This window comes from Streptomyces sp. CB00455 (assembly GCF_001905445.1).
In the GTDB taxonomy this organism is placed as follows: Bacteria; Actinomycetota; Actinomycetes; order Streptomycetales; family Streptomycetaceae; genus Streptomyces.
The window spans coordinates 1-57,671 of sequence record NZ_LIVQ01000006.1 but is presented as its reverse complement, the minus strand read 5'-3'; the positions used below and the strand labels follow the sequence as shown (position 1 = coordinate 57,671).

Sequence of the window (57,671 nt, the reverse complement as noted above, 5' to 3'; positions counted from 1 at the left end):
AGCGGCCCGCAGCTGTTGACTGGATCTATTCAGGGCGCCAGGATGTGAATGGATTAATCAACATCGGAGGAGGCACCGCCATGTCAGGACCCCGCCCCGTACGGGCCGCGCGAGGCACCGAGCTCAGCACCCTGGGATGGCAGCAGGAGGCCGCGCTGCGGATGCTCCAGAACAACCTCGACCCCGAGGTCGCCGAGCACCCCGACAAGCTGGTCGTCTACGGCGGCACCGGCAAGGCCGCCCGCGACTGGCGCTCCTACGACGCGATGGTCCGCACCCTGCAGACCCTCAAGCAGGACGAGACGATGCTCGTCCAGTCCGGCCGCCCGGTCGGCGTGATGCAGACCCACGAGTGGGCCCCGCGCGTCCTGCTCGCCAACTCCAACCTCGTCGGCGACTGGGCCAACTGGGAGGAGTTCCGCCGCCTGGAGCAGCTGGGCCTGACCATGTACGGCCAGATGACGGCCGGTTCGTGGATCTACATCGGCACCCAGGGCATCCTCCAGGGCACCTACGAGACCTTCGCGGCCGTCGCGACGAAGAAGTTCGGCGGAACCCTCGCGGGCACCATCACCCTCACCGCCGGCCTCGGCGGCATGGGCGGCGCCCAGCCGCTCGCCGTGACGATGAACGACGGCGTCGCGATCTGCATCGACGTCGACCCGCGCGCGATCGAGCGCCGCATCGAGCACCGCTACCTGGACGTGAAGGCCGACAGCCTCCGGCACGCCCTCCAGCTCGCCGTCGAGGCGCGCGACGCCCGCAGGCCGCTGTCCATCGGTCTGCTCGGCAACGCCGCGGACCTGCTCCCGCAGATGCTGGCCGAGGGCGCGCCCATCGACATCGTGACGGACCAGACCTCCGCGCACGACCCGCTGGCCTACCTGCCGACCGGCGTCGACTTCGACGACATGGCCTCCTACGCGGCCAAGGACCCGGCCGGCTTCACCACCCGTGCCCGCGAGTCCATGGCCCGGCACGTCGAGGCCATGGTCGGCTTCATGGACGCCGGCGCCGAGGTCTTCGACTACGGCAACTCCATCCGCGGCGAGGCCCAGCTGGCCGGCTACGACCGCGCCTTCGCCTTCCCCGGCTTCGTCCCCGCCTACATCCGACCCCTGTTCTGCGAGGGCAAGGGCCCCTTCCGCTGGGCCGCCCTGTCCGGCGAGGCCGCCGACATCCACAAGACCGACAAGGCGATGCTGGAGCTCTTCCCGCAGAACGAGTCCCTGCACCGCTGGATCAAGATGGCGGGCGAGCGCGTCCACTTCCAGGGCCTGCCCGCGCGCATCTGCTGGCTCGGCTACGGCGAGCGCGACAAGGCCGGCGAGCGGTTCAACGACATGGTGGCGAGCGGAGAACTGGCCGCCCCGCTGGTCATCGGCCGCGACCACCTCGACTGCGGTTCGGTGGCCTCCCCGTACCGCGAGACCGAGGCCATGCTCGACGGCTCCGACGCCATCGCCGACTGGCCGCTGCTCAACGCCATGGTCAACGTCGCCTCCGGCGCCTCCTGGGTCTCGCTGCACCACGGCGGCGGCGTCGGCATGGGCCGCTCCATCCACGCCGGGCAGGTCACCGTCGCCGACGGCACCCCGCTCGCCGGCGAGAAGATCCGCCGCGTCCTGACCAACGACCCGGGCATGGGCGTCATCCGCCACGTCGACGCCGGATACGACATCGCCGAGTCGGTGGCGGACGAGCGCGGTGTCCGCGTCCCGATGCGCGAGGGTGATCCCGCGTGAGCGAGGCCTCTCCCTCCCGCGGCGCGGCGCCCAAAGCCGAGACCGTTCCCTCCCAGGGCGCGGCGTCCTCCTTCCACGGCATGTGGGAGCAGCTCGCGCCCATCGGGCGGGACGCCGGATCCGGCGGTTACCGCCGCTACGCCTGGACCGGGGCCGACGCCGACTGCCGGACCTGGTTCCAGGAGCAGGCCGAGGCCCGCGGGCTGACGTACGAGACCGACCGCAACGGCAACCAGTGGGCCTGGCACGGCGACCCCCTCGCGGGCGACGCCGTGGTCACCGGCTCGCACCTGGACTCCGTCCCCGACGGCGGGGCCTTCGACGGCCCCCTCGGGGTGGTGTCCTCCTTCGCGGCCCTGGACGAACTCCGCAGGAGGGGCGCGGAGTTCGCCAGGCCACTTGCCATCACCAACTTCGGAGACGAGGAGGGGGCCCGCTTCGGCCTCGCCTGCGTCGGCTCCCGGCTCGCCGCGGGACAGCTGACCAAGGAGAAGGCGTACGAACTGCGCGACGCCGAGGGCATCACCCTGCCCCGGGCCATGGAGGCCGCCGGGTACGACCCCGAGACCATCGGAGCGGACCCCGAACGCCTGGGCCGCATCGGCGCCTTCGTCGAGCTGCACGTGGAGCAGGGCCGCGCGCTGGACCTGTCCGGGGACCGCGTCGGCGTCGCCTCCGCGATCTGGCCGCACGGCCGCTGGCGGTTCGACTTCCGCGGCGAGGCCAACCACGCCGGCACCACCCGCCTCGTGGACCGGCGCGACCCGATGCTGACGTACGCGGCGACCGTGCTGGCCGCCCGCACCGAAGCGGCCCTCGCCGGAGCCGTCGCGACCTTCGGGAAGATCTCGGTCGAGCCCAACGGGGTCAACGCGATCCCGTCCCTGGTGCGCGGCTGGCTCGACTCGCGCGCCGCCGACCAGGCAACCCTCGACACGGTCGTCACCGCCGTGGAGAAGGCCGCGCGCGAACGCGCCGACCAGGACGGCGTCGACCTCGCGGTCGTCCGCGAGTCCTTCACCCCGGTCGTCGAGTTCGAGCACGCCCTGCGCGACGAGATCGACCGCATCCTCGGCGGCAGTGTCCCCGTCCTCGGTACCGGAGCGGGACACGACGCCGGAATCCTCTCCGCGGCCGTCCCGACCGCGATGCTGTTCGTACGGAACCCCACCGGCGTCTCCCACTCCCCGCGGGAGTTCGCCGCCGAGGACGACTGCGTGGCCGGCGTGCTCGCCCTCGCCGACGTACTGGAAGGACTCGCGTGCAGGTGACCGCGGACAAGACGTACTGGCTGGAGCACGCCTGGCTCGGCACCCATGTCGAGCCGGGCGTCGCTCTGGAGGTCCTGCCCGGGGGCCGGATCGGCGCCCTGCGCACCGGCGCGGCCACCCCGCCCCCCGGAGCGGAGGTCCTGCGCGGGCTCACCCTCCCGGGCCTGGCCAACGCGCACAGCCACGCCTTCCACCGGGCCCTGCGCGGGACCGTGCAGGTCGGCTCGGGGACCTTTTGGACCTGGCGCGACTTCATGTACAAGACCGCCCAGAACCTCACCCCCGACACCTACTTCGCGCTCGCCCGCGCCGTCTATGCGGAGATGGCGCTGGCCGGCATCACGAACGTCGGCGAGTTCCACTACGTCCACCACGCCCCGGGCGGCGCCCCGTACGCCGACCCGAACGCCATGGGCGAGGCACTGATCGAAGCCGCCGCCGCGGCGGGCATCCGGATCACCCTCCTGGACACCGCCTACCTCTCGGCGGGCTTCGGGGAACCGCCGAACCGGCACCAGCTGCGCTTCTGCGACGGCTCCGCCGACGCCTGGGCGCAGCGGGTGAGCGCCCTCACACCGCGCGGGGACGCCCTCATCGGGGCCGCGATCCACTCGGTGCGCGCCGTGCCCGCCGACCAGCTGGCCACCGTCGCCCGCTGGGCCGAGGAGCGCGGGGCGCCCCTGCACGTCCACCTCTCCGAGCAGACCGCCGAGAACGACGCCTGCCTGGCGGCCCACGGTCGGACCCCGGCCCAGCTCCTCGCCGACCACGGGGTGCTCGGCCCGCGCACCACCGGCGTCCACAACACGCACCTCACCGACGCCGACATCGCGCTCCTGGGCGCCACCGCCACCGGCACCTGCATGTGCCCCACCACCGAGCGCGACCTCGCCGACGGCATCGGTCCGGCGACCCGGCTCCAGCAGGCCGGCAGTCCGCTCTCCCTCGGCAGCGACAGCCACGCCGTCGTCGACCTGCTCGAAGAGGCACGTGCGATGGAGCTCGACGAGCGCCTGCGCAGCCGCACCCGGGGCCACTGGACGGCGAACGCGCTGCTGACCGCGGCCACCGCCGACGGTCATGCGGCCCTGGGCCGGCCCGAGGCGGGCCGGCTGGAGGAGGGCGCGCTCGCGGACTTCACCACGATCGCGCTGGACTCCGTGCGGACGGCGGGCGCCCTGCCCCGGCTCGGGGCCGAGACGGCCGTGTTCGCCGCGTCGGCCGCGGACGTGCGGCACACGGTCGTCGCGGGCCGCCACATCGTCCGCGACGGCGCCCACACCCTGGTCGGGGACGTCCCCTCGGCCCTGACCGAAGCCATCGGGGCGCTGCGGGCCTGACCGCGGCGCCCGAGGCGGGCCATGTCCCCACCCCGCCCCTTCCCGAAACCGGGCTCTGCCCGGACCCGGTCCTCACACACCGGGCGGGCTGACACACAGCCCGCCCGGGGGTCCCCCTCGGACGGAGTCCGGGGGAGCTCGAGGCGCGGGGTCCGGGGCGGAGCGCCAGGAAACGGTGAAGGCGGGGTGGGGGAACGAACCCTCTGAGAGGAACCCCATGACCACCACTGCCATCACCAACATCGGCAGCCTCGTCACCAACGACCCCGCCCTCGGCGACGGCTCCCCCCTCGGCCTCATCGAGAACGCGGCGCTCGTCATCGACGGCGACCGCATCGCCTGGGCCGGCCCCGCCGGAGAGGTCCCCGCCGCGGACACCGCGTACGACGCCGCCGGCCGCGCCGTCATCCCGGGCTTCGTCGACTCCCACTCCCACCTCGTCTTCGCCGGCGACCGCACCGCCGAGTTCAACGCCCGGATGTCCGGCCGCGCCTACTCCGCCGGCGGCATCCGCACCACCGTCGCCGCCACCCGCGCCGCCGGCGACGCCGAGCTCGAAGCCAACCTGGTGCGCCACCTCGACGAGGCCCGCCGCCAGGGCACCACGACCTTCGAGACCAAGTCCGGCTACGGTCTGACCACCGCCGACGAGGCCCGCGCCCTGCGCATCGCCGCCGCGCACACCGAGGAGGTCACCTACCTCGGCGCGCACATCGTCTCCCCCGACTACGCCGAGGACCCGGCCGGCTACGTCGACCTCGTCACCGGCGAGATGCTGGCCGCCTGCGCCCCGTACGCCCGCTGGGTGGACGTCTTCTGCGAGAAGGGCGCCTTCGACGGCGACCAGGCCCGGGCGATCCTCACCGCGGGCGCCGCCGCGGGCCTGATCCCGCGGATCCACGCCAACCAGCTCTCCCACGGCCCCGGCGTGCAGCTCGCCGTCGAGCTCGAAGCGGCCTCCGCCGACCACTGCACCCACCTGACCGACGCCGATGTCGACGCCCTCGCCCAGGGCTCGGCCACCACGGTCGCCACCCTGCTCCCCGGCGCCGAGTTCTCCACCCGTGCCCGGTGGCCCGATGCCCGGCGGCTGATCGACGCCGGCGCCACCGTCGCCCTGTCCACCGACTGCAACCCCGGCTCCTCCTACACCAGTTCCATGCCGTTCTGCATCGCGCTCGCCGTCCGGGACATGCGCATGACGCCCGACGAGGCCCTCTGGTCGGCCACCGCCGGCGGCGCCCGCGCCCTGCGGCGCACCGACATCGGCACTCTCACCCCCGGCGCGCGCGCCGACCTGGTCCTCCTGGACGCCCCGAGCCACGTCCACCTCGCCTACCGGCCGGGCGTGCCGCTCGTTTCCGGGGTGTGGCAGCGGGGTGTCCGCGTGCACTGACGAACGGTCGATCCGGGCGGTCCCCTTGTCTTCCCTCCGCAAGGACCCGGGCGTACCTTGAGCCACCGATCTGATGTGCCGTCAGTAACTTGTGGCCCGAGGGGAAGACGAAGGTGTCCGACCGGAAACGCTCCACCGCGCTCGCGCTGGCCTCCGCGCTGGCCGGATCGGCGGTCCTGCTGGCCGCCCCAGCGGCCCGCGCCGCCGTCGTCGACGTGTCCTACGACTGCAAGACCCCGATCGGGGACAAGTCGGCGGTCTCGCCCATCGACATCAAGGCCGTCAAGGACGGCGCTGCCTACAAGCTGACCATGTCCTTCCAGAAGGGCGTCTCGTCCAGCCCCATCGAACTCGGCAAGGGGGCGATGAGCCCCAGCGCCGTCATCCTCGTCGGCGGCGCCGAGAAGGTCTCCGTACCGGTCTCGGGCCCGCCCAACTCCGAGGCCGTGCCCGCCAACACCCCCATCAGGATCACCGATCTCTCGGGCACCTACACGCCCGGGAAGAGCGGCAAGGTCACCTTCACCGCCGGGGTGCTCACCATCAAGGCCATGGGCACCACGACCACCTGCACCCCCGGCAACAGCCCGGGCCCCTCCCTGGAACTGGACGTCACCGCCCCCGGCGGCGGCGCCCCGCCGGGGGGCTCGGGGGGCTCGGGCGGCTCCGGTGGTTCCGGTGACTCCGGTGGGGACGCCAGCCTCCCGCAGACCGGTCCCATGGACTCCGCCCTCGCCCTCGGCACCCTCGGCGGCACCGTCCTGCTGTCCGGCGCCGCCGGCGTGCTCTGGCTGACCCGGCGCGGGCAGCGGGCCCGGTCCTGAACGGAGCACCCCCGCCATGCCCGTGCTCCGACCTCCCCGGTGCTCCCGCAGGCCCGCGGCGCTCCTCGTGGCCGGCGCACTGTCGGCGGCCACCGCCCTGTCCGCGGCCACGGCGCACCCCGCTGCCGCCGACGGGCCCGGCTGGAGCGCCGAGCCCGCCCCCGGGACGGCCGCCGTCCGGCCCGGCGGCGCCCGCCCGTACTTCTTCCTGGCCGGCGCGCCCGGCACCGTCATGGAGGACAGCTTCGCCCTGACCAACACCGGTGACCGGGAACGCACGGTCACCCTGCGCGGGGCCGACGCCCACGACGCCGCCGACGGCTCCCTCGCCGTGCGCCCGCCCGGGGAATCCGCCGGCCCCGGGGTCTGGATCGGCTTCGGCGCCGCGGACACGGTGCGCATCCCGCCCCGCACCCGCGCGGTCGTCCCCTTCACGGTCACCGTGCCGCCCGACGCCCTGCCCGGCGACCACCCGGCCGCCGTGCTCGCCACCGAGGGCGGCCGCGAGGTGGGCGTACGGGTCCACCTGCGGGTCAGCGGCCCCACCCTGGCCGCGCTCACCGTCGAGGACGTCGCCGTCCGGGGACGCGGCCCGGCAGCCGTCCTCGCCTACACCCTCGTCAACCGGGGCAACGTCCGCCTCGCGCCCGCACTGCGGCTGCGCGCCGAGGGCCTCTTCGGCGAGCTGCCCGGCCGCGGCGCCCGCGCCCTGCCCGTGGAGCTGCTCCCCGGACAGCGGGTGGCGCTGACCGAGCCCTGGCCCGGCGCCCCGGTCCTCGGCAGGGCGCGCTTCACCCTCACGGTCACGGCCCCCGGCGGCGCCCGGGCGGTCGCCTCCGGGTCGGCCTGGTTCGTGCCGCGGGAGACCGTCGCCCGCGCCGGCCTCGGCCTGCTCGGCCTCGCCGCGGCCACCGCCGCCGCGCTGTTCCTCGTACGCGGCCGGCGCGCCCGCCGGGAGCCGTCGCAGGACGGGCCGCCGACGGCCGGGCCGGCCCCGGCCCCGGACCCGGACCCGGACCCGGACCACGAACTGACGGGAGCCTCCAGGTGAGAAGAGTCGGAGCCCTGCTCGCCGCGGGGCTGGCGGCGTGCGCGCTGGCACTGTTCCCGGCGCTGCCGGCCGCCGCACAGCAGGGGCCGGCCGTGGCGCTCTCGCTCCAGGAGGCGGCCAAGGGCACCGAGATCACCGTCACCGGCACCGGCTGGCGGGCCGGGACACTGGTGATGCTGCTGGTCTGCGGACAGAACATGATCGGCGGCACCAACAGCTGCGCCAATGCCGACGGCGCGGCGGTCTCGGTCGCCGGCGACGGGCACTTCGCCGCGCAGCTGCCCGTGGTGGCGCCGCCCAAGCCGTGCCCCTGCGTCGTCAACGTCAGCTCCGTCAACGGCGACCAGTCCACCGTCGCCACCCCCCTGAAGATCACCGACCACCCGGTGGCCGAACTGCCCGCCGCATCCGGCACGGCCCGGCTCGCGGTGCTCAGCGGAGTCCGGCTGGAAGGCGACGACGGGGTGCTGACCTGGTTCGGGGCCCCGCCCACCCGCACCCTGGAGGTCACCGTCGGCAATCTCGGCTCGGCCCCGGTCAAGGACCCCGTCTTCCAGCTCGGCACCGCCCACGGCGTCTTCGCGCCGCTGTGGGAGGAGGTCCGGTGGAAGGGGACCATCCCGCCGGGCGGCAAAGCGGACGTGTCGCTCGACGTCGCCCTCACCGCGGGCGCCCACGGCGACTACACGATCTCGCTCAAGTACGGCGAGACGGTCCTGGCCGCCCAACCCTGGGGCGTGGACCGCCCGTACGGGGTCCTGCTCTTTCGGGGACTGCTCCTGCTGGTGGTCCCGGCCGCCGTCTTCCGCCTCGGCATGGCGGTCGTCGACCGGGTCCGGCCCCGCACCGCACCCGTCGGCGGCCGCCACCGGGGTGCCCGGCTCCCCGAGGAGGTGGCGGCCGTGACCGCCCGGCTGCCGCGCTTACGGCCGGGGGCCCCCGCCGCAGGAGGGCCCGCGCCGGTCCGCTCCGGGCAGGGCCCGCAGCCCCCGCAGACCACCACGGCGGCCCTGCCGTGGTTCACCCCGGACAGCGCGCCGGAGTCAGCACCACAGACGTCCGCACCGTCTGAGAACCGTCCGACGACGAAGGGACATTCGTGAAGACCCAACGGAGGGTGTGCGCGGCCGCGGTCGCGCTGCTCCTCGGCGGCGCGGGTATCGCCCTAACGGCTTCTCCCGCCCAGGCCGCCGAGGCCACGTACAAGGTCAAGTGCGTCCCGCCGGCCGGCGGAGGCGACCCGGTGGAGGGCGAGACCACCGCCAGGATCACGGCCCCCGCCACGGCCAAGGTCGGTGACGAGGTCGAGGTGGTGTGGGAGACCGTCAAGCCCGCTTCGAACAACACGGACCTGATGGACATCCCGAAGGACGCGGTGCAGCCCACCGGCTGGATCGCGGTGGGCGGCGGGGCGGGGGAGCTCAAGGTCGTCGGGGAGAAGAAGAACCCGCCGATCCCCAAGAAGGCGCCCATGGTGATGTCGCCGATGAAGGGCAAGCTCAAGCTGACCAAGGCGGGCAAGGTCACCCTGACACCCGGCAAGTACGACGTCGCCGTCAGCTTCCCCTTCGGCACCTTCGTCACCAAGTGCGCCCCCCAGGGGGAGGTGACCGGCGGCGCGACCATCGACGTGACGGCCGGCTCCACCGGAGGGACCACCACCGGCGGCACGACCACCGGAGGGACCACCACCGGCGGCACGACCACCGGAGGGACCACCACCGGAGGGACGACGAGCGGCGGCAACACGACTGGTGCCACGACCGGAGGCACCACCGGCGCCACGACCGGGGGCGGCGGCCAGACCGACTTCCCCGGCAAGCCCGTGGACGTCAAGTTCGACTGCGGCGAGACGGTCCCCGGCGGCATCACCACCCCCGTCACCGTCAACGCGAAGAGGAACGGGGGCAGCTATGACCTCACGGTCAAGACCGCCAAGGACGCCATGAAGGCCCCGCTGCCCCTGCCCAAGGGCGCACTCGCCCCGTCGATGCAGATCAAGCTCGCAGGGGCCGACAGCGGCACGGTGAAGGTCACCGGCCCCGCCAACGCCGAGGCGATCCCGCAGGGCGGCGCAGTGAGCCTGAGCGACATGACGGGCACCTACAAGCCCGGCAGGACGGGCAAGGTCACGCTCAGCCCGTCCGACATGTCGATCGACGTCACCATGGTCGCGGGCGGCCAGCCGCTCACCGTGCCCTGCAAGGCGGCCACCAGCGCCGTCTCCCTGGAACTGGACACCACCGCCCAGCCGGGCGGCTCCGGCTCGCCCTCCACCACGGGCGCCGCGTCCTCCGGCGCCACCACCACCTCGGGCAACCTCGCCGAGACCGGCGCGCGGGACGAGGGCGGCATCAAGGCCCTCGCCCTGGTCGCCGGCACGGTGGTCCTGCTCGGTTTCGCGGTCTTCACCTTCACCCCGTGGCGCCGCTTGCGAGGCACGCGGTAGGCACCCCGTACGACGGAACGGCCCGGCACACCGTGAGGTGCGCCGGGCCGTTCGCCGCGTACGGGAGAGGGGTGCGTCAGTGCACCGTGCCCATGAGCGACTGGACCTTCTTGCGGTACGAGTAGATCGCGATGCCGGCCACGACCGCGGCCGCCGCCTCGAAGAAGATCACCCATGCGCCGTTGAGGTCGACACCGCCGATGGAGAGCAGGCTGGTGGTGCAGTCCCCCGCCGTGACGGCGAGGAACCAGACACCCATCATCTGGGAGGCGTACTTCTGCGGGGCCATCTTCGTGGTCACCGACAGACCCACGGGGGAGAGGCAGAGCTCACCGATGGTCTGGATCATGTAGATCGAGACCAGCCACATCGGGGAGACCTTGGTGCCGTCGCCGGCCATGTTCATCGGGACGATGAAGACGAAGAAGGACGCGCCGACCAGGACCAGGCCCATCGCGAACTTCACGATCGTGTTCGGCTCCTGGTTCTTGCGGGCCAGCCAGACCCACAGCCAGGCGAAGACCGGCGCCAGCGCCATGACGAACAGCGGGTTCAGCGACTGGTACCAGGTGGCCGGGAAGCCGAGACCGAAGACCGTGTCGGCCGTCTTGCCGTCGGCGAAGAGCGACAGCGTCGAACCACCCTGGTCGTAGATCATCCAGAAGACGGCGGCGGCGACGAAGAACCAGATGTACGCGCTCATCTTCGACTGCTCGGTGCCCGACAGCTCCTTGTCGCGCTTGATGCGGACCAGGACGGCGACCGGGATGACCAGGCCGGCCAGGGTGATCGGGACCAGCGCCCAGTTCAGGGTGTACAGACCCAGGGCGGCGACGGCGCCGTAGAAGACGGCGGCGGCGACCAGGACGCCGACGACCTTGACGACGATGTTCTTGCGCTCGGCCGGCGACAGCGGGTTCGGGACCAGGCTGCTGCGCGCATCCAGGTGCTTGGTGCCCAGCAGGAACTGGATCAGACCCAGGCCCATGCCGACCGCGGCGAGCAGGAAGCCGAAGTGCCAGTTGACCTTCTCGCCGACGGTGCCGACGACGAAGGGGGCGACGAAGGCACCGAGGTTGATGCCGATGTAGAAGATCGTGAAGCCGCCGTCGCGACGGGGGTCGTCCGGGCCGTCGTAGAGGTGGCCGACCATCGTGGAGATGTTGGCCTTCAGCAGGCCGGAGCCCGCCGCGACCAGGATCAGGCCCAGGAAGAACATCGCCTGGCCGGGAACGGCCAGCGACACGTGGCCGGCCATGATCACGCCACCCGCGATGGCGACCGTCTTGCGGGCGCCCCAGACGCGGTCGCCGAACCAGCCGCCCGGCATGGCCATCAGGTAGACCATCGCCACGTAGACGGAGTAGATCGCCGTGGCCGTGGCCATCGTGAAGGCGAGGCCGCCTCCCTGGCTGCCGGTCGCGGCCTCTGTCCCGCCGGAAACCAGGTACAGGACGAGGAGGGCGCGCATGCCGTAGTAGGAGAAACGCTCCCACATCTCGGTCATGAACAGCGTGGCCAGGCCACGGGGGTGGCCGAAGAAGGTCTTCTCGGTGGAGGGGTCCACCGAGTCCTTCGTCAGGCTGGAAGCCATGGTCGATCCTTGCTTGCTCGGGACGCTCGGCTTCGTGAGCCGGATGGCGCCCGGTGAGGGGTGGCCGGCACCGGCGGCGGACAATCCACCCCACGCCCGGGGTGCCGGTTCCGACGCATCGGAACCGGAGGGGTTGTCGTCACCGGGATCCACGCCCCGTCGCGCACCATCACGCGCGGGGCCCGGCCCACAGGTCATTCACTGTCATCCGCGCCGGAGGAACCGGCCAGAGCAGAATCAGAGACCCTTGGCTCGCTTTTCGGCACAAAGGTCCCCTGGGTAGTGCATCAGGCGTCTCGCCACCATACGACACGACACTGCGGCATATGGAAGGACTTGAGATATGGATCACAGGTTTCCAGGGAACCGTTCGGCCATATTCGAAGGCGCTTAGTAGTTCATAAGCCCAGATAGGCAGGGGTCTCCCGGCAGGCCCCTCCAGGGAGCCGCCGCGGACTACCATCACCCACATGACGCGTGTACTGCTCGCCGAGGACGACGCATCCATCTCGGAGCCCCTGGCCCGCGCCCTGCGCCGGGAGGGGTACGAGGTCGAGGTCCGGGAGGACGGCCCCACGGCCCTGGACGCCGGACTGCAGGGCGGCGTCGATTTGGTCGTCCTCGACCTGGGCCTGCCGGGCATGGACGGCCTGGAGGTCGCCCGGCGCCTGCGAGCCGAGGGCCACGGCTTCCCCATCCTGGTCCTCACCGCCCGCGCGGACGAGGTCGACACGGTCGTCGGCCTGGACGCCGGCGCCGACGACTACGTGACCAAGCCCTTCCGCCTCGCCGAGCTGCTCGCCCGGGTCCGGGCCCTGCTGCGGCGCGGCGCCAACGAGGCATCCCAGAGCCCGGCCACCCACGGCGTGCGCATCGACGTCGAGTCGCACCGCGCCTGGATGGGGGAGGAGGAGCTCCAGCTCACGGCAAAGGAGTTCGACCTCCTGCGGGTCCTGGTCCGCGACGCCGGCCGGGTCGTCACGCGCGACCAGCTCATGCGCGAGGTCTGGGACACCACCTGGTGGTCCTCCACCAAGACCCTCGACATGCACATCTCCTGGCTGCGCAAGAAGCTGGGCGACGACGCCGCCAACCCCCGCTACATCGCCACCGTCCGCGGCGTCGGCTTCCGCTTCGAGAAGAGCTGACGGCCCGCCCTGTAGGGCATGCTCTGACCCATGCGCCGCCGCCTGATCAACTCCACGCTCGCCGTGGTGCTCGTCGTGATCGCCGTCTTCGGGGTCTCCCTCGTCATCGTGGAGACCCGGACGATCACCAGCAGCGCCCAGGACCGCATCGAGTCCGAGGCGCTGCGCCTGGTGGGCATCGTCGAGGCCAACGTCCTGGAGCACAAGCCGGTCGACCCCAAGGCGCTCGCCGACCAGCTGGACCTCGGCCACCACGCCACGATCAGCGTTCCCGGGCAACCGGCCGTCGAGGTCGGCGACCGGATCCCCGAGGACGTCATCCGCGGCGCCGCCCGCGGCGAGCAGGGCGAACTGGTGGTCGTCGAGGAGTCCCGCTCGACGGTGACCAAGGAGGTCGGGCGGACCCTGGCCGTGGTCGGCGCCGTCGCGCTGCTGGCCGTCGTGGCAGCCGTACTGCTCGCCGTACGCCAGGCGAACCGGCTGGCCTCCCCGCTCACCGACCTCGCCGAGACCGCCGAGCGGCTCGGATCGGGCGATCCGCGTCCCCGGCACAAGCGGTACGGGGTCCCCGAGCTGGACCGGGTCGCCGACGTCCTGGACTCCAGCGCCGAGCGGATCGGGCGGATGCTGACCGCCGAGCGGCGTCTGGCCGCCGACGCCTCCCACCAGCTGCGCACCCCCCTCACGGCGCTGTCGATGCGGCTGGAGGAGATCACCGTCACCGACGACCTGGAGACGGTGCGCGAGGAGGCGACCATCGCCCTGACCCAGGTGGAACGGCTCACGGACGTGGTGGAGCGGCTGCTGACGAACTCGCGGGACCCGCGCACCGGCTCCGCCGTCCCCTTCGACCTGGACGAGGTCGTCAAACAGCAGGTAGAGGAGTGGCGGCCCGCCTACCGCAGCGCCGGCCGGGCCATCGTGCGCTCCGGCAAGCAGGGCATGCGGGCCGTCGGCACGCCGGGCGCGGTCTCGCAGGTGCTGGCGACGCTGGTGGAGAACGCGCTGATGCACGGCGGCGGAACCGTGGCGCTGCGCACGCGCGTCATCGGGAACCAGGCGGTGCTGGAGGTCACGGACGAGGGACCGGGCGTCCCGCCGGACCTTGGGAACCGGATCTTCGAGCGGGCCATCAGCGGCCGCAACTCCACCGGGATCGGCCTGGCCGTCGCCCGGGACCTCGCGGAGGCGGACGGCGGCCGCCTGGAGCTGCTCCAGGCGCAGCCGCCGGTCTTCGCGCTGTTCCTGAGCCGGACCGAGCCGGCCCGGCCCGCACCCGAGACCACCGTCCGCTAGGAGCGCGCGGCCACGGCGGCAGGGCCGGCCTCCGGTGGGGGACGGGTCCTAGTTGCTCGCAGGAGCGGGCTCGGGCAGCGGTTCGGGCCTGCGCTCAGGCCTGGGCAGCGGCGCGGGCTCGGGCATCGGCTCGGCCGGCGCGGCGGCGGGCAGCGCCTTGAACACCCAGGTCCGGTAGGACCAGAAGCGGAACACGGTGGCGGTGCCGATGCCGAAGAACTTGAAGACGTTGGTGGCGACCGGCCCGTCCCAGCCGAAGCCGTAGGTGGCCGTGTACAGCACGCCGTTCTCGATGACCAGGCCGATCGCGCTGAAAGCGGCGAAGAGGACCAGCTCGCGGGTGCGGCCGCTCTGGGCGCGGTCCCGGTAGGCGAAGTAGCGGAAGCCGAGGTAGTTCGTGGCGATGGCCACGACGGTGGCTATCACGCTCGCGCGCACCACCTGGAGGTCGGTCGTGTGCCGGATCAGGTTGAAGACACCCAGGTTGACCAGCACGCCCAGACCGCCGACCGCCCCGAACTTGGCGACCTCCCGAACGAGACCGCGTAGGCGTCCGAGAACAGATCCGTACCGAGGCCTGCTCATCTGATGGTTCAGTCCCTGTCGGTCACCGCCCCGCGCCGGGGCGTCCGGTGTTCTGCGTCAACCCTGCCATGGTAAGTCCCGCCCCTGTGGTCCGTCTGTGCGTTCGGGCCCCGTGCGACGCACGGCACACGGGCCCGAACGCACCGGCGCCGCGCCGCAGCGCCAGGGCTGTGCCCAGGCGGGTCCCGATGGCCGAATACCGCCGGATACCCTGGAGGAGTGACGTTCCCGGTAGTCGGCATGGTCGGCGGCGGACAGCTCGCCCGCATGACCCACGAGGCGGGCATCCCCCTCGGCATCAAATTCAAGATCCTCAGTGACACCCCACAGGACTCGGCGGCCCAGGTCGTGAGCGACGTCGTCATCGGCGACTACCGCGACCTGGACACGCTGCGCGCCTTCGCGCGCGGCTGCGACGTGATCACCTTCGATCACGAGCACGTGCCCACCGAGCACCTCAGGGCCCTGGAGGCGGACGGCATCCCCGTCCGGCCGGGGCCCGACGCGCTGGTGCACGCCCAGGACAAGGGGGTGATGCGCGCCAAGCTCGACGAGATCGGCGCGCCCAGCCCCCGCCACCGGATCGTGCGCGATCCGGCGGACGCGGCGGCCTTCGCGCACGAGGTGGGCGGCTTCCCGGTCATCCTGAAGACGGTGCGCGGCGGGTACGACGGCAAGGGCGTGTGGTTCGTCCGCGGCCCCCAGGACGCGGAGGCCCCGTTCAAGGCGGGCGTCCCGGTCCTGGCGGAGGAGAAGGTCGACTTCGTCCGCGAGCTCGCGGCGAACATCGTCCGCTCCCCGCACGGCCAGGCCGTCGCCTACCCCGTCGTGGAATCCGTCCAGGTGGACGGGGTCTGCGACACGGTGATCGCGCCCGCCCCGAACCTCTCCGACGAGCTCGGGGGCGAGGCCCAGGCCCTGGCCCTGCGCATCGCCAAGGAGCTCGGCGTGACCGGACACCTGGCCGTGGAGCTGTTCGAGACCGCCGACGGGCGGATCCTCGTCAACGAACTGGCGATGCGCCCCCACAACAGCGGGCACTGGACCCAGGACGGGGCCATCACCTCCCAGTTCGCCAACCACGTGCGGGCGGTCCTGGACCTCCCCCTGGGCGACCCGCGCCCCCGCGTCCGCTGGACGGTCATGGCGAACGTGCTGGGCGGGGACTACCCCGACATGTACGCGGCGTACCTGCACTGCATGGCCCACGACCCCCAGCTGAAGATCCACATGTACGGCAAGGACGTGAAGCCCGGCCGCAAGGTCGGTCACGTGAACACCTACGGCGACGACCTGGACGACGTGCTGGAGCGCGCCCGCCACGCCGCCGACTACCTCAGAGGAACGGTCACCGAATGAGCACTACCTCTGCCGCGGGCTCCGCGGGCCCCCTCGTCGGCATCGTCATGGGCTCGGACTCGGACTGGCCGGTCATGGAGGCCGCCGCCAAGGCCCTCGACGAGTTCGAGATCCCCTATGAGGTCGACGTCGTCTCCGCGCACCGGATGCCGCGCGAGATGATCGCGTACGGGGAGCAGGCCGCCGGCCGCGGCCTGAAGGCGGTCATCGCGGGCGCGGGCGGGGCCGCCCACCTGCCGGGCATGCTCGCCTCGGTCACCCCCCTGCCGGTGATCGGCGTACCGGTCCCGCTGAAGTACCTCGACGGCATGGACTCGCTGCTGTCGATCGTCCAGATGCCCGCGGGCGTTCCCGTGGCCACCGTCTCGGTCGCCGGGGCGCGCAACGCCGGGCTGCTGGCCGTACGGATGCTGGCGGCGCACGACGCCGAGCTGCTCGGCCGGATGCGGGACTTCCAGCAGGAGCTGAACGACCAGGCCACCGAGAAGGGCAAGCGGCTGCGCACCAAGGTCGCGGGCGCGGCTTCCTTCGGATTCGGCAAGTGAGCGCCGCGCAGCGCCTGGAGGAGGCGCGAGAGCTGCTGGCCGAGCACCCCGTCGTGGACGGCCACAACGACCTTCCCTGGGCGCTGCGCGAGCAGGTCCGCTACGACCTCGACCAGCGGGACATCGCCGGCGACCAGTCGGCGTACCTGCACACCGACATCCCGCGGCTGCGGGCCGGCGGGGTCGGCGCCCAGTTCTGGTCGGTGTACGTGAGCACCGAGCTGACCGGGGACGAAGCGGTCAGCGCCACCCTGGAGCAGGTCGACGCGGTCGACCAGCTCATCGGCCGCTATCCGGCCGACCTGGTGCGGGCGCTGACGGCGGACGACATGGAGGCGGCCCGCGCCGACGGCCGGATCGCCTCGCTGATGGGCGCCGAGGGCGGCCACTCCATCAACAACTCGCTCGCCACCCTGCGCGCCCTGCACCAGCTGGGCGTGCGGTACATGACGCTCACGCACAACGACACCATCGACTGGGCGGACTCGGCGACCGACGAGCCCCGGCACGGCGGGCTGACGGACTTCGGCCGCGAGGTCGTCCGCGAGATGAACCGCATCGGCATGCTGGTCGACCTCTCCCACGTGGCCGCCACCACGATGCGCGACGCCCTCGCCGTCACGGCCGCCCCGGTGGTCTTCTCGCACTCCTCGGCGCGCGCGGTGTGCGACCACCCGCGCAACGTCCCCGACGACGTGCTGGCCATGCTGCCGGCCAACGGCGGGGTCGCGATGGCCACCTTCGTCCCGAAGTTCGTCCTCCCCGCGGCGGTCGAGTGGACGCTGGCCGCCGACGAGAACCTGCGGGCGCACGGCTTGCACCACCTGGACACCTCGCCCGAGGCGATGGCCCTGCACCGCGCCTTCGAGGCGAAGCGCCCGCGCCCGGTGGCCACGGCCGCCACGGTGGCCGACCACCTCGACCACATGCGCGAGGTCGCCGGCATCGACCACATCGGCATCGGCGGGGACTACGACGGCACCGCCTTCACCCCGTCCGGCCTGGACGACGTGGCGGGCTACCCGAACCTCATCGCGGAACTGCTGGCACGCGGCTGGTCCCGGGCCGACCTGGCGAAGCTGACCTGGTCCAACGCGGTGCGCGCACTGCGCGACGCGGAAGCCGTGGCGCGCGAGCTCTCCGGCTCCCGGGGCCCCTCGAACGCGGTGATCGGGCCGGTCGCGTAGGACCGCCCGCCCCGGCCGGCAAGACGCCCCGGACCGGGAGTGGAGGCGGCGACCGGGTAGGACCTGCCGGTGTCACCCGAACGCCGCATCCGCCGGGCGGCTCGGCCGTCCCCCGTGGCACGGTGGCAGCGACTCTCCCTGCTGCCGCCGAGACCGGAGCGAACGCCATGGCCGACCTGCAGGACGACCCACCCTCTGCGGGCATCGGGGCGGAGGACCTCCCCCCTCCCACCGCGGCGGCCGGCAGCCTGGAGCGGGCCGCCGCCCTGCTGTCCGGGCATCCCGTCGCCGACGGGTGCAACACCCTGGTGTGGACCCTGCGACAGAGCCCGCACCACGACATCGACACCCCTGACGGCAGCGTCGACACCGACATCCCGCGGCTGCGCGCGGGCGGGGTGGGCGCGCAGTTCTGGTCCCTGCTCGTGCCGCCCGGCCAACCGTACGGGGACGGCGGCGGCGACCGGACGGCCCCCGACCGGCCAGACCCCGACCGGCCAGACCCCGACCAGGTGGTCTCCGACACCCTGGAACAGATCGACGTGGCGCTGGCCCTGATGCGCCGCTACCCCGACGACCTGCGCCTCGCGCTCACCGCCGGCGACATGGCGGACGCCCGCAACCGGGGCCGGATCGCCTCGTTCCTGGGCCCGGTGCCCGGCCGGACCCTGACCGGCTCCCTGGGCGCGCTGCGCGCCTTCCACGCGCTGGGCGTACGGATCCTCGCGCCGGCCGGGGCGTCCTGGGCCCGGGAGGGACTGACGGCCTTCGGCCACGAGGTGGTCCGCGAGGCGAACCGGCTGGCGATCCTGCTGGACCTCACCGGCTGCCCGCCGCAGACCGCCCGCGGGATCGCGGGCGCCTCCAAGGCGCCGGTGATCCTCTCGAACACGGCGGCGGCGACGTTGAACCCGCATCCGGACAACGTGAGCGACGAGGTCCTGCTCGCCCTGCGCGAGGCCGACGGCCTGGCCATGGTCACCTTCGACGCCGCGCGGACCGGGGACTCCCTGCACGCGGTGGCCGACCACCTCGACCACGTCCGCGCGGTCGCGGGCCCGCACGGTGTGGGCCTGGGCGCCACTTTCGGCACCGGACCGGGCATCCCCCGCCCGGCCGGCCTCACCGACCCCTCGGGCTACCCGCGGCTGCTGGCGGAACTCCTGGACCGCGGCTGGCCGGAGTCCGAGATGGCCCTGCTGACCTGGGGCAACGCCCAGCGCGTCATCCGGGATGCGGAATTCACCGCCCGCGCCGCCCAGCACCACCGCACCGCCGGCGCGTAGCCCCGTCCCCCGGGCCGGCCACCTGTCAGCCGCTCAGCCGCGTAGCCGGTCACCTGGTCACCTGGTCAGCCGCGCACCCGGTCACCTGGTCACCTGGTCAGCCGCTCAGCCGCTCAGCCGCTCAGCCGCTCAGCCGCTCAGCCGCTCAGCCGCTCAGCCGGTCAGCCGCTCGGCCCGTCGGCCGCCGAGACACGTACCTAGGCCCGTGGGCGGCCCATCGCCCGGTAGGTCCAGCCCGCGGCGCGCCAGACCTCGGGGTCCAGGGCGTTGCGGCCGTCGAGCACCAGCCGGTCGGTGACGACCTCCGCCAGCTCGGCCGGGTCGAGGTCGCGGAACTCGCGCCATTCCGTCAGGTGCAGGACGACCTCCGCCCCCCGGGCCGCCTCCAGCGCGGAGCCGGCGTACCCGAGCGTCGGGAAGACGCGGCGCGCGTTGTCCATGCCCTTGGGGTCGTAGACGGTGACCTGGCCGCCCTGGAGGTGGATCTGCCCGGCCACGTTCAGCGCGGGAGAGTCGCGGACGTCGTCCGAGTCCGGCTTGAAGGTTGCGCCGAGGACGGCCACCCGCTTGCCGAGGAAGGACCCGCCGACGGCGTCCCGGGCCAGCTCCACCATGTGCCCGCGGCGCCGCATGTTGATGGAGTCGACCTCGCGCAGGAAGGTCAGTGCCTGGTCGGCGCCCAGCTCACCGGCGCGGGCCATGAAGGCCCGGATGTCCTTGGGCAGGCAGCCGCCGCCGAAGCCGATCCCCGCGCGCAGGAACTTCGCGCCGATCCGCTCGTCGTAGCCGATGGCCTCCGCCAGCTTGACGACGTCGCCGCCGGCCGCCTCGCACACCTCGGCCATCGCGTTGATGAAGGAGATCTTGGTGGCGAGGAAGGAGTTGGCGGCGGTCTTGACCAGCTCGGCGGTCGGGAAGTCGGTGATCACCAGCGGGGTCCCCTCCGACATCGGCGTCTCGTACACCTCCCGCAGCAGCTTCTCGCCGCGCTCGCCCTGCACGCCGATCACGATCCGGTCGGGGTGCAGGGTGTCCTGCACCGCGAAGCCCTCCCGCAGGAATTCCGGGTTCCAGGCCAGCTCGACCTCCGCGCCGGCCGGGGACAGCTCCGCGAGCAGGTCCGCGAGCCGCTGCGCCGAGCCCACGGGCACGGTGGACTTGCCGACCACCAGCACCGGCCGCGTCAGATGCGGGGCCAGCGAGGACATCGCGGAGTCGACGTAGGACATGTCGCAGGCGTACTCGCCGTGCTTCTGCGGAGTGTTCACGCACACGAAGTGCACGTCGCCGAATGCGCCGACCTCCTCCCAGGAGGTCGTGAAGCGCAGCCGTCCCGTCGAGTCCGGCAGTCCGGCCACGTGCCGGGCCAGCAGCTCCTCCAGTCCGGGCTCGTACATGGGCACCCGGCCGGAGGCCAGCATGGCGATCTTCTCGGGGACCACGTCCAGCCCCAGCACCTCGAACCCCAGCTCCGCCATCGCCGCGGCGTGCGTGGCGCCGAGGTATCCGGTACCGATCACAGTGATCCTGAGGGGGGCCATGGGTGCTCCAGAGGTGCGGGGCCGTTTGCGGCCACTGAGCATAGTCGGGCCCACCAGCGGGGACGTTGCCCAGGAGTGCCCCGCTGTCATGCAGCTCACGTGGGCCGTCCATATCGCCATCCGTGACCGGCCCACTAAGCTTGGGTTACTTAACGGTAGTTAGCATCACGCATCACCCTGGGGAGTGAGAGATCTTGGCGGGTTCTGCCGACTTCGACCTGTACCGCCCGGCCGAGGAGCACGACATGCTCCGCGAGTCGGTCCGCTCGCTCGCCGAGGCGAAGATCCTGCCGTTCGCGGCCGCGGTCGACGAGGAGTCCCGCTTCCCGCAGGAGGCCCTGGACGCCCTGGTCGCCAACGACCTGCACGCCGTCCACGTCCCCGAGACCTACGGCGGCGCGGGGGCCGACGCCCTCGCCACCGTGATCGTGATCGAGGAGGTGGCCCGCGTCTGCGCCTCCTCCTCCCTCATCCCGGCGGTCAACAAGCTCGGCTCGCTCCCGGTGATCCTCTCCGGCTCCGAGGAGCTCAAGGCCAAGTACCTCGGCCCGCTCGCCAAGGGCGACGCCATGTTCTCGTACGCCCTCTCCGAGCCGGACGCGGGCTCCGACGCGGCCGGCATGAAGACCCGCGCGGTGCGCGACGGGGACTTCTGGGTGCTCAACGGCGTCAAGCGCTGGATCACCAACGCGGGCGTCTCCGAGTACTACACGGTCATGGCCGTCACCGACCCTTCGATGCGCTCCAAGGGCATCAGCGCCTTCGTCGTGGAGAAGGGCGACGAGGGCGTGTCCTTCGGCGCCCCGGAGAAGAAGCTCGGCATCAAGGGCTCCCCGACGCGCGAGGTCTACCTCGACAACGTCCGCATCCCCGCCGACCGCATGATCGGCGCCGAGGGCACCGGCTTCGCCACCGCGATGAAGACCCTGGACCACACCCGCATCACCATCGCGGCCCAGGCGCTCGGCATCGCCCAGGGCGCCCTGGACTACGCCAAGGGCTACGTCCAGGAGCGCAAGCAGTTCGGCAAGCCGATCGGCGACTTCCAGGGCGTGCAGTTCATGCTCGCGGACATGGCCATGAAGATCGAGGCCGCCCGCCAGCTGACCTACTCGGCCGCCGCCAAGTCCGAGCGGGTCTCCGCCGGAGGCGACAAAGAGGACCTCACCTTCTTCGGCGCCGCTGCCAAGTGCTTCGCCTCCGACGTGGCCATGGAGGTCACCACGGACGCCGTCCAGCTGCTCGGCGGCTACGGCTACACCCGTGACTACCCGGTGGAGCGCATGATGCGCGACGCCAAGATCACGCAGATTTATGAGGGTACGAACCAGGTGCAGCGCATCGTCATGGCGAGGAACCTTCCGTAGCGAGGTCCTCGACGCAGCGGGAGCCCCGGCCGGTGCGCCGGGGCTTCCGCCGTCCCGCGGCCGGGCAGGCCGGCCGCGGTCCTCGCGGCACGCCGCCGGCCGCGGGGACCGGGCACGTCCGGCCGCGGCCGGGCCTGCCACCCGGATGGGCTAAATTTGGACCTTCGTACGCCGGAATCAGTTGGGGAGAACGCAATGACGGAAGCGATCCTGCTGGTCGGCGGACAGGGGACGCGATTGCGTCCCGTGACGGTGAACACGCCGAAGCCGATGGTTCCCACAGCAGGCGTTCCCTTCCTCGCCCACCAGATCGCGCGGGCCGCCGCCGCCGGCGTCACGCACGTCGTGATGGCCACCTGCTACCTCGCCGAGGTCTTCGAGCCCTACTTCGGCGACGGATCCGCCTTCGGCATCAGCCTGGAGTACGTGGTCGAGGACGAGCCGCTGGGCACCGGCGGCGCCATCCGCAACGCCGCCCGGCGCCTGACCGGCGGCCCCGACTCCGCCGTCCTCGTCTTCAACGGCGACATCCTCACGGGCCTGGACATCGCCGGCCTGGTGGCCTCCCACCAGAAGGCCGACGCCGACGTCTCCCTGCACCTGGTGCAGGTCGAGGACCCGCGCGCCTTCGGCCTGGTCCCCACCGACTCCGAGGGGCGGGTGCTGGCCTTCACCGAGAAGCCGCAGACCCCGGAGGAGATCATCACCGACCAGATCAACGCCGGCTGCTACGTCTTCCGCCGCAGCGTGATCGACTCCATCCCGGCCGGCCGGCCCGTCTCGGTCGAGCGGGAGACCTTCCCCGGCCTGCTGACCGCCGGGGCCCGGCTGCACGGCGTCACCGAGAACACGTACTGGATGGACCTCGGCAAGCCGGAGGCCATCGTCCAGGCCTCCGCCGACCTGGTCCGCGGCGTGGTGCCCTCCCCGGCCGTCCCCGGGCGGTGCGGCGAGTCCCTGGTGCTGCCCGGTGCCGAGGTCGCCGACGGGGCGAAACTGTCGGGGGGCACCGTCGTGGGCGAGGGCGCACGCATCGGGGCGGGCGCGGTCGTCCAGGGCTCCATCGTGCTGGCCGGCGCGGTCATCGGCGCGGACGTGCAGGTCAGCGCGAGCCTGATCGGCGCCGGGGCCTCGGTGGGCCCGCGCACCGTGCTCGACTCCGCCGTCATCGGCGACGGAGCCGTGGTCGGCGCCGACAACGAGCTGCGCGCCGGGGCGCGGGTGTGGTGCGGCGCGCAGCTGCCCGCAGCCGCGATCCGCTTCTCCTCCGACTCCTGAGCCGCCCGGGTGGCGGGTCCGGCCCGCCACCCCCCGGCCGCCGCTCCTACTGGCTGCGGACGGTGACCTTCTCGTCGTGTCGGATCTGCTTCACCAGCTGCTGCACCTTCGCCTTGTCCCAGACGAGGTTCCCGCCGCGCTGGCCGGAGATCGGCATGTTCATCGAGACGCCGTCACCGCCGTTGATCCCCTTCATGGCGAAGAACATCTGTCCCATGTCCCACAGGCCCATGTCCTTGTCCACGACGAGCGTGTCCAGGCCCGCGCCCAGCAAGGGGTAGAGCTCGAAGGGGTTGAGGACGGTCGACGGGGTCGCCGCCTGACCGGCGAGCGCCGACAGGAACTTCTGCTGGTTCTTCGTCCGCTGCAGGTCCGACTCGGCGAAGGCGTACCGGGTCCGTACGAAGGCCAGCGACTGCTCGCCGTTCAGGGTCTGCTTGCCGGCCTTGAAGTCGGCGCCCGACTTCTCGTCCTTGAAGCCCTGCTCGATGTCCAGCTCCACGCCGCCCAGCGCGTCCACGATGTTCGCGAAACCGGCGAAGCCGATCTCCGCGTAGTGGTCGATCCGCAGGCCGGTGTTGAACTCCACGGTCCGCACCAGCAGCTCCGGGCCGTCCTCCGCGTAGGCCGCGTTCAGCTTGACCCGCCGCCCCTGGGCGGGGAACTTCTTGCCCGACTGGGAGCCGACGAAGGAGGGGATCTCCACGTCCGAGTCGCGCGGCAGCGAGATCATGGTGTTCCCGCTGGAGCACTTCGCCAGGATCATCATCGAGTCGGTCCGCTTGCCCTCGGCCGAGCCGGTGTGCAGCTTCTTCTTCTCCTCGTCGGACATCCCCTCGCGGCTGTCCGAGCCCACGATCAGGTACGTCGTGCAGTCGCCCTCCTCGGGGCGCTCGACGACCTTCGACAGGTCGACCTCGCGGCGCACCTTGGAGTCGGCCCAGAAGTAGGTGGAGACGGTGGTCACCAGCAGCGCGGAGACCAGCACGATCGAACCGATCTTGATCCGCCTGCGCCAGTCCGGCGCGGGGCCGGGAGCCCGCCCCGGGCGGCCCGGTCCCGGCGGCCCGCCGGGTCCGCCCGGCCCGCCCGGAGCACCGCCCGAAGGCGCGCCGTAGACCTGGCCGGTGTTGTAGCCGCTGTCGAAGCCGCCGTAGGTGTCGTGCCCCGGCTCCTGCTGCGCGGGCACCGCGTACCCGGACCGGTCCCCCGGGGGCCGTGCGGGCGGCGGGACGGCCGGCCGCGCCGGCTGCCGCCGCTGGACGTGCCGCATCCGCTGCGCGCCCTCGGGCCGCGCCTGCGCGCTGCCGCGCCCGTACCCGTCGTCGCGGCGGCCGCTCTCGTCGCGGTCGCCGCTCCACCCATCTGGCCAGTCATTCATGCCGCCAAGGATGCCTGCCCAGGCGTGTCGTCCGACAGCCCGGGGGAGGGTCCGTTCCGGTCCTGTTGCAGAGCTGATGCCTGCGGGACGCATCTAAGGTGGCCGTATGACAGAGATAGCGGGCGCGCCGGCGGGGAAGCCGGTCTCGGCCTCCCGGACCACCCTCAGCCACATCATGACCGCCAACGACACCAACCTCCTCGGCACGGTACACGGCGGTGTGATCATGAAACTGGTGGACGACGCGGCCGGCGCCGTGGCCGGCCGCCACTCCGGGGGCCCGGCGGTCACCGCGTCCATGGACGAGATGGCCTTCCTGGCCCCCGTACGGGTGGGCGACCTCGTGCACGTCAAGGCCCAGTGCAACTGGACCGGCCGCTCCTCCATGGAGATCGGCGTACGGGTCCTCGCGGAGCGGTGGAACGAGTCCACCCCCGCCGCCCAGGTCGGCAGCGCCTACCTCGTCTTCGCGGCCGTCGACGCCGAGGGCAAGCCGCGCACCGTTCCCCCCGTCCTCCCCGAGACGGAGCAGGACGAGCGCCGCTACCAGGAGGCCCAGATCCGCCGCACCCACCGGCTCGCCCGGCGCAGGGCGATCATGGCCCTGCGCGAGGAGCGCGCCGCCCAGGGCTTCGACGTGTGAGCACGCGCCGCCCCGGGCTTCGAGGCGTCAGGGGCGCCGGCTACTTGCCGCAGACCACCTGGTCGCCGGTGACCACCCCGAAGGCGCCCTGGTAGGGGTCCTCCGCGCGCACCGCCGCCACCTTCTGGTAGTCCGAGCCCGCGATCACCAGCACCGTGCGCCCCTGGCCCGGGACCGCCCGCAGCTCGCTGCCCGGCAGCGCGGCCGCCACCGACCGCGCGGAGCGGTCCCAGCGCGGGTCGTAGGCGACCACCGTGCGCTTGACGTTGCGGCCGTTGCCGTTGCCCGGGGTCCCCGTGGTGTCGAAGCCGGTGGCGCGCAGCGCCGCGTCGACCCGGGTGCCCAGCCCGTCGATCCGGGACCCGTTCTCCACCTGGACCCGGATCTGCTGCGGCGGCACGTCCACCGGGGCCGCCGCGGGCCGGCCGGTGCCCGCCGGCCCCGGCCGGGCCGGGGCGAGCGGCCGGTCCTGGCGCACCGCGTCGAACAGCTCGGCGGCCTTGGGACCGTCCCACTTCACGGTGGAGCCGATGCCCTTGACCGGGAAGGAGGGATCGCCGACGGGCACGGAGGCGAATTCCGAGGAGGACGGCGCGAAGTCCCGCATCGCCTGGCCGAGCGCCAGCATCTGCTCCGAGCCGAAGCCCGTGTCGGCCCGCACCGAGCCCAGCAGGGTCGAGCTGACCTGCTTGAAGGTGACCGGGTTGAGCAGCACCCCACCGCCGGTCGCCTGTTTGATGAGCGCGGCGAGGAACCGCTGCTGGCGCTGCATCCGGCCGAGGTCGGAGGCTCCGTCGACGTGGCGCGAGCGCACGTACTGCAGGGCCTGCCCGCCCGTGAGCCGGTGGTTGCCGGGCCGCAGGTCGAGGCCGGTGTTCGCGTCGCGCATGGTCTTGACGGTGCAGATCTCCACACCGCCCACGGCGTCGACCGTCTTCATGAAGCTGGTGAAGTCGACCTCCAGGTAGTGGTCGATCTTCACCCGGGTCATGTTCTCCACCGTGCGCACGGTCAGGTTGGGGCCGCCCTCCGCGTACGCGGCGTTCAGCTTCACGGGATGCGCCTTGTGCGCCTTGCCGGTGACCAGGTCCTGGTGCGCGGGCACCTCGGCGTAGCTGTCGCGCGGCAGGCTGATCACGCTCGCCCGCCGGCTGTCCGCCGACAGGTGCACCAGCATCACCGTGTCGGTGCAGTGGCAGGGGGCGCCGCCCAGGCGGAACCGGTGCTTCTCCTCCGGCGTGATCTTCTCCCTGCCGTCGGTGCCGACCAGCAGGAAGTTCAGACCGTGCCCGGCCCGCGGGCGGTTCTTCATGTCCTTGAAGGGGTCCACCCGCTCGATCCCGGTGTCCAGTCCCGTCATCACGGCGTGGCCGACGGCGCCGGCGCCCAGCACCACCACCGACAGCCCGGCCGCCAGCCGCACCCCCCACCGGGGTCTGCCGCCCCGGCGCCGGACCGGACCACCGCCGGTACCGCCGCGCCGTGCGCGCAGCGGCTGGGGTGGCCTGGCGGGACGGGTTGGACGGTGCGGCTGGAGCACGGGGGACACCTCCGCGGGGGGACTGCCGGGGGACCGTCGACAGGCAGGACAAATCGGGCTGATTCGTCAGAACAGTAGGTCCATACGATCAGCCTCTGTCCGTACCGCTCGCTCGGCGCGCATCCGGTTCCCCCGTACGCGGTAACGTGACACCGATACCCGACCTTGAAGGACCACATGCCCGCCCAGCAGCCCGCAGTCTCGGTGATCATGCCGGTGCTCAACGAGGAGCACTACCTCCGCGACTCCGTCCGCCACATCCTGGAACAGGAGTACGCGGGCGAGATGGAGGTGGTGATCGCGCTCGGGCCCTCCACGGACCGCACCGACGAGATCGCCGCCCAGCTCGTCGCCGAGGACCCCCGAGTCCACACCGTCCCGAACCCCACCGGCCGGACACCGGCGGCCCTCAACGCCGCCATCAAGGCATCGCACCACCCGATCGTGGTACGCGTCGACGGCCACGGCATGCTCTCGCCGAACTACATCGCCACCGCGGTCCGCCTCCTGGGGGAGACCGGTGCGCAGAACGTCGGCGGCATCATGCACGCCGAGGGTGAGAACGCCTGGGAGGAGGCCGTCGCCGCCGCGATGACCTCGAAGATCGGCGTGGGCAACGCGCCCTTCCACACCGGCGGCCGGGCGGGACCGGCCGAGACCGTCTACCTGGGTGTCTTCCGCCGCGAGGCGCTGGAGCAGCAGAACGGCTACAACGTGGAGTTCATCCGCGCCCAGGACTGGGAGCTGAATTTCCGCATCCGCGAGGCCGGCGGCCTGATCTGGTTCTCGCCGGAGCTCAAGGTCCAGTACCGGCCCCGTCGCTCCGTCCGGGCCCTGGCCAAGCAGTACAAGGACTACGGGCGCTGGCGGCACGTGGTGGCCCGCTACCACTCGGGCTCCATCAACCCCCGCTACCTGGCCCCGCCGACCCTCGTCTGTGCGCTCGCGGCGGGCGTGGTCGTGGGCGTGGCCGTCTCCCCCCTGGGCTTCGCCGTCCCGGCCGGCTACCTCGCCGCGATCACCCTGGGTTCCCTCCCGGCGGGCAAGGGCCTGTCCCTCAGGGCCCGCGCGCGGATCCCCGTCGCCCTGGCCACCATGCACCTGTGCTGGGGCTACGGCTTCCTGACGAGCCCGCGCTCGCTGGCGAAGAGGGTGATCGCGAGCCGCCGCCCGGCCGTGCTCCACGACCCCTCGCAGGTCTGAGACGCCAGTGTGAGACGCCGGAACTCGCAGGTGTGAGACGCGAGAACACGAAGGGGTGCCCCGGTCCGGGGAGGACCGGGGCACCCCTTCTGCGCGCGGACTACCAGCGGTACGGCTTGTAGACGTCCATGCACGCCTCGCTGTCGGCGCCGTTGATCGCCTCGGCCGTCTCCGGCACGGAACCGGCCTCGGGGGCCGGCTGCTGCGGGTAGACCGCGCCCTCGCGCCAGTCCGCGCCGACCACCACGGTGATCCTGGGGACGTCGGCCGCGAGCTGCACCGAACCCGCCGGGATCCCCAGGGCCGCCGCGACGCTCTGCGCCTCGTCCGCCAGGTCCGCGACGGGGTAGCGGATCACCGTCGTCTTCTCGGGGACGAGCGCGGTGTCCGCCCGGGCCGCCGTGAACCCCTTGGCGACGAGCTGCTCGGCGACCGCCCCGGCGCGCTTGGGCGTCACCGCCCCGCCGGCTCCGGTGCCGTTGACCACGCGTACGGACACCTTGTCCGGCGAGGTGACCGGCGCCTTCGACTGCTCCGGCGAGGGCTGTTGGGCGGGCTGCTGGGTGGGCGTGGGCTGCCCGCCCCCGGGCGCCTGCGGGGCGCCGTTCTTGTCGAAGGCGACGTCCTTGCGGACCATCGCCCACAGCTTGTCGGCGTCCGCCTGGTTCACGACCAGCCGGTTGTCGGGGTCCCGGGGGTCGGGCAGCGTCGGCATGGTGGTCATCGTGATGCGGTTCGTCGGCACGTCCTTGAGCTGCACGGCCAGGTTGTAGAGCTTCTTGACCGACCCGATCTCCTCGGAGACCGTCAGCGACTTGGTGGCCGCCTCGGCCAGGCCGGTGAGCCGGCCGGCGTCGGTGAAGGCGTTCTGCCCCTTGAGCTCGCGGATCATCGAGTTCATGTACATGTGCTGGGCCTGCGCGCGGCCCAGGTCGCTGCTGAAGGCGTGCCGGGTGCGCAGCCACTGGAGCGCCTGCTCGCCCTTGACCTTGCTCTTGCCCGCCGGCAGCTTGAGGCCGGACCCGCCGGAGGCCTTGGGGAGCGGCCGGTCCCAGACGTTGTCCTTGACGCAGACCTCGACCCCGCCGATCGCGTCCGCCATGTGCACGACGCCCGCGAAGTCGACCGTCATCCAGTGGTCGATGTAGACGTTGGTCAGCTTCTCCCAGGTGGCCGTGGTGCAGCCGGGACCGCCGTTCCCCAGGGACTCGTTGATCATGGCGTTCGTCGCCTTGAACTTCGCACCGGTCTTGGGGTCCGTGCACTCGGGTATGTCGACCCGGGTGTCGCGCGGGATGGAGACGACCGAGGCGTTCTTCCGGTCGGCGGACACGTGCAGGAGCATCTGCACGTCCGCCAGCGGGGGAGCGCCGACGCTGTCGCGGCTGCCGCCGAGCTCCAGGTTCTCCGGCTTGTCGCGGCTGTCGGACCCGATCATCAGGATGTTCAGCGGGCGCTGGCCGGCGGCGTTGGCCTCGGTCTTCGGCACGCCGCTGTCGCCGCTGAGGCGCTGGCCGCTGCGTATGTTGCCGTTCAGGTGACGGTAGTAGAGGTAACCGGCCGTCGCCGTCCCGAGTATGAGCAGGGACAGCACGGAGGCCACCCAGCGCAACACTCGTCTGCGGCCCCGCCGGGCCGGCCGGCCGCGGGCCGCCCGGGACCGCCGGGAGCCGTCCCGCGGTGGGGGCACGGCGCCGGGCGCGCCCGCACCGCCGCCGGATATGTCACCGGCGGCCTGGGCGGCCGCCCCCTCCCCCCGCACGCTGCTGTGCCTCACATGTCCCCCTCAGGATCCTTCTCGGTCGGTCTTGTGCCGGTCCCGCCGGCAACGGCCCGTCACTTCGCGCAGACGGCCTTGTCGGCCTGGGCCTGCTGCACGTCCTCGGGCAGCGCCTGCGGCGGCGGGGGCGACAGCGGCGCGCCCGCCGCCTTGAAGTCCGGACCCAGCGTCAGCTTCATCGGCGTCTTCGCCCCGGCGTCGGCCGTCCCCATCTTCATGGCGGTGGCCGGGAGTCCCAGCATCTCCGCCAGCGCCCGGGCCTGGTCGGCCTGGTTGGGCGCGTACTCCAGCTGCGTGGCGCCGACCTGCGCGGGCGCGTTGCCGCGGTTGCCGGACTTCGGCACGCCCTTGGTGTTCTGCAGCCAGTTCAGTGTGGTGGACGCCGAGCCCTTGGGGCCGCCGCCGTTGTACACGTCCACCCGCACGTCCGCGGCGGGCGCCCGGGTGCCCTGGAGGAGCGCGTCCTGCTTGCTCTTCGCATCCGCGTCGGCCGCCTCCTTGGCGGCCTGCTCCTTCTTCTCGACCTCGGTGAGCGAGACGTCCCCCCGGACCATCTGCAACAGCGGGTCGGCCAACGCCTGGTTGACTACGACGGTGGCTTTGCGGTTCGCGGGCTCGGCCGGATTGTCGAGTACCGGAAGCGTCGTGAAGGTGATGTTCTTGAGGTTGATGTCCTTCAACTCGCCCGCCAGCTTGGTGAGCTTGTCGATGGAGCCCAGCCCCTGGTCGACGGTCAGCGACTTGGTGGCCGCCTCCGCGAGCGAGAAGAACTTCTGCGGACTGGTCAGCGTTTCCTTCGACTTCATCTCGCGCATCATCGAGCCGAGGAACTGCTGCTGGGTCCTGATCCGGTCCAGGTCGCTCTCGTTGCCGAAGGCGTGCCGGGTCCGTACGAAGGCCAGCGCCTGCTCGCCCGCCACCCGGCTCTCGCCCGCCGGGAGCTTCAGCTTGGAGTCCTTGTCGTCGACGGCCTTGTCCAGGCAGACGGGCACGCCGCCGACCGCAGTGCTCAGGTTCTTCACCGCGTTGAAGTCGACCATCATGAAGTTGTCGATCTCTATCCCGGTGATCCCCTTGACCGTGCGCATCGTGCAGCCCGCGTCCCGCCCCTCCTGGCCCAGGCTGTTGTTGAAGCGCGTGCCCTTCGAGCCCTTGATCTCCTTCGTGGAGCCGTCGGGCTGCTTCGTCGGGCAGTTGGGGATGTCGGTGATCAGGTCGCGCGGGATGGACAGCGCGGTGGCGTTGCTGCGGTCCTTGGCGATGTGGAAGAGGATTGTGGTGTCCGCGTGGCCGACGCTCTCGGCGTCCCCGTAGCCCTCGTTGCCCGCACCACTGCGCTTGTCCGTGCCGATGACCAGGATGTTGATGGCCTGGTCCTTCTTGAAGCCGCCGGTGCCGGCGCCCGCGATGTCGGTGACGTTGAGGTTGCCGTTCAGGTGGTCGTAGTAGAGGTACCCCCCCACCGCGCCCGCGACCAGCAGGAACGCCAGCGTCCCACCGGTGACGACCAGCGCCTTCTTGCGCCTGTCACCGCCACCGCCGCTGCCGCCCCCGCCCTTGCGGGAGCGGCCGCCGCGCCGGGCGCCGGGCGGCCCGTCGCCGCGCCTCGGCTTCGGTACGGCGGGGGAGGGTGCGGTACGGGTCGAGGCCGGTCTGCGCGGGGTGGTCACGCCGGGCCGGTGCTGCGCTGCGGAGTCGGCCAGTCGCAATTCGTAGTGGCCGGTGCGTGGATTGAGCACCCACTGGTCTGCGGGGTCGATCTCGTCGGCCCGCCCACGGCTTTGCGCATCCACGGTTGCTCGAATCCTCCGTCGGTGCCTCGCGATGCACCTCCCCCAAGGCGCACGGTCAACGATCCGGCTGCTGGTGCCCGGTCTCTGGTCCGGCCGGGGCACCGGATCGCTCACCTTATCCGTCAGGTTCGGCTCCAAACCATGCTGGTGACAAATTCCACTCCCCTTATAACGGGGTGAACTTCGCATCCCACTCGGTTCGGTCACCGGCTTTTGGGATTGCTTTACCGGCAGTCGGCCATCCCCGCCGTAGTTCCCGTGAAGGTGGGGACGGGTGTGGGGGTCGCGGCGGTTCCCCCGTCCGTCCGGTCCCCCGGCGTCGTGGTCGGCGCGGGCTCGGCGGGCTTGATCCCGCTGTCGGGCCTCGGCGGGGTGACCGTCACCGGTTTGTCCGTCCTCAGCTGCGCGAACAGCCCCGCCGCGTCCGGCTCCACCAGCTCGTCCCGGTTCGGATTGGCCGCGTACGGCCGACGGGGCACGGTAAGGAACTTGACCTGCTCGGTCGGTATGTCCCGCACCCCCCGCACGAGTTCGTACAGGTCCCGCAGCGAGGCGAGCCCGGGATCCGTGGTCACCGAGGAAGTGGCCGCGTCCAGCAGCGGGTACAGCCGCGCCGGATTGAGCAGCACCCCGTTGCTCTGCACCTTCTTGACGAGCGAGCCGAGGAACTGCTGCTGGCGCGCCATCCGTTCGGTGTCGCTGCCGTTGCCCAGGCTGTAGCGGGCGCGGACGAAGCCGAGGGCCTGCTCGCCCCGGAGGTTCTGGCGCCCGGCCGGCAGCTTGAGCCTGGCCTCGGGATCGTCCACCGGCTGCTTGAGGCAGACCTCCACCCCGCCGATGGCCTCGACCATCTTCTTGAAGCCGCCGAAGTCGATCACCATGTGGTGGTCGATCCGGATCCCCGAGAACTTCTCCACCGTGCGGATCGTGCAGGCGGCCCCGCCCCACTGGAAGGCCCAGTTGAACTGCGCGAACTGCTCCCGGGTGCGGCTCCCGTCCGCCTTCAGGCAGGGGGGGACCTGCGCCATCAGATCCCGGGGTATCGACACGGCCGTCGCGCTGCGCCGGTCCGCGGGCAGGTGCAGCAGGATGGCCGTGTCCGAACGCTGGGTGCCCCGGTCCCGCCCGTAGCGCGCGTTGTCCTTCCCGGAACGCGTGTCCGAGCCGATCAGCAGGATGTTCTCCGCGCCCGTGGCCAGGTGCGCGGGCCGCTCGCGCTCGTAGCGGCGCAGCTCGGCCGCCGCCGAGGTGTCCTCGGTGATGTTCCCGTCGAGCTTGTTGTAGAGCCACCAGCCGGCGGCCGAGCCCGCCACCGCCAGGAAGGCCGCCCCGAGACCGGTCCAGCGCAGCAGTCGGCGCCGACGGCTGCGCGGAGGCTTCGAAGAGCCTCCGGCCGCATCGGCTCCGCCCGGTATGCCTGCACTGTCCGTCACCAGCATCCGTCCCCTCACCGCTCCGGTAACAGCCGTACGCGTGGGATACGGCCTCTGCCGATCCTGCCTCCGGGCGGCCGGGGGAGCCCGGGGGCAGGGCCCTGTCTAGGGCCAGGCGGGTGACAAATCGCCCGTTCTCGGTCTTGACCAGTGTGGGTGACGGGGGCCGGGGCCGCCATCAGAGGCGGTGCGTGACCCGCTCGCTCTCGACCCGCTGGGCCAGCGCGTCCTGCGGCAGCCGGTCCAGGTTCCGGCACAGCACCACGGACCCACCCGCGGCCAGCGGCGCGTAGAGCCCGGCGGCCAGGCCCCGCCAGTCGTCGTAGCCGAGCCCGGTGAGCACCCGCGAGCCCTCGCCCAGCCCCAGCTCCGCCGCGTCCTCGCGGGCGCGGGCGGTGAGCCGCGCCCACGAGAGCTCCTCGCCGCCGACGACGAGCCCCGGCCCCTCGGGATCCACCGGCACGAAGGGCGCGAACCGGTCGCCCTGCCCCGGCACCTCCACCGCGTAGTCCGCGAACCCTTCCGGCGGCTGGGGGAACCGGCCGCCCAGCGGCCGCAGCGCGAGAGCCACGCGCTCACCGGAACAGGCCGCGGCCTGCGCGAGGGTGTCCGGCCCGCTCACCACCAGGTCGGCGCCGGCCGGATCCCCGCCCACCTCGGCGACGACGCCGACCGAGGCGCAGGCGAGCAGCCAGACGGCGCTCTGCCAGTGCGCGGGCAGCAGCAGCGCGAGCCGGTCGCCGGGCTCGGCCCCCAGGTCGCCCTGGAGTAGGTTGGCGGTCTTGGCCACCCAATTGGCGAAGGTGGCGACGGACAATTCCACGCGCTCGCCCGTGGCGTCGTCGTAGAAGGTGACGAGCGGGCGGCCCGGATCGGCGGCCAGCGCGGATCGCAGCAGGTCGGCAGGGGTGCGGTCAGTGGCGTTCACCCGGCACAGGGTACGCGGGCCCCTCCCCCGTACGGCGGCCCGCGGCTGCGCCGTACGGGGGAGGGGTACCCCGCCGGTGTCGGACGGTGCGTCAGTTCTCGGATGGCGTCCGGCGGCGCGGGTGCACACCATCCATTGCATGCGTGGATTCCTTGCTTCCTCGATCGGCGTCGCGACTGCTGCCGCACTGGCCCTGCCCGTCGCGCTCCCTACTCCGGCCCTGGCCGCTCGGTCCATGAGCGCGGTCTCCCCCGTCCTCCCCGCGGTCTCCCCCCTCACCCCCGCGGGGTCCACCCAGTCGCTGCCGCTCGTCCCGCTCGGACCGGCGGCGCGGCGGACCCCCGGCGTCCCCGGGATGAGCGCCTCGCCCCGCCTGCCCGAGACGCGGGGCCTGGCCGCACGCGACGTCAAGACGTTCTCGATGGTCGGCGTCGTATGGGACGACGCGGCCGCCGAGCTGCACGGACGGGTCCAGGTCCGTACCCGCTCGGCGACGACCTCGGCCTGGTCCGCCTGGCAGGACGTCGAGACCCACGACAGCGAGCACGCCGCCGACCCCGACGCGGCGGAACGCGGCTCCGGCCGCATCCGCGGCGCCACCGCGCCGCTGTGGGTCGGCGCGTCCAACGGCGTGGAGGTCCGCGTCCGGGCGGAACCGGGCGCCCAGGCTCCCGCGGCCGGCTCCCGCCTCCCCTCGGGGCTGCGGATCGAACTCGTCGACCCCGGAGCGGACGTCCCCGCCGGGAGCCCGGACGGCAAGAACACCGACCCCGACGGCGACGACAAGGGCGACGAACCGGCGGTGGTCGGCATGTCGATGGAGACGACCGAGTCCTCCCAGGCCAACCTGCCGCACGCCGAGCTGGGCGCCGACGAGATCACGGCCCTCGACAAGGCCGACTCCACCGCCGACGCGGTCTTCGCGAGCGAGGGCGAGCTCAGCGCGGCGGCCCGCCCGTACATCGGCCCGCGCCCGCGGATCGTCACCCGCAAGGGGTGGGGCGCGGACGAGAAACTGCGCGAGAGGGGCTTCGTCTACACGAACACCGTCAAGGCGGCCTTCGTCCACCACAGCGCCTCCGGCAACAACTACGCGTGCAAGGACGCCCCGGCCGTCCTGCGCAGCCTCTACCGCTACCACGTGGTCAGCAGCGGCTGGCGCGACCTCGGCTACAACTTCGCCGTCGACAAGTGCGGCACGGTGTACGAGGGCCGCGCGGGCGGGGTCTCCAAGGCGGTGCTGGGCGCGCACACCATGGGCTTCAACACGGACAGCATGGGCATCGCGGTGATCGGCTCCTACTCCGCCACCACCCCGCCGAAGGCGGCCGTCGACGCGATCGCGCGGCTCACGGCCTGGAAGCTCGGGCTCTTCGGCCGGGACCCGCGTGCGAAGACGACCCTGAGGTCGGGTGGCGGCAACCTGTTCGCCAAGGGCAGGAACGTCAGGATGAACGTCATCTCCGGTCACCGCGACGGCTTCGCGACGGAGTGCCCCGGCAGGCTGCTGTACGGCAAGCTCCCCACGACCCGCGCCGCATCGGCCCACCTCCAGGGCCGCCCCTAGCCCCGCCCCTGCTCCCGCCGGGCTCGCCGGCTTCCTCCCGCCCGGCCGTACCCGTCACGGCGCTGTGCGCCCGCGCCTGAGGCGCCGGCGGGGCTGGGTGGGCTGGTGGTGCGGTCCGGTGGCTGCCTCTCCGCGCTCGGTGGGTCGCCGTCCCTGCACGGCGCTCCGCGTCCGAGCTCCGAGCGCCGGCGGGGCTGGTGGTGCGGTCCGGTGGTTGTCTTTCTGCGCTCGGTGGGTCGCCGTCCCTGTACGGCGCTCCGCGCCTGCGCCTCAAGCGCCGGCGGGGCTGGGTGGGTGGCTGGGCCCGACGCCTGTCTTCCGTCTCACCCGGCGGGCGCCCCTGTACGGCGCTCCGCGTCCGAGCTCCGAGCGCCGGCGGAGCTGGTGGTGCGGACCGGGCCGGGGCATTTCCAGCCTCGCCGGCGTTTGAGGCGCGGGGTACGGGGCGGAGCCCCGGGTCTTGAGCCTCGCGGGCGTTCAGACGCGGGGCCGGGCGGAGCCCGGGGAACGGGGAAGGGCGGGGTGGGGCACGGCTCCCGCAGGGCTACGCTCAAGGGATGGCCGGCCGCTTCGACCCCCGCACCCCCACCGCAGCCCGCGGCGGCCGCGTAGCCGTGCCCACCGGCACCCGCACCCCCGCCGCCCGGCCCGCCGACGCCCGGCCCGTGGCCGATCCCCGGCCCGCCGACGCCCGGCCCGTGGCCGATCCCCGGCCCGCCGACGCCCGGCCCGTGGCCAGCGCCCGGCCCGTCGCCGATCCCCGGCCCGCGGCCAGCGCCCGGCCCGCCGCCAAGGGGCGCCACTGGGCCCCGGGGGCGCCCGTCGACCTCGGTCTCGTGCTCGGTCCGCTGCGCCGCGGCCCCGGCGACCCCACCTTCCGCACGACGCCCGACGGCTCGGTCTGGCGCGCCACCCGCACCCCGCAGGGCCCCGCCACCCTCCGGGTCTCCCGCGCCGGGACCGAGGTCGCCGCCGAAGCCTGGGGCCCCGGCGCCGACTGGATCCTCGACCAGCTGCCCGCGCTCCTCGGCGCCGGCGACGACCCCGCCGTCTTCGTCCCCCGCCACCGCCTCGTGCACGCCAGCCACCGCCGCCGCCCCGGCCTGCGCCTCACCCGGACCGGCCTGGTGCTGGAATCGCTGATCCCCACCGTCCTGGAGCAGAAGGTCACCGCGGACGAGGCCTACCGCGCCTGGCGCCGCCTCGTCCGCCAGTACGGCGAGCCCGCCCCCGGCCCCCACGTCGCAGGCCGCCACGGCCTCGGCCTCCACGTCATGCCCACCGCCCACACCTGGGCCATGATCCCCTCCTGGGACTGGCACCGGGCCGGGGTCGACGCCAAGCGCTCCGCCACCATCATCCGGGCCGCCCGTCTGGCGAACCGCATGGAGGAGGCCGCCGCCATGGAGCTCCCGCAGGCCGCCGCCCGGCTGGAGGCCGTCCCCGGCATCGGTCCCTGGACCTCCGCCGAGACCCTCCAGCGCACCAACGGCGACCCCGACGCCGTCACCACCGGGGACCTGCACCTCCCCGGCATCATCGGCTACGCCCTCGCCGGCGACCGCGACGCCGACGACGCGGTCATGCTGGAGCTGCTCGCCCCGTACGCGGGCCAGCGCCACCGCGCCGCCCGGCTGATCCTGCTCGCCGGACACACCCCGCCGCGCCGCGCGCCCCGGATGTACCGCAACGACATCGGCCTCATCTGATCAGCGGACCTCGATGAACGCCTCCGGCGCCCGCACCGCCCGCTCCGCCGGCGCCACCGCCGGGTGGCCCACCGCGACGGCCCCCATCGGGTCCCAGTCCCCGGGCAGGCCCAGCACCTCGCGCACCACGTCCCGGCAGAACATCGTCGAGGACACCCACGCCGAGCCCAGCCGTTCCCCGGCCAGCGCCACCAGGAAGTTCTGCACGCCCGCGCCCATGGCGACCACGAACATCTCCCGCTCGGCCGCGTCCCGCCGGGCGTGCCCGTAGTGGTGCGCCCCGTCCGTCACCAGGCATGGCACGACCAGGTACGGGGCGGCCCGCAGGACGTCCCCGCGCCGCACCCGCTTCGCGATGGACTCATCCGACCTGCCGTCCGCCCGCAGGTCGGCGACCCACGCGTCCCGCATGGCGTCCAGCAGCTCCGCCCGGGCCCCGGCGGACTCCAGCAGGACGAACCGCCACGGCGTCGTGTGGTGCGGCGCAGGAGCCGTCACGGCCGCCGCCACCGCCCGCCGCACCGCGCCCGGGTCCACCGGCTCCGCCGTGAAGGCCCGTACGGTGCGCCGCTGCGTCACCGCCTCGCGCACCGCTTCCGAGGTGCCCAGCCGGAACATGTCGTCGGCCGCGGTACGCACCAGGTCCCGCGCCGAGGAGCCCTCGCCCAGGACGTGGGCCAGGCCGCGCACGACGGCCACCGGCAGCCCGGCGGCCTTGCCCTTGACGAGGTCGCCGGCCGCGGCCAGTTCGTCGGCTGTCGCCACGACCGTCGCGCTCAGCGGGTTGCCGTGCGCGTCCGTGCCGCCGCGCAGGTCGTCCAGGACCCGCACCCCGGCCGATCCGATCGCCACGTCCGTCAGACCGGTGCGCCAGGGCCGTCCGAAGGTGTCGGTCACCACCACGCCCACGTCGACGCACAGCATGTCGCGCACCCCCGCCCGGATCGCGGCGGCCGAGCCGTCCGGGTCCTCGGGCAGCAGCAGCACGGTGCCGGGGGCGGTGTTGGAGGCGTCCACCCCGGCGGCCGCCATCACCAGCCCCTGCCGGTTCTCCACGATCCGCAGGGGGCCGCGGCGCGCGACCACCCGTACGGTCTCCGCGTCGATGGCGTCCTCCCGCGAGTCCGCGCGGGCGATGCGCCCCTCCGCCTTGGAGACGATCTTCGAGGTGACCAGCAGGACGTCCCCGTCGCGCAGGTCGGGCGCGGCCACCGTGATCAGCTTGGCCAGGTCGTCACCGGGCCTGACCTCCGGGATCCCCTCGACGGCCCGCACCTCGTACGAGGGACTGTGCCCCCGAGCGGAGCGCACGCCGGTCACCGGGCGGCCTGCGCCAGCTCCAGTGCGGCGCGGGCCATCTCCGCGGTCGCCGCCAGGTCGGTCATCAGCAGCGGTACGGCGCGGCAGGAGATGCCGGCGGCCTCCACCTCGGCGACGGCGTCCGCGTCGGCGGTGTCCACCAGCCAGCCGTCGAGCAGCCCGGCCCCGTAGTGGCGGGCCACCGCCGCGGCCGTGGCCTCCACGCCGATCGCGGCCAGCACCTTGTCGGCCATCCCGCGCACGGGGGCGCCCCCGACGATGGGGGAGAGGCCCACGACCGGCGCCCCGGCGGCTGCCACGGCCTCCCGGATGCCCGGCACGGCGAGGATCGTCCCCACCGAGACCACCGGGTTCGACGGCGGGAAGAGGATCACGTCGGCGGCCGCGATGGCCTCCAGTACGCCGGGCGCGGGCTTGGCCTGTTCGGCCCCGACGGGGACGACGGCCTCCGCGTCCACCGCGGCGCGCAGCCGGACCCAGTACTCCTGGAAGTGGACGACGCGCCGCTCCCCGGTACCGGCCTCGGTGATCGCGACATGGGTCTCCACCCGGTCGTCGGACATGGGCAGCAGCCGTACGCCCGGCTGCCAGCGGTCGCACAGGGCCTCGGTGACGGCGCTCAGCGGGTAGCCCGCGCCGAGCATCTGCGTACGGACGATGTGCGTGGCGAAATCGCGGTCGCCCAGGCCGAACCAGGTGGGTCCGACCCCGTAGGCCGCGAGCTCCTCCTTGACGGTGAAGGACTCATCGGTCCGCCCCCAGCCCTGGTCCTCGTTGATGCCACCGCCGAGGGTGTACATCACCGTGTCCAGATCGGGGCAGACCTTGAGCCCGAACAGGTGAATGTCGTCACCGGTGTTGCCGATGACCGTGATGTCCGCGTCGGGCACTGCCGACTTGAGTCCGGACAGGAACCGGGCGCCGCCTATACCGCCGGCCAGAACAACGATGCGCATGCACGAAGTCTGTCAGGCCCGCCGGCCGGGGTCAGGCCGGCACCGTCTGCGACCTGGCCGGGGAGCAGTTGTGCACCGGCATCTCGGTCAGGCCGGGGAAGTAGACGTGCAGGCTGACCGCTCCCTCCAGGGTGTCGTTGACGACCTCGTGGGCGTAGCCGGGGGCGAAGACGCGCTGGGAGCCGGCGCCGAGGGTGAGCGTCCCGCGGGAGTGGTGCTCGGTGAGCTCGCCCTCCAGGACGGTCAGGACGCCGCAGGACTCGCCGTGGCCGTGGGGGCCGCTGCCCTGGCCGGGGACCCAGCTGAGCAGCCAGACCTCGTAGCCGGGCCCGGTGCGCAGCCGGTGGTACCAGCGGGTGGTGGCGTCGTAGCGGACCAGGTGCTCCCAGGAGGCGCGGTCCTCGGCGACGGAGCGGGCGAGGCCGGCAAACTCGGCGACGGTGGCCGGGTGTTCGCGGGCGGGCTGGAGGAGGTGCTGGACGGCGAGGATGTCACCGGCGATCTGGAGGTCGCTCTCGGTGGGCGCGGGGGCCGCGGCGGTGCTGTTCATCGTGGGGTTACCTCGACGGATGTCAGTGGTGCGGGCGGTTGCTGTGGGGGGCTGGCCGGAGCTCGGGGAGTTGGGGCTCCGGAGGCATCAACAGCAGCAACAGCAACAGCGGACCTGGGCAGCGCACAGGAACCCACGAATGGGTGTCCGGGTGGCGGCTGCGGGCGCTGACATGCGAACAAGGAGAACGGGTCGGCGGCCGGACTGTCAACCCAATGTCTGGTTTGGAGTAAAAGTTTCACCTCATCCGGTTACTCCACGCGGAGAAAGGTTTGTGCAGTGCCGGCCAGGGGATGTGGCGCTGTACCGCGCTTCAAACGGAATCCGCCATCTCGTGATCGGACTGTGATCTGCGCCGCTTCTTTGGCCGGATCGCAACCCCACGTACGAGTGACTCGTGATTTACGGGGAAGGCGGGCATCGGACCACGCCAGTGGCATGTGTCACGATTTTTGGCGATATGAACACTTTCTGCATAGGCTTGGTTCCGCAGAGTGAATAAGAGGCCCAATAGCAGACCTCGGCTTGACTGCGCCGGAGCCACGCACTTGTAATTTCACTCGTGTCGTTACGTAGCGATCGGTAACGGCAACACCACGGGGACGCACAGACAGAGCGAGGGGCGCACATGACCGAGCTGTTTCAGGAACTGCTGGTCGAGGAGGCGGACGAGGAGCTCGGATGGCAGGAGCGCGCACTGTGCGCCCAGACCGACCCCGAGTCCTTCTTTCCCGAGAAGGGCGGCTCCACCCGCGAGGCGAAGAAGGTCTGCCTCGCCTGCGAAGTCCGCTCCGAATGCCTTGAATACGCCCTCGCCAACGACGAGCGGTTCGGCATCTGGGGCGGCCTGTCCGAGCGCGAGCGCCGTCGGCTGAAAAAGGCGGCGGTCTGACACCGCCGGGGCACTCCCCGCCGGGCACCTGCCGCACGCTCCACCGCACGCCGTACCGCACACCACACCGCACATCCGCCTGCATATCGCACGGCACGACGAACGCCGCGGCCCCGCAGCCGCCGAGCACCGCCAACGGTCCGCCTCCTGCACCTTCCCCGCAGGAGGCGGACCGTCGCTTTTCCAGCCGTTAGGGTGGGGCGCTGTCCAGCAGCCTCCGAGGGCACACCACCCCCGGACCCCCGGCCGGAGGGCCCGTACCGCGATGTCCCTGCACAGCCAGTCGGCGGCCGCCCACCAGGCCCCCGCCACACCCCAGTTCCCCCGGCACGTCGTCACCGCGGTCCTCGTCGCCCACGACGGCGCCCGCTGGCTGCCCCGGACGCTCGCCGGCCTCCTCGGTCAGGAACGCCCCGCGCAGAACCACGTCGCCGCCGACACCGGCAGCTCCGACGACTCCGCGCGGCTGCTCACCGAGGCCTTCGGCGACGACCGCGTGCTGCACCTCGCCCGGCGCACCGGATTCGGCACCGCCGTCGCGGAAGCCGCCCGCACCGCAGGCACCCCGACCCCCGAGGACCTCCCGTACCTCAAGCGCCCCAGCGGATGGGACCCCGTCAGCCGCACCTGGCGCGACGACACCTACGACCTCCCCGAGCTCCCCCACGGCGAGCCCGTCCAGTGGCTCTGGCTCCTGCACGACGACAGCGCGCCCGAACCCGACGCCCTCACCGAACTGCTCCGCGTCGCCGAGGAGAATCCCGAAGCCGCCGTCATCGGCCCCAAGCTGCGCGGCTGGTACGACAAGAAGCAACTCCTCGAAGCCGGCGTCACCATCGCCCGCAGCGGCCGCCGCTGGACCGGACTGGACCGCCGCGAACAGGACCAGGGCCAGCACGACCAGGTCCGCCCCGTGCTGTCCGTCTCCACCGCCGGCATGCTGGTGCGCCGCGACGTCTACGACGCCCTCGGCGGCTTCGACCGCCGACTGCCCCTGATGCGCGACGACGTCGACCTGTGCTGGCGGGCCCAGAGCGCCGGCCACACCGTCCTCGTCGCCCCCGACGCCGTCCTGCGGCACGCCGAGGCCGCCGCCCGCGAACGCCGCACCGTCGACTGCGCCGGCCGCGCCACGGCCGGCCCCCACCGCGTCGACAAGGCCGGCGCCGTCTACACGATCCTCGCCAACAGCTCCGCCCGCGCCCTGCCCTACGTCCTGCTGCGCGTCCTGCTCGGCACCGTGCTGCGCACCCTCGCCTACCTCATCGGCAAGGCCCCCGGCCAGGCCGTCGACGAGTTCACCGGCCTCCTGGCCACCCTGCTGCGCCCGGGCCGCGTGCTCGCCGCCCGCAAGGCCCGCCGCCGGCCCGTCGTCCCCGCCGCGGAACTGCGCCCGCTCTTCCCCCCGCCCGGCGCCTCCCTGCGGGCCAACGCCGAACAGCTCGCCGGCTACTTCACCGGCGACCGCGAGCACGAGGCCGCCCCCGCCGGGCGGCACGGCGGGGGCAGCATCCTCTCCGCGCCCGGCGAGGACGACTACCTGGAGACCGAGCGGTTCGCCCGCCTCAAGCGGGTCGCCCGCAACCCCGCGCCCTTCCTCTTCGGGCTCCTCCTGCTCGTCTCCGCCCTCGCCTGCCGCGCCCTCATCGGCGGCGGCTCCCTGATGGGCGGCGCCCTGCTCCCCGCCCCCGACAGCGGCCCCGACCTGTGGCGCGCCTACACCGAGGGCTGGCAGGCCGTCTCCACCGGATCCACCGCCGACGCACCCCCCTACCTGGCCGTCCTCGGCGCTTTCGCCACCCTCCTCTTCGGCTCCAGCCAGGCCGCCCTGACCCTGCTCCTGGTCGGGTCCGTCCCGCTCGCCGGACTCACCGCCTACTTCGCCTCCCGGCCGCTCGTCGAATCCCGGCTGCTGCGCGCCTGGGCGGCCACCGCCTACGCCTTCCTGCCCGCCGTCACCGGAGCCCTCGCCGGCGGCCGCCTCGGCACCGCCGTCCTGGCCGTCCTGCTCCCGCTGACCGCCCGCTCCGCCGTCACCGCCTTCGCCCTCGGCGACGGCGAGGGGAGCGCCGAGAAGCGGGGCGGCCGGCGCGCTGTGTGGACGTACACCCTCCTGCTGACCCTGGCCACCGCCTTCACCCCCGTGCTCTGGCCGCTCGCCGCGCTCCTCGGGACCGCCGCACTGGTCCTGCGCCGCGACCGCTGGAAGACGTACGGCCCGCGCCTGCTCGCCACCCTCGCCGTCCCGGTCCTGGTGCTCGCCCCCTGGTCGCTGGGCCTGCTCACGCACCCCGGCCGCTTCCTGCACGAGGCCGGACTGCCCTACGGAGCCGGCTCCGCGGGCGCCCTGGACCTGCTCGGCACCAGCCCCGGCGGCCCCGGCACCCCCGGCGGGCTGCTGCTCCTCGGCATCGTCCTCGCCGCGCTGGCCGCCCTGCTGCGCAGCGACCGGCAGTTCGCCGTCCGCGTCGCCTGGGCCACCGCCCTCGCCGCACTGCTCCTGGCCGTCCTGCTCAACCGCAGCGCCTGGGCCGGCCCCGCCACCCTCGTCTACGGGCTCGCCCTGCTGGCCGCCGCCGCACTCGGCGCCGACGGCGCCAAGGAGCGGGTCGCGGCCCGCAGTTTCGGCTGGCGCCAGCCGCTCGCCGCGCTCATCGCGCTCGCCGCCGCCGCCGGGCCGCTGCTCGCCGCGGCCGGCTGGCTCCTCGCCGGCGCCGACGGCCCGCTCCAGCGCCGCGACCCGGTGCAGGTGCCCGCCTTCGTCGCCGACGCGGGCGGGGACGACAACCAGACCCGCACCCTGATCCTGGACCTCGACCCGCCCGCCACCGTCTCCTACAGCCTCGTCCGCGGCGCCGGCGGCCGCCTGGGCGACGCCGAGATCGCCGCCCGCAGCGGCAGCGACCCGCGCCTCGACAAGGTCGTGTCCAATCTCGTCGCCGGATCCGGGGCGGACCAGTCCAGCCAGCTCAGCGCCTACGCCATCCGCTTCGTCATGTTCCGCCCCGGCGGACCGGAGGAGATCCGCCGCGTCCTCGACGCCACCCCCGGCCTCAGCCGGCGCCACCAGCAGGACGGCACCGCGCTGTGGGGCGTCGAACCCTGGCTGCCCCGTGCCGTCATCGTCTCCGGCAAGCAGGGCGAGGCCCCGATCCCCGTCGCCGCCGGGCCCGTCGAGGCGCACGGCAAGATCCCGGCCGGGGAGGCGGGCCGGGTGCTGCGCATCGCCGACCGCGCCGACTCCGGCTGGCAGGCCACCCTCGACGGCAAACCGCTCAAGGCGAAGACCCTCGACGGCTGGGCGCAGGGCTTCGAACTGCCCGCCGCCGCCGGCCGCCTCGACCTCGTCCACGAAGACTCCCTCATGCGGACCGTGTGGCACTGGGCGCAGGGCTTCCTCGCCCTGGTGCTCCTGGTGATGGCCCTGCCCGGCCGCCGGGAACGGCTCGACGACGACCTCCCCGAGGAGGAGGCCGCCGTCCCGGCCCAGCCCGGCCCGGGCGAGGCCGGCGAGGGCCGCCGCGCCCGCAGGCTGCGCGCGGAGGCCGAGGCCGAGTCCGCCGCCCCGGTGGAGGCGGCGATCGCCGCCGACCCGTACGCACAGATCCCGGCGCAGCCGGTGTACGGGGAGGACTCGTACGCCTACCAGTCCTACGCCGACCAGGGTGGCTACGCCTACGAGCCGCAGCAGCCGCAGCCGCAGCCGCAGCCGCAGCAGCCGCAGCCGTACACGGCGGACCCGGCGCCCGGGTACGAGCCGTACGCGTACCCGCAGCACCAGCAGCAGCCGGCCCAGGACCCCGACCCCCGGCAATACCCCCACCCGTACGAGCCGTACGAGCCCTACGACCCCCACACGCAGCACGATCCGCGTCCGGACGGGAGCCCCCAGCAGTGAAGCAGCGCGCACCCCTGACGCTGGCGGCCGTGGCCGCGGCCCTGGCCGCCCTCACCGGCGTCGCCTCCCTGACCGCCCCGGCCGCCGCAGGAGGGGCGGGCGGCGGCGAGGCGGCGGCCGCGACGCGGATGCCCGTGGAGCGGTCCCTGCTGGTGTGCCCCGCGCCCAGCTCCTCGGACATCGCGGACACCACGTACACGGCCTTCACCCCCCGCGCGGCCGGCTCCGCCGAGGGCAAGGGTTCGGCCCGCCTGCTCGGCGCCACCAAGGACGCCAAGCCGGTGCTGGAGCCCAAGGAGACGGGCAAGCCCTTCGGGGCCACCGCCTCCGGCGCCGACGCGCCCGCGCTCACGGGCAGCGCCGACGGGACCCTCGCCCCCGGCTGGACGGCCCAGCTGACCACCCAGGTGTCCGTCGGCCGGGCGCGCGGCCTCCTGGGCGCCGGCTGCACGGCCCCGGGCACCGACTTCTGGTTCCCCGCGGTGAGCACGGCCAAGGGCCGCGAGGACTACGTCCACCTCACCAACCCGGACGACGCCGCGGCCGTCGTCGACATCAAGCTCTTCGGCCCGGACGGGGTGGCCAAGCCCGAAGCGGGCACCGGCGAGAACATCCGGATCGACCCCAAGTCCAGCAAGTCCGTCCTGCTCTCCTCGCTGATCCCGGGGAGCCAGCTCGCGGACGCCACCGCCCACGTGACGACGCGGGCGGGCCGGGTGGGCGCGTCGGTGCAGGTCGCCGAGGAGGGGGTGGGCGCCGACTGGTTGTCGGCGGCCACGGATCCCGCGGGCTCGGTGGTCATGCCGGGCATCCCGGCCGACGCCGCCTCCGTGCGGCTGGTGGCCTTCGTGCCCGGCGAGGAGGACGCGGACCTCAGGATCCGGCTGGCCGCGCCGGGCGGTTCCATCACCCCCGCGGGCAGTGAACAGCTGCACGTCAAGGCCGGTATGACCGCGAGCATGGACCTGAAGGACGTGACCCGGGGCGAGGCGGGCTCGCTCGTGCTGACCCCGGCGGACCCGAAGAAGGCGGCGCCGGTGGTCGCGGCGGTACGGGTGGTGCGCGGCAGCGGCGCGAAGCAGGAGCTCGCCTTCGTCCAGGCCGCCGGGCCGGTCGGCGCGCGCGCCACCGTGGCCGACGACCGGACCGACGAGAACGCGACGGTCCTCGCGCTGACGGTGCCGGGGGACAAGGACGCCAAGGTCAGGGTGACGGCGTCGCCGGGCACCGGCGGCGGGGACGCGGCCTCCCAGGAGGTGACCGTCAAGGCGGGCACCACCCAGGTGGTGGCCGTGGCCCCGGCGGGCGGCAAGGGCTCCTACGCCCTCACCGTCGAGACCCTCTCGGGCGGCCCGGTGCACGCGGCCCGCACCCTGTCCCTCCCGCACGAGGGCATCGCGATGTTCACCGTCCAGACCCTGTCGGACGACCACTCGACGGTCTCGGTCCCGAAGGCCGCCCAGGACCTCTCGGTCCTGACCCGCTGACCCGCTGCCCCGCTGACCCGCCGATCCCCGGCCCAGGCCCGCCGCCCGGCCCACGGCCGGCTGATCCACAGCCGCCCGGCACCACGGCCCGGCCCGGCCCGGCCCGGCCGGCCCACGGCCCTTGGGGCGGCGTCCGGCCGCCTTCGGGCCGTGTCCCCCCCCGCCGGCGCCCGCCGGCCGGGGGCAGGGGCCCGGTCCGGTCCTCAGTCCTGCCCGTAGCGCGGGTCCACCGTCTCCGGGGAGAGGCCCAGCAGCTCCGCCACCTGCTCCACCACGATCTCGTGGACCAGCAGAGCCTTCTCGTCCCGCGTCTTTGTACGGATGTCCACCGGCCGCCGGAAGACCACGATCCGGGCCGGCCGGCCCTCCCGGGCCTCCGAGACCGCACCCAGCGGCACCGCCTCGTCGTTCCAGCCGCCTTCCGCGCCGCCCGGCGGCCCCGGCACGTCACCGACCAGGAACTCCACCTCGGCCAGCTGCGGCCAGCGACGCTCCAGGCGCTCCACGGAGTCCCGTACGAGATCTCCGAACAGCTCCGCCCGGCTCGCCGACAGCGGCACCTGCGGAGGTGCCACCGGACCGCGCATCCCGCGCCCGTGCCGGTCCCGGCGGCGCGTGCGCGGCGGAGCCGGGGCCCCGGCGGGGGGCTCGGCGGGACAGGGCGGCAGCGGGCTGTCGGTCACTCCCGCAGGGTAGCCGCAGGGCCCGTAGGAGACGCATCGTGCGGCCCGCGCCGCCCGGCACGGACCCGCCCGGGCCACGACACGGGGGAGTGAGCGGCGGGACAGTCGTCGCGGCCCGGTCAAGAGTGCGGTACCGTCCAACGTCGTGAGCCTTGTACGTCGTTGTTCGCGCACCGCGTGCGGCCGCCCTGCCGTCGCGACGCTGACGTACGTCTACGCCGATTCGACCGCAGTCCTCGGCCCGCTCGCCACCTACGCCGAACCCCACTGCTACGACCTGTGCGCCGAGCACTCCGAGCGCCTGACCGCCCCGCGCGGCTGGGACGTCGTCCGCCTGTCCGACGGCTCCGCGCCGTCGCGCCCCAGCGGCGACGACCTCGAAGCGCTCGCCAACGCCGTGCGCGAGGCGGCCCGGCCGCCCGAGCGCGCGGCCGAGGCGGGAGGATCCGGTCAAGGCGGCCCCGTCACCGGCGAGACCCGCCGCGGACACCTGCGCGTCTTGCGGTCCCCCGACTCCTGACGTCCTGTTCGTCTGAAAAGCCCCGCTCGGGGCAGGGTAGGTTGGCCGCCGAACCGCACAGGACCTTCAGGAGGGCAGGCAGTGGCCGCAGATCTTTCGAACATCGTCAAGGCGTACGACGTGCGTGGCGTCGTACCGGACGAGTGGGACGAGCACCTGGCCGAGCTGTTCGGCGCCGCGTTCGTCGAGGTCACCGGTGCCCCGGCGATCGTGATCGGCCACGACATGCGCCCCTCCTCCCCGGGCCTGTCCGCCGCCTTCGCCCGCGGCGCCGCCGCCCGCGGAGTGGACGTCACCCTCATCGGGCTGTGCTCCACCGACCAGCTCTACTACGCCTCCGGCTCCATGAACCTGCCCGGCGCGATGTTCACCGCCTCGCACAACCCGGCCCGCTACAACGGCATCAAGCTCTGCCGGGCCGGCGCCGCACCCGTGGGCCAGGACACCGGGCTCTCGCAGATCCGCGAGCTGGTCGAGAAGTGGTCCGACGACGGCGCCCCGGCCCCGGCCGCCGGCACCGCCCCCGGCACCATCACCGAGCAGGACTCCCTCCACGGCTACGCCGCGCACCTCAAGGGCCTCGTCGACCTCACCGGCATCCGCCCGCTCAAGGTCGTCGTCGACGCGGGCAACGGCATGGGCGGCCACACCGTCCCCACCGTCTTCGAGGGCCTGCCACTGGACCTCGTACCGATGTACTTCGAACTGGACGGGACCTTCCCCAACCACGAGGCCAACCCCCTCGACCCGAAGAACATCGTCGACCTCCAGGCGCGAGTCCTGTCCGAGGGCGCCGACCTCGGCATCGCCTTCGACGGCGACGCCGACCGGTGCTTCATCGTCGACGAGCGCGGCCAGGGAGTCTCCCCCTCCGCCATCACCGCCCTGGTCGCGGCCCGCGAACTGGCCCGCAACGGCGGCACCGGAACCGTGATCCACAACCTGATCACCTCCTGGTCCGTCCCCGAGGTCGTCCGCGAGAACGGCGGCACCCCCGTCCGCACCCGCGTCGGCCACTCCTTCATCAAGGAGGAGATGGCCAAGACCGGCGCCATCTTCGGCGGCGAGCACTCGGCGCACTACTACTTCAAGGACTTCTGGAACGCGGACACCGGCATGCTCGCCGCGCTCCACGTCCTCGCCGCCCTCGGCGGCCAGGACGGCCCGCTGTCCGGCCTCGTCTCCTCCTACGACCGCTACGCCGGCTCGGGCGAGATCAACTCGACCGTCGCCGACCAGGCCGGCCGCCTGGCCGCCGTCAAGGAGACCTACGGCGCCCGCGACGGCGTCACGGTGGACGAGCTGGACGGCCTGACCGTCACCGCCGAGGACTGGTGGTTCAACGTCCGCGCCTCCAACACCGAGCCGCTGCTGCGCCTCAACGTCGAGGCCAGCGACGCCGAGACCCTCGCCGAAGTCCGCGACGAGGTCCTCGCGCTCATCCGCGCCTGACGAACGCCCGCGGGGCCGGAGCAGCCGGGCAACGGCCGGTCCGGCCCCGCCGGCGTCCGGCGCGCCGGTACGGGCCGCAGCCGCAGGCCCGCCGGAGCCGCCGTCCAGGGCCGCGGACCCGGCCGCGGCGCCGCACCCGCACGACGGGACGGGGAACAGGACACCACCGGGCCGCACCGCAGGTGACTCGGCGGTACGCTGACCACGCCCAATCCGCATGTTCGAAGGGAAGCGCCCCATGCCGCTCGAAGCCGGTCTCCTGGAGATCCTCGCCTGCCCCGCCTGCCACTCGCCCCTCCAGGACGAATCGGCCGCCGAGACGGACCCCGAGCTGATCTGCACCGGCCAGGACTGCGGCCTCGCGTACCCGGTCCGCGACGGCATCCCGGTCCTCCTCGTGGACGAAGCCCGCCGCCCCGCCTGAACCGCACCGCACCGCGAGACGCGCAGACTGGTTCCGTCACCCAACAGCCGGAGGCCGCCATGCTCGACGAGTCGCTCCTCGACGCGCCGGAGGACCTCGCGCGCGCCGACCGCAGGGGGCTGCTCCGCGGCGCCGCCGAGGCCGGGGCCAGGGTGCGCACCGCCGCCCGGCACGCCACCGAGGCGGGCATCGCGGACCTGCGCCCCGACGGCAGGCCCCGCGCCGTCCTGATCGCCGGACCGGGCACCGCCGCCACCGGCGTCGCCGACCTGCTGGGCGCCCTCGCCGGCGCCAGCGCCCCGGTCATCCGGCTCGACCCCACCGGCGTCGCCCACGCCGCCGGCGCACTGCGCTGGGCGCTGCCCGGCTGGGCCGGCCCCGTCGACCTGCTGCTCATCGCCACCACCGACGGCACCGAGCCCGGCCTCGCCGTCCTCGCCGAGCAGGCCTACCGGCGCGGCTGCACCGTCGTCGCCGTCGCCCCCGAGCGCTCACCGCTGAGCGAGGCCGTGGACGGCGCGCACGGGCTCCTCGTACCGATGGCCAAGGCTCCGTACCAGGAGTACGACGAGTCCGCCGCCGCCGGACCCGGCGCCCTGTGGGCCCTGCTGACTCCGCTGCTGGTGCTCCTCGACCGGGTCGGCCTGGTCAGTGCCGCGCCCGACACCCTCCAGCTCGTCGCCGACCGGCTCGACCGCACCGCCGAACGGTGCGGACCCGCCATCGCCACCTACTCCAACCCGGCCAAGACCCTGGCCGCCGAGCTGGCCGACTCCCTCCCGCTCATCTGGAGCGAGGGCGCCGGAGCCGGCCCCGCCGCCCGCCGCTTCGCCGCCACCCTCGCCGAGCTCGCCGGCCGCCCCGCCCTGTCCGCGGCGCTGCCCGAGGCCCTGCCCGCCCACGGCGTCCTGCTCGCCGGCTCCTTCGCCGCCGGCGGCGATCCCGAAGACTTCTTCCGCGACCGGGTCGAGGAACCCCAGGCCCTCCGCGCCCGCGTCGTCCTGCTGCGCGACCGGCCCGCGGGCGGTCTCACCGCCGCCCCCGCCGCGCGCGAGCTCGCCCTCAGCCACGACACGGCCATCAGCGAGCTCGAACCGGAGGAGGGCGTGGAGCTCGAACAACTCGCCGAACTCCTCGCCGTCACGGATTTCGCCACCGCCTACCTGGCGCTGGCCTCCGGCGGACACGGCTGAGGTACGCACCCGTACCCAGCCCTATCCAGGAAGACGACGATGGACCGCCTCACGAACACGATCCGCCCCTACGCCTGGGGATCCACCACCGCCATCCCCACGCTCCTCGGCGTCGAACCCACCGGGGAGCCCCAGGCAGAGATGTGGATGGGAGCCCACCCGGGCGCCCCCTCCCGCCTCGACCGGGGCGCCGGCGAGACGGCCCTGTCGGACGCCATCGCCGCCGATCCCGAGGGCGAGCTCGGCGCCGCCACCGTCGCCCGCTTCGGTCCCCGGCTGCCCTTCCTCCTCAAGCTCCTCGCCGCCGGCGCCCCGCTCTCCCTCCAGGTCCACCCCGACCTCGCCCAGGCCAGGGCCGGCTACGAGGAGGAGGAGCGCCGCGGAATACCCGTCGACGCGGCCCACCGCAACTACAAGGACCCCAACCACAAGCCCGAGCTGCTCTGCGCGCTCACCCCCTTCGACGGACTGTGCGGCTTCCGCCACCCGTGGCGGGCCGCCGAACTGCTCGAAGGACTGGGCGTCGACTCCCTCAAGCCGTACGCGGACCTGCTGCGGGCCCGCCCCGGGGACGCGGCGCTGCGCGAAGTGCTCACCGCCGTACTGACCGCGGACCGCGAGGAGATGGCGCGCACCGTCACCGAGACCGCGGCCGCCGCCGAGCGCCTGGGCGGCCCGTACGCCCCGTACGCCTCGCTGGTCCACGACTACCCGGGCGACCCGGGCGTCATCGCCGCCATGCTGCTCAACCACTTCCGACTGCGGCCCGGCGAGGCGCTGTTCCTCGGCGCGGGCGTCCCGCACGCCTACATCCAGGGCCTCGGCGTCGAGTTGCTCGCCAATTCCGACAACGTCCTGCGCGCCGGGCTCACCCCCAAGCACGTGGACGTGCCGGAACTGCTGAAGATCGTGAAGTTCGAGTCCGGCGACCCGCACGTGCTCCGCCCCGAGGGAGACGTCGAGGAGGTCTACGAGGCCCCCATCGACGAGTTCCGGCTCTCCCGCTTCCTCCTGGCCCCCGGCGGGACCTCCCGCGTGCTGCCGCAGGACACCCCGCAGATCCTGCTCTGCACGGCCGGATCCCCGCGCGTCGGCGAACTGACCCTCGCCCCCGGCGGGTCCGTCTTCGTACCGGCGGGCGAAAAGGCCGAACTGTCCGGAAGCGGCACTGTCTTCCGTGCCACCGTGGTCGTCTGACACGGCGTCTTCGGGGTAGCTGCAACAATGTGCGGCCGGTAGACAGTGGCTAGGAAGGACACCCTGCATCCATGAGCGCGTCGGGCGGTACCAAGGCGATCGTGGCGGCACTCGCCGCCAATCTCGCCATCGCTGCAGCCAAATTCGTGGCGTTCCTCTTCAGCGGCTCCTCCTCGATGCTCGCGGAAAGCGTCCACTCGCTGGCCGACTCGGGGAACCAGGGGCTGCTCCTCCTCGGCGGCAAGAAGGCCCAGCGCGAGGCGACCCCGCAGCACCCCTTCGGGTACGGGCGCGAGCGCTACATCTACGCCTTCCTCGTCTCCATCGTGCTCTTCACCGTCGGTGGCATGTTCGCCATCTACGAGGGCTACGAGAAGATCCACGAGCCCCACGCGATCACGCACTGGTACTGGCCCGTCGGCGTCCTCGTCTTCGCGATCCTCGCGGAGTCCTACTCCTTCCGCACCGCGATCAAGGAGTCGAACGAGACCCGCGGCAACCTGACCTGGCGCCAGTTCGTCAAGCGCGCCAAGGCCCCCGAGCTGCCGGTCGTCCTCCTGGAGGACTTCGGCGCGCTCATCGGCCTCGTCCTGGCCCTCGCCGGCGTCGGCCTCGCGCTGGGCACCGGGAACGGCGTCTGGGACGGCATCGGCACCCTGTGCATCGGCATCCTGCTGATCGTCATCGCGCTCATCCTGGCCGCGGAGACCAAGTCCCTCCTGCTCGGCGAGGCCGCCGGCACCGAAGAGGTGGAGAAGATCAAGGCCGCCGTCGTCGACGGCCACACCGTCACCGGCGTGATCCACATGCGCACCCTGCACCTCGGCCCGGAGGAGCTGCTGGTCGCCGCCAAGATCGCGGTGCAGCACGACGACAGCGCCGCCCAGGTGGCAAATGCCATCAACGCCGCGGAGACACGCATCCGCGAGGCCGTCCCGATCGCCCGGGTGATCTACCTGGAGCCGGACATCTACAAGCCCGAGGCCGCCGCCGCGGGCCCCGACCCGGCCAAGGTCCCCGGTGGCACCGGCCACTGAGGACCACTGACAACCACCGAGGACACGGACGGCACGGCCGGGACCACGCATTTCCCGGCGGACGATCCGCCGAAATCGCGACCGGCTCTTGCGTTGACTGGGGCACGCCGCGCCGATCGGTGTAGATTCGACATCAGTGTCAGGCGTCGCTGCTGATGGCGGTCGGGCGGTCCTCGCGACCGGCCGGGGGGAGAGAGGGCCCCGCGACGGACTGTGCTCGGTGCCCCGTCTCCCGGACGGCGCACGGCCCAGCCGTACCCACCCTCTCGACCCATGAGGAGCAGCACCCATGGATTACAAGGTCGCAGACCTTTCCCTCGCCGCCTTCGGCCGCAAGGAGATCACGCTCGCCGAGCACGAGATGCCGGGCCTGATGTCGATCCGCGCCGAGTACGCCGAGGCCCAGCCCCTCGCCGGCGCCCGCATCACCGGCTCCCTCCACATGACCGTGCAGACGGCCGTGCTCATCGAGACCCTCGTCGCCCTCGGCGCCGACGTCCGCTGGGCGTCCTGCAACATCTTCTCCACCCAGGACCACGCGGCCGCCGCCATCGCGGTCGGCCCGAACGGCACCCCGGAGAACCCGCAGGGCGTGCCCGTCTTCGCCTGGAAGGGCGAGACGCTGGAGGAGTACTGGTGGTGCACGGAACAGGCGCTGACCTGGCCGAACACCCCCACCGGCGGCCCGAACATGATCCTCGACGACGGTGGCGACGCCACCCTCCTCGTCCACAAGGGCGTCGAGTTCGAGAAGGCCGGCGCCGCCCCGGACCCGTCCACCGCGGACTCCGAGGAATACGCGCACATCCTCACCCTCCTGAACCGCACCCTGGGTGAGTCCCCGCAGAAGTGGACGCAGCTGGCGTCCGAGATCCGCGGCGTGACGGAGGAGACCACCACCGGTGTCCACCGCCTCTACGAGATGATGTCCGAGGGCTCGCTCCTCTTCCCGGCGATCAATGTGAACGACGCCGTGACGAAGTCGAAGTTCGACAACAAGTACGGCTGCCGCCACTCGCTGATCGACGGCATCAACCGGGCCACCGATGTCCTGATCGGCGGCAAGGTCGCGGTCGTCTTCGGTTACGGGGACGTGGGCAAGGGCTGCGCGGAGTCGCTGCGCGGTCAGGGTGCCCGGGTGATCGTCACGGAGATCGACCCGATCTGCGCGCTGCAGGCGGCGATGGACGGCTACCAGGTCGCGACGCTGGACGACGTGGTGGAGACGGCGGACATCTTCATCACCACGACGGGCAACAAGGACATCATCATGGCCTCGGACATGGCCAGGATGAAGCACCAGGCGATCGTGGGCAACATCGGCCACTTCGACAACGAGATCGACATGGCCGGTCTGGCCAAGGTCGAGGGCATCGTCAAGGACGAGGTCAAGCCGCAGGTCCACACCTGGAAGTTCCCCGACGGCAAGGTGTTGATCGTGCTCTCCGAGGGCCGTCTGCTGAACCTGGGCAATGCGACCGGGCACCCGTCCTTCGTGATGTCGAATTCCTTCGCGGACCAGACGCTGGCCCAGATCGAGCTCTTCACCAAGCCCGAGGAGTACCCGACCGACGTCTACGTGCTGCCCAAGCACCTGGACGAGAAGGTCGCCCGCCTCCACCTCGACGCCCTCGGCGTCAAGCTCACCACCCTGCGCCCCGAGCAGGCCGCCTACATCGGCGTGGACGTGGACGGCCCGTACAAGCCGGACCACTACCGCTACTGATCCCCGGCCGCTGATCCCCACGGATCCGCAAGCGCCTCAGGCAGGCCCCCGGCACCCCGCCGGGGGCCTGCCCCGTACCGAGACCCTCCTCGTAGAAACGTGCCCGCCATGCCACGCGGCCGCTACTCGCTCCACGACCCGCACGACCACACGCCCCTCGGGGAGGAGCACTTCCACTGCGCCCCCGGCCCCTCCGGCTGGCGCTACGTCGCGCAGCGGACGGCCCCGAACGGCGACCACCGGGGCTCGGTCGACCTCGCCGTCGACGAACTCGGCCGCCCCATCCGCCTCGAAGTGAACGCCTCCGGCTGGCAGGTCCGCGGCGCCGCGATCCACGGCGTCACCTGGGTCCGGACCGACCCCACGGGCGCCGAGGCCACGGAGGGCAACGTCCACGCCCCCGGCTTCACCGGCACCTCACCGGCCTTCCTCGTCGCCACGGCCCGCCTGCTGCGCCTGACCCCCGGCGCCCCGGCCACCCGCGTCCGGCTCCTCTCCCTGACCGACCCGGTACTGGCCCCCCGTACCGTCGACCAGGCCTGGGCCCTGCTGGCGCGCCAGGAACACCCCACGGACAGCGGCCCGCTCCTGGTGGACGAGTACCAGGTCAGCGCCCTCGACACGGGCGAGGTCCACACCGTCCACATCGCAGGCGACGTGGTCCTCGCCGCGCCGGGTATCGAACTCGAACACCTGGAGACCCCGCCCTCCACGTTCGAGGAGTAGCGGCGGACCCTCAGGCAGGCGGCGCGAACCCGCCCGCACGCGGGGGCGCGGCGGGCATCGGCGCGACGGGCATCGGCGCGGCAGGCGCGGGTGCGGATGCGGCGGGGGCCGGCGGGGGCGCCGGGGCGAAAGGCGCCACGGGAGCCGCGGGAGCCGCAGCCGCTCCGGGAGCCGCAGCCGCCACGGGCCCCCCAGGCGCCACGTGCGCGGGCGCGGCCGCAAACGCCCGGGCCGCCTCCCGCGACTGCCGCTCGTGCACCACCGCCATCAGGAACGCCGCGGCCGGCACCCCCACCGGCGGCGGCGCCCCCGTCCGCGCCACGAGATCGTCCGCGAGCCGCGCCGCCAGCGCGGCACCCACCTGCGGGTCGAGCTGGTCCATCCGCGTCAGGTACTGGCGTACCGCCAGCCACAGCCCGTCCGGCACGGCCGACAGGTCCAGCCCCGAGAACCGTCCGGCCAGCCACGGAGGCGGCGGGGGCACCGGCATCACCCGAGCTCCCGGCACCCGCTCGCGTATCACCAGGGTCCCGGCGAAGACGTCCCCGAGCCGCCGCCCGCGCACCGACACCAGCGAGGCGATGCACGCCACGGCCCCGAAGGTCATCAGCAGCTCCACCACTCCCATGGAGCCGCGCACCAGCGCGTGCCGGAACCGGATCGGTCCGCCGTCGTCCCGCACCACCCGCAGCCCGCAGGCGAGCTTGCCCAGCGAGCGCCCGTGCGTGAGCGTCTCCACCGCGATCGGCACGCCGACCAGCAGCAGCACGAAGCTCGCCACCTGGACGGCCGCCTGCGCCGCGTCGTCGAGCGAGGCGGTAGCGAGGGTCAGCCCGATCGACAGGATCAGGTACCCGGCGAGGTAGACGCCCAGGTCCAGGACGATCGCCAGTGCCCGGCTCGGCAGCCTCGCCGGCCGCAATCCCAGGACGACCGCGTCCCCCGTCACCAGATCGCTCACCGCAGCACCTTTCACGTGACCTGGCCCGCCCCTTCGGCATCCAGTCTGCCAAGCTGACCACACGAGGAACAGGCAATAGCAGGGGCACTGGGTCAGGGGAGCGGCAACCGGATGGATCTCGACGTCTTCGTGACGGCACACCGCGCCGAATGGGACCGGCTGGAGCAGCTGCTGGGCCGCGGTCGCAAGCTCACCGGTGCCGAGGCGGACGAACTCGTCGCCCTCTACCAGCGCACCTCCACCCATCTGTCCCTCGTGCAGTCCAGCGCCCCCGACCCCGTGCTCACCGGCCGACTGACCCAGCTGGTGGCCCGGGCCCGCGCCATGGTGACGGGCACCCGCCGGGCCGGCTGGCGGGACGCTGCCCTCTTCTTCACCGCCGGCTTCCCGGCGGCGGTCTACCGCAGCCGTCGCTGGTGGATACCGACGGCGCTCCTCTCCACGGCTCTCGGCGTGCTCATCGGCTGGTGGATAGCCACGCACCCCGAGGTCCAGGGCGCCATCGCGGCGCCGGAGGAACTGAAGGCGCTCACGCAGCCGGGCGGCGAGTACGAGACGTACTACTCCAGCCACCCGGCGAGCTCCTTCGCCGCCCAGGTCTGGACGAACAACGCCCAGGCCGCGGCGATCTGCCTGGTCCTGGGGGCGTTCCTGGGGATCCCGGTCCTGTGGATCCTGTTCACGAACATGGTCAACGTCGGTGTCGGGATCGGCCTGATGGCCTCCGCCGGCCGTCTCGACGTCTTCCTCGGCCTGATCCTCCCGCACGGCCTGCTCGAACTGACGGCGGTCTTCGTCGCCGCCGGCACCGGCCTGCGCCTGGGCTGGACGGTCATCGACCCGGGCCCCCGCACCCGCCGGACCGCCCTCGCCGAACAGGGCCGCGCCGCTCTGGGCATGGCCGTCGGGCTCGCGGTCGTCCTTTTCGTCTCGGGCCTGATCGAAGGCTTCGTCACCCCGTCGGGACTCCCCACCTGGGCCCGCATCACCATCGGCGTCGCCGCCGAGGCCGCCTTCCTGCTCTACGTCTTCGTCCTGGGCGGCAGGGCCTCCCGCGCGGGCGAGACCGGGGATGTCGAAGCCGCCGACCGCTCGGCGACCCTCCCCACCGCTGCTTGATGTGCGTGGCGGCTGCCTGATGTGCGCGGCGGCCGACCGAGCTGCTAGTCTCCTCGTCTGTCCCGCGAAGGCCGTTGACACGGAGCGAGCGGGGAGGTAGATTCGAACGGTTGCCTCGAACTGGACAAGTTCGGCAGCGATGGTTTAAGGTCTTTCTCGCCCCCACAGTGGAATTGAATTCCCGAGGGGCACAATCGACTCACCATTCGAGGATCCCAAGCCGGAGAAATCCGGTGGAAATCTTCTGATAGAGTCGGACTCGCCGGAAAGGGAAAGCGCGAAAGCGAAGAA

General features: G+C 73.1%; 46 protein-coding genes. 32 read left to right on the top strand and 14 right to left on the bottom strand.

Features of this window, described 5'->3' with window-relative positions; translation table 11 throughout:
• Positions 1-80: 80 nt before the first annotated feature.
• The 8 genes from hutU (at position 81) to AMK16_RS35875 (ending at position 10,076) form a co-directional block, all read left to right on the top strand.
• Complete coding sequence (hutU, locus tag AMK16_RS23785) at positions 81-1,745, top strand: urocanate hydratase (protein ID WP_073919053.1); 1,665 nt, start codon at positions 81-83, stop codon at positions 1,743-1,745.
• Between the two features lie 80 nt (positions 1,746-1,825).
• Positions 1,826-3,016, top strand: a complete 1,191-nt coding sequence (locus AMK16_RS23780; RefSeq protein ID WP_073919624.1) for an allantoate amidohydrolase — start codon at positions 1,826-1,828, stop codon at positions 3,014-3,016.
• Entirely contained in the window at positions 3,007-4,356 is a 1,350-nt protein-coding gene (locus tag AMK16_RS23775; RefSeq protein ID WP_107417228.1) for a formimidoylglutamate deiminase, read from the top strand. Before AMK16_RS23780 ends, AMK16_RS23775 begins: the two co-directional genes overlap by 10 nt.
• A 217-nt stretch (positions 4,357-4,573) precedes the next feature.
• A complete protein-coding gene (gene hutI, locus AMK16_RS23770) occupies positions 4,574-5,752 on the top strand; it encodes an imidazolonepropionase (RefSeq protein ID WP_073919050.1) in 1,179 nt (392 codons plus the stop codon).
• A 113-nt stretch (positions 5,753-5,865) separates the two neighbouring features.
• Positions 5,866-6,576 (top strand): LPXTG cell wall anchor domain-containing protein, encoded by a 711-nt coding sequence (locus AMK16_RS23765; protein ID WP_073919048.1) that lies wholly within the window; start codon positions 5,866-5,868, stop codon positions 6,574-6,576.
• 16 nt (positions 6,577-6,592) lie between these two features.
• Positions 6,593-7,627: a COG1470 family protein gene (locus AMK16_RS23760; RefSeq protein WP_073919046.1), complete on the top strand. Its 1,035-nt coding sequence runs from the start codon at positions 6,593-6,595 to the stop codon at positions 7,625-7,627.
• On the top strand, positions 7,624-8,730 hold the full coding sequence (locus tag AMK16_RS23755) for a neocarzinostatin apoprotein domain-containing protein (RefSeq protein ID WP_073919044.1): 1,107 nt from the start codon (positions 7,624-7,626) through the stop codon (positions 8,728-8,730). Before AMK16_RS23760 ends, AMK16_RS23755 begins: the two co-directional genes overlap by 4 nt.
• Positions 8,727-10,076 carry a hypothetical protein gene (locus AMK16_RS35875; RefSeq protein ID WP_143196857.1) on the top strand — a complete coding sequence of 450 codons (1,350 nt, stop codon included), beginning with the start codon at positions 8,727-8,729 and terminating at the stop codon, positions 10,074-10,076. Before AMK16_RS23755 ends, AMK16_RS35875 begins: the two co-directional genes overlap by 4 nt.
• 76 nt (positions 10,077-10,152) lie before the next feature.
• On the opposite strand, the gene AMK16_RS23745 is transcribed toward AMK16_RS35875, so the two are convergent.
• On the bottom strand, positions 10,153-11,670 hold the full coding sequence (locus AMK16_RS23745; protein WP_073919040.1) for a peptide MFS transporter: 1,518 nt from the start codon (positions 11,668-11,670) through the stop codon (positions 10,153-10,155).
• 470 nt (positions 11,671-12,140) lie between these two features.
• Here AMK16_RS23745 and AMK16_RS23740 point away from each other — a divergent pair, with 470 nt between their 5' ends.
• Both AMK16_RS23740 and AMK16_RS23735 read left to right on the top strand, forming a co-directional pair.
• Entirely contained in the window at positions 12,141-12,818 is a 678-nt protein-coding gene (locus AMK16_RS23740) for a response regulator transcription factor (RefSeq protein ID WP_073919038.1), read from the top strand.
• Between the two features lie 30 nt (positions 12,819-12,848).
• Positions 12,849-14,114, top strand: a complete 1,266-nt coding sequence (locus AMK16_RS23735; RefSeq protein WP_073919037.1) for an ATP-binding protein — start codon at positions 12,849-12,851, stop codon at positions 14,112-14,114.
• Between the two features lie 48 nt (positions 14,115-14,162).
• Here the strand turns inward: AMK16_RS23735 and AMK16_RS23730 are convergent, their stop codons facing one another.
• Entirely contained in the window at positions 14,163-14,699 is a 537-nt protein-coding gene (locus tag AMK16_RS23730) for a GtrA family protein (protein WP_073919036.1), read from the bottom strand.
• Between the two features lie 219 nt (positions 14,700-14,918).
• On the opposite strand from AMK16_RS23730, the gene AMK16_RS23725 reads away from it, so the two are divergent.
• The 4 genes from AMK16_RS23725 to AMK16_RS23710 all read left to right on the top strand — a co-directional run bounded on the left by AMK16_RS23725 (position 14,919) and on the right by AMK16_RS23710 (position 19,076).
• A complete protein-coding gene (locus AMK16_RS23725) occupies positions 14,919-16,058 on the top strand; it encodes a 5-(carboxyamino)imidazole ribonucleotide synthase (RefSeq protein ID WP_073919034.1) in 1,140 nt (379 codons plus the stop codon).
• Complete coding sequence (gene purE, locus AMK16_RS23720) at positions 16,055-16,603, top strand: 5-(carboxyamino)imidazole ribonucleotide mutase (protein WP_073919032.1); 549 nt, start codon at positions 16,055-16,057, stop codon at positions 16,601-16,603. Before AMK16_RS23725 ends, purE begins: the two co-directional genes overlap by 4 nt.
• On the top strand, positions 16,600-17,790 hold the full coding sequence (locus AMK16_RS23715; RefSeq protein WP_073919030.1) for a dipeptidase: 1,191 nt from the start codon (positions 16,600-16,602) through the stop codon (positions 17,788-17,790). Before purE ends, AMK16_RS23715 begins: the two co-directional genes overlap by 4 nt.
• Before the next feature lie 167 nt (positions 17,791-17,957).
• Positions 17,958-19,076, top strand: coding sequence for a membrane dipeptidase (locus AMK16_RS23710; protein WP_073919028.1), 1,119 nt, complete (start codon positions 17,958-17,960; stop codon positions 19,074-19,076).
• Between the two features lie 197 nt (positions 19,077-19,273).
• Here AMK16_RS23710 and AMK16_RS23700 read toward each other — a convergent pair whose 3' ends face one another.
• Positions 19,274-20,617, bottom strand: coding sequence for a UDP-glucose dehydrogenase family protein (locus AMK16_RS23700; RefSeq protein ID WP_073919023.1), 1,344 nt, complete (start codon positions 20,615-20,617; stop codon positions 19,274-19,276).
• A 194-nt stretch (positions 20,618-20,811) separates the two neighbouring features.
• Here AMK16_RS23700 and AMK16_RS23695 point away from each other — a divergent pair, with 194 nt between their 5' ends.
• Positions 20,812-21,984 (top strand): acyl-CoA dehydrogenase family protein, encoded by a 1,173-nt coding sequence (locus tag AMK16_RS23695; protein WP_073919021.1) that lies wholly within the window; start codon positions 20,812-20,814, stop codon positions 21,982-21,984.
• A 195-nt stretch (positions 21,985-22,179) separates the two neighbouring features.
• The gene (locus tag AMK16_RS23690) at positions 22,180-23,262 is read left to right on the top strand and encodes a nucleotidyltransferase family protein (RefSeq protein WP_073919019.1); all 1,083 of its coding nucleotides are present in this window, start codon (positions 22,180-22,182) and stop codon (positions 23,260-23,262) included.
• A gap of 46 nt (positions 23,263-23,308) precedes the next feature.
• Here AMK16_RS23690 and AMK16_RS23685 read toward each other — a convergent pair whose 3' ends face one another.
• On the bottom strand, positions 23,309-24,643 hold the full coding sequence (locus AMK16_RS23685; RefSeq protein WP_073919017.1) for an LCP family protein: 1,335 nt from the start codon (positions 24,641-24,643) through the stop codon (positions 23,309-23,311).
• A gap of 106 nt (positions 24,644-24,749) precedes the next feature.
• Between AMK16_RS23685 and AMK16_RS23680 the strand changes: the two genes are divergently transcribed.
• Positions 24,750-25,286, top strand: coding sequence for an acyl-CoA thioesterase (locus AMK16_RS23680; protein ID WP_073919015.1), 537 nt, complete (start codon positions 24,750-24,752; stop codon positions 25,284-25,286).
• A 40-nt stretch (positions 25,287-25,326) separates the two neighbouring features.
• Here AMK16_RS23680 and AMK16_RS23675 read toward each other — a convergent pair whose 3' ends face one another.
• Positions 25,327-26,835, bottom strand: a complete 1,509-nt coding sequence (locus AMK16_RS23675) for an LCP family protein (protein WP_443333597.1) — start codon at positions 26,833-26,835, stop codon at positions 25,327-25,329.
• Positions 26,836-27,003: 168 nt separating this feature from the next.
• Between AMK16_RS23675 and AMK16_RS23670 the strand changes: the two genes are divergently transcribed.
• The gene (locus AMK16_RS23670) at positions 27,004-28,029 is read left to right on the top strand and encodes a glycosyltransferase family 2 protein (protein ID WP_073919012.1); all 1,026 of its coding nucleotides are present in this window, start codon (positions 27,004-27,006) and stop codon (positions 28,027-28,029) included.
• 100 nt (positions 28,030-28,129) lie between these two features.
• Here AMK16_RS23670 and AMK16_RS23665 read toward each other — a convergent pair whose 3' ends face one another.
• The 4 genes from AMK16_RS23665 to AMK16_RS23650 all read right to left on the bottom strand — a co-directional run bounded on the left by AMK16_RS23665 (position 28,130) and on the right by AMK16_RS23650 (position 33,963).
• A complete protein-coding gene (locus tag AMK16_RS23665; protein ID WP_079191686.1) occupies positions 28,130-29,806 on the bottom strand; it encodes an LCP family protein in 1,677 nt (558 codons plus the stop codon).
• Between the two features lie 59 nt (positions 29,807-29,865).
• On the bottom strand, positions 29,866-31,602 hold the full coding sequence (locus AMK16_RS23660; protein ID WP_073919008.1) for an LCP family protein: 1,737 nt from the start codon (positions 31,600-31,602) through the stop codon (positions 29,866-29,868).
• 224 nt (positions 31,603-31,826) lie between these two features.
• Positions 31,827-33,035 carry an LCP family protein gene (locus AMK16_RS23655; RefSeq protein ID WP_073919622.1) on the bottom strand — a complete coding sequence of 403 codons (1,209 nt, stop codon included), beginning with the start codon at positions 33,033-33,035 and terminating at the stop codon, positions 31,827-31,829.
• 178 nt (positions 33,036-33,213) lie between these two features.
• Positions 33,214-33,963: a TIGR03089 family protein gene (locus tag AMK16_RS23650; RefSeq protein ID WP_073919006.1), complete on the bottom strand. Its 750-nt coding sequence runs from the start codon at positions 33,961-33,963 to the stop codon at positions 33,214-33,216.
• Between the two features lie 139 nt (positions 33,964-34,102).
• Between AMK16_RS23650 and AMK16_RS23645 the strand changes: the two genes are divergently transcribed.
• Together AMK16_RS23645 and AMK16_RS23640 are read left to right on the top strand one after the other, a co-directional pair.
• Complete coding sequence (locus AMK16_RS23645) at positions 34,103-35,530, top strand: peptidoglycan recognition protein family protein (protein WP_073919004.1); 1,428 nt, start codon at positions 34,103-34,105, stop codon at positions 35,528-35,530.
• Between the two features lie 557 nt (positions 35,531-36,087).
• Positions 36,088-37,239 carry a DNA-3-methyladenine glycosylase family protein gene (locus AMK16_RS23640; protein ID WP_242438871.1) on the top strand — a complete coding sequence of 384 codons (1,152 nt, stop codon included), beginning with the start codon at positions 36,088-36,090 and terminating at the stop codon, positions 37,237-37,239.
• Here AMK16_RS23640 and AMK16_RS23635 read toward each other — a convergent pair whose 3' ends face one another.
• Genes AMK16_RS23635 through AMK16_RS23625 form a run of 3 tightly spaced genes read right to left on the bottom strand, consistent with a single transcriptional unit; the run spans position 37,240 to position 40,065 of the window.
• Positions 37,240-38,559, bottom strand: a complete 1,320-nt coding sequence (locus AMK16_RS23635) for a coenzyme F420-0:L-glutamate ligase (RefSeq protein WP_073919002.1) — start codon at positions 38,557-38,559, stop codon at positions 37,240-37,242.
• Positions 38,556-39,515: a 2-phospho-L-lactate transferase gene (gene cofD, locus AMK16_RS23630; protein ID WP_073919001.1), complete on the bottom strand. Its 960-nt coding sequence runs from the start codon at positions 39,513-39,515 to the stop codon at positions 38,556-38,558. Before cofD ends, AMK16_RS23635 begins: the two co-directional genes overlap by 4 nt.
• A 31-nt stretch (positions 39,516-39,546) precedes the next feature.
• Positions 39,547-40,065, bottom strand: a complete 519-nt coding sequence (locus AMK16_RS23625) for a cysteine dioxygenase (protein ID WP_073918999.1) — start codon at positions 40,063-40,065, stop codon at positions 39,547-39,549.
• A gap of 628 nt (positions 40,066-40,693) precedes the next feature.
• Between AMK16_RS23625 and AMK16_RS23615 the strand changes: the two genes are divergently transcribed.
• The 3 genes from AMK16_RS23615 (at position 40,694) to AMK16_RS23605 (ending at position 46,342) form a co-directional block, all read left to right on the top strand.
• Complete coding sequence (locus AMK16_RS23615; protein ID WP_003983763.1) at positions 40,694-40,957, top strand: WhiB family transcriptional regulator; 264 nt, start codon at positions 40,694-40,696, stop codon at positions 40,955-40,957.
• 265 nt (positions 40,958-41,222) lie between these two features.
• Entirely contained in the window at positions 41,223-44,855 is a 3,633-nt protein-coding gene (locus tag AMK16_RS23610) for a glycosyltransferase family 2 protein (RefSeq protein ID WP_073918995.1), read from the top strand.
• Positions 44,852-46,342: a DUF5719 family protein gene (locus AMK16_RS23605; RefSeq protein ID WP_073918993.1), complete on the top strand. Its 1,491-nt coding sequence runs from the start codon at positions 44,852-44,854 to the stop codon at positions 46,340-46,342. Before AMK16_RS23610 ends, AMK16_RS23605 begins: the two co-directional genes overlap by 4 nt.
• A gap of 203 nt (positions 46,343-46,545) precedes the next feature.
• Here AMK16_RS23605 and AMK16_RS23600 read toward each other — a convergent pair whose 3' ends face one another.
• Complete coding sequence (locus AMK16_RS23600) at positions 46,546-47,025, bottom strand: metallopeptidase family protein (RefSeq protein WP_073918991.1); 480 nt, start codon at positions 47,023-47,025, stop codon at positions 46,546-46,548.
• Between the two features lie 145 nt (positions 47,026-47,170).
• On the opposite strand from AMK16_RS23600, the gene AMK16_RS23595 reads away from it, so the two are divergent.
• The 8 genes from AMK16_RS23595 (at position 47,171) to AMK16_RS23560 (ending at position 55,300) form a co-directional block, all read left to right on the top strand.
• The gene (locus AMK16_RS23595; RefSeq protein WP_073918989.1) at positions 47,171-47,545 is read left to right on the top strand and encodes a DUF3499 domain-containing protein; all 375 of its coding nucleotides are present in this window, start codon (positions 47,171-47,173) and stop codon (positions 47,543-47,545) included.
• An 81-nt stretch (positions 47,546-47,626) separates the two neighbouring features.
• Complete coding sequence (locus AMK16_RS23590; RefSeq protein ID WP_073918987.1) at positions 47,627-48,997, top strand: phosphomannomutase/phosphoglucomutase; 1,371 nt, start codon at positions 47,627-47,629, stop codon at positions 48,995-48,997.
• A gap of 238 nt (positions 48,998-49,235) precedes the next feature.
• Positions 49,236-49,421, top strand: a complete 186-nt coding sequence (locus AMK16_RS23585) for a Trm112 family protein (protein WP_073918985.1) — start codon at positions 49,236-49,238, stop codon at positions 49,419-49,421.
• Positions 49,422-49,480: 59 nt separating this feature from the next.
• Positions 49,481-50,614 carry an SIS domain-containing protein gene (locus AMK16_RS23580; RefSeq protein WP_073918983.1) on the top strand — a complete coding sequence of 378 codons (1,134 nt, stop codon included), beginning with the start codon at positions 49,481-49,483 and terminating at the stop codon, positions 50,612-50,614.
• A 39-nt stretch (positions 50,615-50,653) separates the two neighbouring features.
• Positions 50,654-51,811 carry a mannose-6-phosphate isomerase, class I gene (gene manA / locus AMK16_RS23575; protein WP_073918981.1) on the top strand — a complete coding sequence of 386 codons (1,158 nt, stop codon included), beginning with the start codon at positions 50,654-50,656 and terminating at the stop codon, positions 51,809-51,811.
• A gap of 71 nt (positions 51,812-51,882) precedes the next feature.
• Complete coding sequence (locus tag AMK16_RS23570; RefSeq protein ID WP_073918979.1) at positions 51,883-52,848, top strand: cation diffusion facilitator family transporter; 966 nt, start codon at positions 51,883-51,885, stop codon at positions 52,846-52,848.
• Between the two features lie 289 nt (positions 52,849-53,137).
• Entirely contained in the window at positions 53,138-54,574 is a 1,437-nt protein-coding gene (gene ahcY, locus AMK16_RS23565; RefSeq protein ID WP_073918978.1) for an adenosylhomocysteinase, read from the top strand.
• Positions 54,575-54,682: 108 nt separating this feature from the next.
• Positions 54,683-55,300 (top strand): hypothetical protein, encoded by a 618-nt coding sequence (locus AMK16_RS23560; RefSeq protein ID WP_073918976.1) that lies wholly within the window; start codon positions 54,683-54,685, stop codon positions 55,298-55,300.
• A gap of 10 nt (positions 55,301-55,310) precedes the next feature.
• Here the strand turns inward: AMK16_RS23560 and AMK16_RS23555 are convergent, their stop codons facing one another.
• Complete coding sequence (locus tag AMK16_RS23555; protein WP_073918974.1) at positions 55,311-56,261, bottom strand: RDD family protein; 951 nt, start codon at positions 56,259-56,261, stop codon at positions 55,311-55,313.
• A gap of 111 nt (positions 56,262-56,372) precedes the next feature.
• On the opposite strand from AMK16_RS23555, the gene AMK16_RS23550 reads away from it, so the two are divergent.
• Entirely contained in the window at positions 56,373-57,380 is a 1,008-nt protein-coding gene (locus AMK16_RS23550) for a stage II sporulation protein M (protein ID WP_073918972.1), read from the top strand.
• Positions 57,381-57,671: the final 291 nt, after the last annotated feature.

Bases quoted from the DNA above. Each gene is read 5' to 3' on its own strand.
- hutU (WP_073919053.1), top strand. From the start codon at position 81: ATGTCAGGACCCCGCCCCGTACGGGCCGCGCGAGGCACCGAGCTCAGC.
- AMK16_RS23780 (WP_073919624.1), top strand. From the start codon at position 1,826: ATGTGGGAGCAGCTCGCGCCCATCGGGCGGGACGCCGGATCCGGCGGT.
- hutI (WP_073919050.1), top strand. From the start codon at position 4,574: ATGACCACCACTGCCATCACCAACATCGGCAGCCTCGTCACCAACGAC.
- AMK16_RS23760 (WP_073919046.1), top strand. From the start codon at position 6,593: ATGCCCGTGCTCCGACCTCCCCGGTGCTCCCGCAGGCCCGCGGCGCTC.
- AMK16_RS23745 (WP_073919040.1), bottom strand. From the start codon at position 11,670: ATGGCTTCCAGCCTGACGAAGGACTCGGTGGACCCCTCCACCGAGAAG.
- AMK16_RS23740 (WP_073919038.1), top strand. From the start codon at position 12,141: ATGACGCGTGTACTGCTCGCCGAGGACGACGCATCCATCTCGGAGCCC.
- AMK16_RS23735 (WP_073919037.1), top strand. From the start codon at position 12,849: ATGCGCCGCCGCCTGATCAACTCCACGCTCGCCGTGGTGCTCGTCGTG.
- AMK16_RS23730 (WP_073919036.1), bottom strand. From the start codon at position 14,699: ATGAGCAGGCCTCGGTACGGATCTGTTCTCGGACGCCTACGCGGTCTC.
- purE (WP_073919032.1), top strand. From the start codon at position 16,055: ATGAGCACTACCTCTGCCGCGGGCTCCGCGGGCCCCCTCGTCGGCATC.
- AMK16_RS23710 (WP_073919028.1), top strand. From the start codon at position 17,958: ATGGCCGACCTGCAGGACGACCCACCCTCTGCGGGCATCGGGGCGGAG.
- AMK16_RS23700 (WP_073919023.1), bottom strand. From the start codon at position 20,617: ATGGCCCCCCTCAGGATCACTGTGATCGGTACCGGATACCTCGGCGCC.
- AMK16_RS23690 (WP_073919019.1), top strand. From the start codon at position 22,180: ATGACGGAAGCGATCCTGCTGGTCGGCGGACAGGGGACGCGATTGCGT.
- AMK16_RS23685 (WP_073919017.1), bottom strand. From the start codon at position 24,643: ATGAATGACTGGCCAGATGGGTGGAGCGGCGACCGCGACGAGAGCGGC.
- AMK16_RS23680 (WP_073919015.1), top strand. From the start codon at position 24,750: ATGACAGAGATAGCGGGCGCGCCGGCGGGGAAGCCGGTCTCGGCCTCC.
- AMK16_RS23670 (WP_073919012.1), top strand. From the start codon at position 27,004: ATGCCCGCCCAGCAGCCCGCAGTCTCGGTGATCATGCCGGTGCTCAAC.
- AMK16_RS23645 (WP_073919004.1), top strand. From the start codon at position 34,103: ATGCGTGGATTCCTTGCTTCCTCGATCGGCGTCGCGACTGCTGCCGCA.
- AMK16_RS23640 (WP_242438871.1), top strand. From the start codon at position 36,088: ATGGCCGGCCGCTTCGACCCCCGCACCCCCACCGCAGCCCGCGGCGGC.
- cofD (WP_073919001.1), bottom strand. From the start codon at position 39,515: ATGCGCATCGTTGTTCTGGCCGGCGGTATAGGCGGCGCCCGGTTCCTG.
- AMK16_RS23625 (WP_073918999.1), bottom strand. From the start codon at position 40,065: ATGAACAGCACCGCCGCGGCCCCCGCGCCCACCGAGAGCGACCTCCAG.
- AMK16_RS23615 (WP_003983763.1), top strand. From the start codon at position 40,694: ATGACCGAGCTGTTTCAGGAACTGCTGGTCGAGGAGGCGGACGAGGAG.
- AMK16_RS23610 (WP_073918995.1), top strand. From the start codon at position 41,223: ATGTCCCTGCACAGCCAGTCGGCGGCCGCCCACCAGGCCCCCGCCACA.
- AMK16_RS23585 (WP_073918985.1), top strand. From the start codon at position 49,236: ATGCCGCTCGAAGCCGGTCTCCTGGAGATCCTCGCCTGCCCCGCCTGC.
- AMK16_RS23580 (WP_073918983.1), top strand. From the start codon at position 49,481: ATGCTCGACGAGTCGCTCCTCGACGCGCCGGAGGACCTCGCGCGCGCC.
- manA (WP_073918981.1), top strand. From the start codon at position 50,654: ATGGACCGCCTCACGAACACGATCCGCCCCTACGCCTGGGGATCCACC.
- AMK16_RS23570 (WP_073918979.1), top strand. From the start codon at position 51,883: ATGAGCGCGTCGGGCGGTACCAAGGCGATCGTGGCGGCACTCGCCGCC.
- ahcY (WP_073918978.1), top strand. From the start codon at position 53,138: ATGGATTACAAGGTCGCAGACCTTTCCCTCGCCGCCTTCGGCCGCAAG.
- AMK16_RS23560 (WP_073918976.1), top strand. From the start codon at position 54,683: ATGCCACGCGGCCGCTACTCGCTCCACGACCCGCACGACCACACGCCC.
- AMK16_RS23550 (WP_073918972.1), top strand. From the start codon at position 56,373: ATGGATCTCGACGTCTTCGTGACGGCACACCGCGCCGAATGGGACCGG.